This is a genomic window from Burkholderia cepacia complex sp. TUM26381 (assembly GCF_057439935.1).
Genome location: NZ_CM172006.1, coordinates 2,600,846 through 2,658,043 on the forward strand (window position 1 = coordinate 2,600,846; position 57,198 = coordinate 2,658,043).

The 57,198-nt window shown below is 68.2% G+C and carries 49 protein-coding genes and 1 pseudogene (2 of these 50 only partly in view); 27 read left to right on the top strand and 23 right to left on the bottom strand.

Annotated elements, in window-relative coordinates; translation table 11 throughout:
• Positions 1–230 (bottom strand): annotated as a pseudogene (locus ACWMMN_RS12205) (STM2901 family protein) (it extends 201 nt beyond the left edge of the window).
• 295 nt (positions 231–525) lie between these two features.
• Here ACWMMN_RS12205 and ACWMMN_RS12210 point away from each other — a divergent pair.
• The 5 genes from ACWMMN_RS12210 to ACWMMN_RS12230 all read left to right on the top strand — a co-directional run bounded on the left by ACWMMN_RS12210 (position 526) and on the right by ACWMMN_RS12230 (position 5,544).
• The gene (locus tag ACWMMN_RS12210; protein WP_059233561.1) at positions 526–861 is read left to right on the top strand and encodes a YggL 50S ribosome-binding family protein; all 336 of its coding nucleotides are present in this window, start codon (positions 526–528) and stop codon (positions 859–861) included.
• Between the two features lie 445 nt (positions 862–1,306).
• Positions 1,307–2,458, top strand: coding sequence for a collagen-like triple helix repeat-containing protein (locus ACWMMN_RS12215; protein ID WP_486422694.1), 1,152 nt, complete (start codon positions 1,307–1,309; stop codon positions 2,456–2,458).
• Between the two features lie 256 nt (positions 2,459–2,714).
• Positions 2,715–3,677: a PRC-barrel domain-containing protein gene (locus ACWMMN_RS12220; protein WP_256085108.1), complete on the top strand. Its 963-nt coding sequence runs from the start codon at positions 2,715–2,717 to the stop codon at positions 3,675–3,677.
• Positions 3,674–4,936 carry an MFS transporter gene (locus ACWMMN_RS12225; protein ID WP_059233558.1) on the top strand — a complete coding sequence of 421 codons (1,263 nt, stop codon included), beginning with the start codon at positions 3,674–3,676 and terminating at the stop codon, positions 4,934–4,936. Before ACWMMN_RS12220 ends, ACWMMN_RS12225 begins: the two co-directional genes overlap by 4 nt.
• Before the next feature lie 41 nt (positions 4,937–4,977).
• A complete protein-coding gene (locus tag ACWMMN_RS12230; RefSeq protein WP_059233557.1) occupies positions 4,978–5,544 on the top strand; it encodes an FUSC family protein in 567 nt (188 codons plus the stop codon).
• 64 nt (positions 5,545–5,608) lie between these two features.
• On the opposite strand, the gene ACWMMN_RS12235 is transcribed toward ACWMMN_RS12230, so the two are convergent.
• On the bottom strand, positions 5,609–5,989 hold the full coding sequence (locus tag ACWMMN_RS12235) for an RcnB family protein (RefSeq protein ID WP_059233556.1): 381 nt from the start codon (positions 5,987–5,989) through the stop codon (positions 5,609–5,611).
• 94 nt (positions 5,990–6,083) lie between these two features.
• Entirely contained in the window at positions 6,084–7,865 is a 1,782-nt protein-coding gene (gene msbA / locus ACWMMN_RS12240; RefSeq protein ID WP_059233555.1) for a lipid A export permease/ATP-binding protein MsbA, read from the bottom strand.
• 194 nt (positions 7,866–8,059) lie between these two features.
• Here msbA and ACWMMN_RS12245 point away from each other — a divergent pair, with 194 nt between their 5' ends.
• The 3 genes from ACWMMN_RS12245 (at position 8,060) to ACWMMN_RS12255 (ending at position 11,189) form a co-directional block, all read left to right on the top strand.
• The gene (locus ACWMMN_RS12245) at positions 8,060–8,812 is read left to right on the top strand and encodes a glycosyltransferase family 2 protein (protein WP_059233554.1); all 753 of its coding nucleotides are present in this window, start codon (positions 8,060–8,062) and stop codon (positions 8,810–8,812) included.
• Between the two features lie 120 nt (positions 8,813–8,932).
• Positions 8,933–9,775, top strand: coding sequence for a glycosyltransferase family 2 protein (locus tag ACWMMN_RS12250; RefSeq protein ID WP_486422695.1), 843 nt, complete (start codon positions 8,933–8,935; stop codon positions 9,773–9,775).
• A 133-nt stretch (positions 9,776–9,908) separates the two neighbouring features.
• Positions 9,909–11,189, top strand: coding sequence for an O-antigen ligase family protein (locus tag ACWMMN_RS12255; protein WP_174993809.1), 1,281 nt, complete (start codon positions 9,909–9,911; stop codon positions 11,187–11,189).
• A 134-nt stretch (positions 11,190–11,323) separates the two neighbouring features.
• Here the strand turns inward: ACWMMN_RS12255 and ACWMMN_RS12260 are convergent, their stop codons facing one another.
• The 3 genes from ACWMMN_RS12260 to dnaE form a co-directional block, all read right to left on the bottom strand.
• Positions 11,324–12,502: a glycosyltransferase family 9 protein gene (locus ACWMMN_RS12260; protein ID WP_340624330.1), complete on the bottom strand. Its 1,179-nt coding sequence runs from the start codon at positions 12,500–12,502 to the stop codon at positions 11,324–11,326.
• Positions 12,503–12,674: 172 nt separating this feature from the next.
• Positions 12,675–13,760 carry a glycosyltransferase family 9 protein gene (locus ACWMMN_RS12265; RefSeq protein ID WP_486423227.1) on the bottom strand — a complete coding sequence of 362 codons (1,086 nt, stop codon included), beginning with the start codon at positions 13,758–13,760 and terminating at the stop codon, positions 12,675–12,677.
• A gap of 308 nt (positions 13,761–14,068) precedes the next feature.
• A complete protein-coding gene (gene dnaE / locus ACWMMN_RS12270; RefSeq protein WP_059233551.1) occupies positions 14,069–17,599 on the bottom strand; it encodes a DNA polymerase III subunit alpha in 3,531 nt (1,176 codons plus the stop codon).
• Positions 17,600–17,815: 216 nt separating this feature from the next.
• Between dnaE and ACWMMN_RS12275 the strand changes: the two genes are divergently transcribed.
• Both ACWMMN_RS12275 and gluQRS read left to right on the top strand, forming a co-directional pair.
• The gene (locus ACWMMN_RS12275) at positions 17,816–18,670 is read left to right on the top strand and encodes a sulfurtransferase (protein ID WP_174993807.1); all 855 of its coding nucleotides are present in this window, start codon (positions 17,816–17,818) and stop codon (positions 18,668–18,670) included.
• A 19-nt stretch (positions 18,671–18,689) separates the two neighbouring features.
• Entirely contained in the window at positions 18,690–19,583 is an 894-nt protein-coding gene (gluQRS, locus tag ACWMMN_RS12280; protein WP_174993806.1) for a tRNA glutamyl-Q(34) synthetase GluQRS, read from the top strand.
• A gap of 268 nt (positions 19,584–19,851) precedes the next feature.
• On the opposite strand, the gene ACWMMN_RS12285 is transcribed toward gluQRS, so the two are convergent.
• From ACWMMN_RS12285 to purT, 4 genes are all read right to left on the bottom strand, one after another.
• On the bottom strand, positions 19,852–21,369 hold the full coding sequence (locus ACWMMN_RS12285) for a DEAD/DEAH box helicase (protein WP_479690653.1): 1,518 nt from the start codon (positions 21,367–21,369) through the stop codon (positions 19,852–19,854).
• Positions 21,370–21,822: 453 nt separating this feature from the next.
• Positions 21,823–22,203 carry an MliC family protein gene (locus tag ACWMMN_RS12290; protein WP_059233547.1) on the bottom strand — a complete coding sequence of 127 codons (381 nt, stop codon included), beginning with the start codon at positions 22,201–22,203 and terminating at the stop codon, positions 21,823–21,825.
• 85 nt (positions 22,204–22,288) lie between these two features.
• The gene (locus ACWMMN_RS12295) at positions 22,289–22,474 is read right to left on the bottom strand and encodes a DUF6726 family protein (protein WP_059233546.1); all 186 of its coding nucleotides are present in this window, start codon (positions 22,472–22,474) and stop codon (positions 22,289–22,291) included.
• Positions 22,475–22,492: 18 nt separating this feature from the next.
• Positions 22,493–23,707, bottom strand: a complete 1,215-nt coding sequence (purT, locus tag ACWMMN_RS12300; RefSeq protein ID WP_059233545.1) for a formate-dependent phosphoribosylglycinamide formyltransferase — start codon at positions 23,705–23,707, stop codon at positions 22,493–22,495.
• A gap of 213 nt (positions 23,708–23,920) precedes the next feature.
• On the opposite strand from purT, the gene ACWMMN_RS12305 reads away from it, so the two are divergent.
• Together ACWMMN_RS12305 and ACWMMN_RS12310 are read left to right on the top strand one after the other, a co-directional pair.
• On the top strand, positions 23,921–24,466 hold the full coding sequence (locus ACWMMN_RS12305) for an META domain-containing protein (protein WP_059233544.1): 546 nt from the start codon (positions 23,921–23,923) through the stop codon (positions 24,464–24,466).
• 1,475 nt (positions 24,467–25,941) lie between these two features.
• A complete protein-coding gene (locus ACWMMN_RS12310; RefSeq protein WP_486423228.1) occupies positions 25,942–29,199 on the top strand; it encodes a DNA translocase FtsK in 3,258 nt (1,085 codons plus the stop codon).
• Positions 29,200–29,310: 111 nt separating this feature from the next.
• Here the strand turns inward: ACWMMN_RS12310 and ACWMMN_RS12315 are convergent, their stop codons facing one another.
• A complete protein-coding gene (locus ACWMMN_RS12315) occupies positions 29,311–30,555 on the bottom strand; it encodes a lactonase family protein (RefSeq protein ID WP_155627119.1) in 1,245 nt (414 codons plus the stop codon).
• A 165-nt stretch (positions 30,556–30,720) separates the two neighbouring features.
• Here ACWMMN_RS12315 and ACWMMN_RS12320 point away from each other — a divergent pair, with 165 nt between their 5' ends.
• On the top strand, positions 30,721–32,550 hold the full coding sequence (locus tag ACWMMN_RS12320) for a glycoside hydrolase family 15 protein (RefSeq protein WP_174992917.1): 1,830 nt from the start codon (positions 30,721–30,723) through the stop codon (positions 32,548–32,550).
• A gap of 223 nt (positions 32,551–32,773) precedes the next feature.
• On the top strand, positions 32,774–34,255 hold the full coding sequence (locus ACWMMN_RS12325) for a polyhydroxyalkanoate depolymerase (protein ID WP_256085114.1): 1,482 nt from the start codon (positions 32,774–32,776) through the stop codon (positions 34,253–34,255).
• Between the two features lie 81 nt (positions 34,256–34,336).
• Here ACWMMN_RS12325 and ACWMMN_RS12330 read toward each other — a convergent pair whose 3' ends face one another.
• A complete protein-coding gene (locus tag ACWMMN_RS12330; protein WP_059233539.1) occupies positions 34,337–34,969 on the bottom strand; it encodes a TetR/AcrR family transcriptional regulator in 633 nt (210 codons plus the stop codon).
• Positions 34,970–35,125: 156 nt separating this feature from the next.
• Between ACWMMN_RS12330 and rsxB the strand changes: the two genes are divergently transcribed.
• Together rsxB and nth are read left to right on the top strand one after the other, a co-directional pair.
• Positions 35,126–36,154 carry an electron transport complex subunit RsxB gene (rsxB, locus tag ACWMMN_RS12335; protein ID WP_486422696.1) on the top strand — a complete coding sequence of 343 codons (1,029 nt, stop codon included), beginning with the start codon at positions 35,126–35,128 and terminating at the stop codon, positions 36,152–36,154.
• Positions 36,151–36,795, top strand: a complete 645-nt coding sequence (gene nth / locus ACWMMN_RS12340) for an endonuclease III (protein WP_042976184.1) — start codon at positions 36,151–36,153, stop codon at positions 36,793–36,795. The genes rsxB and nth overlap by 4 nt, the downstream gene beginning before the upstream one ends.
• A 102-nt stretch (positions 36,796–36,897) precedes the next feature.
• Here nth and ACWMMN_RS12345 read toward each other — a convergent pair whose 3' ends face one another.
• Positions 36,898–37,827: a DMT family transporter gene (locus ACWMMN_RS12345; protein ID WP_059233537.1), complete on the bottom strand. Its 930-nt coding sequence runs from the start codon at positions 37,825–37,827 to the stop codon at positions 36,898–36,900.
• Positions 37,828–38,012: 185 nt separating this feature from the next.
• Here ACWMMN_RS12345 and ACWMMN_RS12350 point away from each other — a divergent pair, with 185 nt between their 5' ends.
• Positions 38,013–38,480: a DUF1841 family protein gene (locus ACWMMN_RS12350; RefSeq protein ID WP_407045107.1), complete on the top strand. Its 468-nt coding sequence runs from the start codon at positions 38,013–38,015 to the stop codon at positions 38,478–38,480.
• A gap of 108 nt (positions 38,481–38,588) precedes the next feature.
• On the opposite strand, the gene ACWMMN_RS12355 is transcribed toward ACWMMN_RS12350, so the two are convergent.
• Both ACWMMN_RS12355 and ACWMMN_RS12360 read right to left on the bottom strand, forming a co-directional pair.
• Complete coding sequence (locus tag ACWMMN_RS12355) at positions 38,589–38,948, bottom strand: c-type cytochrome (protein ID WP_059233535.1); 360 nt, start codon at positions 38,946–38,948, stop codon at positions 38,589–38,591.
• Between the two features lie 40 nt (positions 38,949–38,988).
• Complete coding sequence (locus ACWMMN_RS12360; RefSeq protein WP_059233534.1) at positions 38,989–39,348, bottom strand: c-type cytochrome; 360 nt, start codon at positions 39,346–39,348, stop codon at positions 38,989–38,991.
• A 245-nt stretch (positions 39,349–39,593) separates the two neighbouring features.
• On the opposite strand from ACWMMN_RS12360, the gene ACWMMN_RS12365 reads away from it, so the two are divergent.
• The 5 genes from ACWMMN_RS12365 (at position 39,594) to ACWMMN_RS12385 (ending at position 44,723) form a co-directional block, all read left to right on the top strand.
• Positions 39,594–40,436, top strand: a complete 843-nt coding sequence (locus ACWMMN_RS12365; RefSeq protein ID WP_059236665.1) for an AAA family ATPase — start codon at positions 39,594–39,596, stop codon at positions 40,434–40,436.
• Positions 40,437–40,463: 27 nt separating this feature from the next.
• Positions 40,464–41,639, top strand: coding sequence for a vWA domain-containing protein (locus ACWMMN_RS12370; protein WP_059233533.1), 1,176 nt, complete (start codon positions 40,464–40,466; stop codon positions 41,637–41,639).
• Positions 41,640–41,692: 53 nt separating this feature from the next.
• On the top strand, positions 41,693–42,904 hold the full coding sequence (locus tag ACWMMN_RS12375; RefSeq protein ID WP_059233532.1) for a benzoate/H(+) symporter BenE family transporter: 1,212 nt from the start codon (positions 41,693–41,695) through the stop codon (positions 42,902–42,904).
• A 168-nt stretch (positions 42,905–43,072) separates the two neighbouring features.
• Positions 43,073–44,026 carry a transaldolase gene (gene tal, locus ACWMMN_RS12380; protein WP_486422697.1) on the top strand — a complete coding sequence of 318 codons (954 nt, stop codon included), beginning with the start codon at positions 43,073–43,075 and terminating at the stop codon, positions 44,024–44,026.
• 241 nt (positions 44,027–44,267) lie between these two features.
• Entirely contained in the window at positions 44,268–44,723 is a 456-nt protein-coding gene (locus ACWMMN_RS12385; protein WP_059233531.1) for a VOC family protein, read from the top strand.
• A 54-nt stretch (positions 44,724–44,777) separates the two neighbouring features.
• Here the strand turns inward: ACWMMN_RS12385 and ACWMMN_RS12390 are convergent, their stop codons facing one another.
• From ACWMMN_RS12390 to ACWMMN_RS12405, 4 genes are all read right to left on the bottom strand, one after another.
• On the bottom strand, positions 44,778–45,308 hold the full coding sequence (locus ACWMMN_RS12390) for a hypothetical protein (RefSeq protein WP_174992921.1): 531 nt from the start codon (positions 45,306–45,308) through the stop codon (positions 44,778–44,780).
• A 431-nt stretch (positions 45,309–45,739) separates the two neighbouring features.
• The gene (mctP, locus tag ACWMMN_RS12395; RefSeq protein ID WP_256085118.1) at positions 45,740–47,290 is read right to left on the bottom strand and encodes a monocarboxylate uptake permease MctP; all 1,551 of its coding nucleotides are present in this window, start codon (positions 47,288–47,290) and stop codon (positions 45,740–45,742) included.
• On the bottom strand, positions 47,287–47,529 hold the full coding sequence (locus ACWMMN_RS12400) for a DUF3311 domain-containing protein (protein WP_059233528.1): 243 nt from the start codon (positions 47,527–47,529) through the stop codon (positions 47,287–47,289). Before ACWMMN_RS12400 ends, mctP begins: the two co-directional genes overlap by 4 nt.
• A gap of 199 nt (positions 47,530–47,728) precedes the next feature.
• Positions 47,729–48,646, bottom strand: coding sequence for a class I SAM-dependent methyltransferase (locus tag ACWMMN_RS12405; RefSeq protein ID WP_059233527.1), 918 nt, complete (start codon positions 48,644–48,646; stop codon positions 47,729–47,731).
• 142 nt (positions 48,647–48,788) lie between these two features.
• On the opposite strand from ACWMMN_RS12405, the gene ACWMMN_RS12410 reads away from it, so the two are divergent.
• Complete coding sequence (locus tag ACWMMN_RS12410; protein ID WP_174992922.1) at positions 48,789–49,043, top strand: hypothetical protein; 255 nt, start codon at positions 48,789–48,791, stop codon at positions 49,041–49,043.
• Between the two features lie 44 nt (positions 49,044–49,087).
• On the opposite strand, the gene ACWMMN_RS12415 is transcribed toward ACWMMN_RS12410, so the two are convergent.
• The 4 genes from ACWMMN_RS12415 to ACWMMN_RS12430 form a co-directional block, all read right to left on the bottom strand.
• On the bottom strand, positions 49,088–49,564 hold the full coding sequence (locus ACWMMN_RS12415) for a DNA-deoxyinosine glycosylase (RefSeq protein ID WP_174992923.1): 477 nt from the start codon (positions 49,562–49,564) through the stop codon (positions 49,088–49,090).
• Positions 49,564–50,160, bottom strand: a complete 597-nt coding sequence (locus ACWMMN_RS12420; RefSeq protein WP_174992924.1) for a chorismate--pyruvate lyase family protein — start codon at positions 50,158–50,160, stop codon at positions 49,564–49,566. The genes ACWMMN_RS12415 and ACWMMN_RS12420 overlap by 1 nt, the downstream gene beginning before the upstream one ends.
• 8 nt (positions 50,161–50,168) lie before the next feature.
• Entirely contained in the window at positions 50,169–52,067 is a 1,899-nt protein-coding gene (gene htpG / locus ACWMMN_RS12425; protein ID WP_486422698.1) for a molecular chaperone HtpG, read from the bottom strand.
• A 161-nt stretch (positions 52,068–52,228) separates the two neighbouring features.
• Complete coding sequence (locus ACWMMN_RS12430; protein WP_059236659.1) at positions 52,229–53,689, bottom strand: aminotransferase-like domain-containing protein; 1,461 nt, start codon at positions 53,687–53,689, stop codon at positions 52,229–52,231.
• Between the two features lie 230 nt (positions 53,690–53,919).
• Here ACWMMN_RS12430 and ACWMMN_RS12435 point away from each other — a divergent pair, with 230 nt between their 5' ends.
• The 4 genes from ACWMMN_RS12435 to ACWMMN_RS12450 all read left to right on the top strand — a co-directional run.
• A complete protein-coding gene (locus tag ACWMMN_RS12435; protein WP_486422699.1) occupies positions 53,920–54,612 on the top strand; it encodes a VOC family protein in 693 nt (230 codons plus the stop codon).
• Positions 54,613–54,667: 55 nt separating this feature from the next.
• Complete coding sequence (locus tag ACWMMN_RS12440; protein WP_059233522.1) at positions 54,668–55,576, top strand: DMT family transporter; 909 nt, start codon at positions 54,668–54,670, stop codon at positions 55,574–55,576.
• A 152-nt stretch (positions 55,577–55,728) separates the two neighbouring features.
• Positions 55,729–56,910: an aminotransferase-like domain-containing protein gene (locus ACWMMN_RS12445; protein ID WP_059233521.1), complete on the top strand. Its 1,182-nt coding sequence runs from the start codon at positions 55,729–55,731 to the stop codon at positions 56,908–56,910.
• A gap of 42 nt (positions 56,911–56,952) precedes the next feature.
• On the top strand, positions 56,953–57,198 hold the 5' portion of the coding sequence (locus ACWMMN_RS12450) for a RidA family protein (protein ID WP_006478174.1). It continues 213 nt past the right edge of the window; 246 of the gene's 459 nt are visible here — the first part of the coding sequence; its start codon is at positions 56,953–56,955; the stop codon falls past the right edge of the window.

Sequence of the window (57,198 nt, forward strand, 5' to 3'; positions counted from 1 at the left end):
GTTGAACGGCAGCGCCTTGCGGGCGGCAATCGACACAACGGATGTACCGGCCACCGCGCCGCGCAGCTTGCCGGGAATCGGTACATCGTTCTGTCCCAACAGGACAGCCGCCGCGGCGCCGAGGTCGTGAAAGCCAAACCGTTTGCAAACCTGATTCACGGCAACCCAAAAAACAGATCCCCAGGCGTGAGATCCACACACCCCTCGTACGCATAGCGATTGCCCGACATACGGCCCTCGTTGTCGTTCGAATAGCCGCCGACCTTAGCAAAGCCGAACGCGCTCGCCATCCCTGTATCATTCGGTCATGCGTGCAACGGTCCGCTTGACCGGGCCACACGGCGAAAGGCGCATCGAGCAATGGTTTAAGAACAGTTTCCAGACGAGCCCCGCGACAACGACACGTCGCGACGGCTCGACGCTCCACCCTTTCGCCGCCGGCCCCGGCCATGCGGCACGTCGACATGGTGTCCGCGCCAGCCGCCGCGCTATCCTTTCCCACCTCTCATTCATTCATCACACACCATGAGCCAAGGCCACAACCGCCGCCAGCGCAAGAAACTCCACATCGGCGAATTCCAGGAACTCGCGTTCAACGCCACCGCGCATTACCGCAACGAAATGACCGACCTCGAACGCGGCGAGCTGATCGACGCGTTCATCGACTTCGTCGAAGCGAACGGGCTGATGACCGTCGCGTCCGCGGACGAAGGCATCGGCGCCTACGTGATCTCCGGCGCGCCGCGCGGCACCACGACCGACGCCGATCGCGAGCTCGTGCGCGGGTGGCTGGCCGCCCGTCCGGAACTGACGGACGTCAAGGTCAGCGAATTCACCGACGCGTGGTATCCGGACGCCTGATCGCCAGGTTTCACGCTGTGCCAGGCAGCGCCCGCGCCTGCCCGCCCTGACGGCGGGCAGGCCGCTACCGCCCCTCCCTCGCCCGCCCCCACCTCCTCCCCCACTCACACGATTCACCCCGTGTCGACCGTGATTACCCCGATTTCCGTATTGAATCGGACGCTTACTTCAATTTAACGATCATTAAAAGACGTCTCGCACTGGCGGACCTACTCTGATCGCCAGGAATCCGGTGTTTTCCGGCGCGATCGGCAAGCAAGACGAAAGAATGCGAACTGCCCGCCCGACAGGTGCGCCGGATTCCGGTACGGGCGAAAACGCGACACGGCGACAGGCAATCAGGGAGACAACCGACAACGCGCCAGCCGCTTCCCGTTCGCAGCGGCGACACATCGGCGCACGCGACGGCCGCCTGACCCACTCCATCAAACGATACGAGGACGACATGACTACGCCGACCATCCATCAAGCAGGACTCCGAATGATCATGATCGCGGCCGGCGTTGCGGCGCTGATGTCGCTGTCCGCGTGCGGCGGCTCCGGCTCGCTGAGCCAGGGCACCGGCGGCGGCGGATCGGGTTCGGGCGACACGACGGCGACGACCGGCGGCACGGGCAACGGCTCCGGCGGCACGTCGGCCAATGGGGTTGGCCAGACGACCGCGGCGTCGAGCAACGTCGTGACGGCCGCAGGCGGCACCGTGTCGGGCGTCGGCACGGTCATCGCCGGCCAGTCGCTGCCCGGCACGAACGCGGCGACCACGCAGGGGCTTGGCACCGTCGTACAGGACGCCGGCGCGGCCGTCACCACGCTCGGCACCGGTCTCGGCTCAGGGCTCGGCCAGCTCGGCGCGTCGTCGAATCCGGTCGGCACGACGGTCGCGAGCACGGGCGGCGTGGTCACGAATCTCGGCGACGCGGTGGCGGCGACCGGCGGCGTCGTGTCCAGCCTCGGCGCCAGCGGGTCGGCGCTGGCGCCGCTCGCGCCCGTCACGTCGCCCGTCGGCGGCGCAATCACGACCCTCGGCAACACGATCTCGGGTGGCGGCGCCACGCTCGGCACGCAGTTGTCGACCGGCCCCGTCGCGCAGGTCACGGGTGCCGCCAGTTCAGCGATCACGCCGATCACGTCGCAGGTCGGATCGGTCACGCAGACCGTTGCGTCGAGCACGCCGCTCGGCGCGCCGCTCACGAACCTCGTGACGACGGTCGGCAACGGTGTCGCGAACGCCGGCACGACGATCGCGAAGACCGGCGGCAATCCGGTGACGACCGGCGTCGGCAACGTGGTGACGGCGACCGGCAACACGGTCGCGACGGCCGGCACGACGCTGCTCGGCGGCGGTGCCGCGACGAATCCGCTCGCACCGGTCACGGGGCTCCTGTCGACCGGCGCGCTCGGCGGCACGACGGGCGGCGGCAATCCGGCAGGCGCGCTCACGTCGGCGGTCGGCACCGTAACGAGTGCCGTGTCCGGCGCGGCCGGCGGCTCGCCCGTCGCGGGGCTGACGGGCGGCAGCGGCAGCGGCGCGCTTTCGAAGTCGGGCGGCGGCGTGCTCGCTCCCGTAACGACGACGCTCGGGTCGCTGGTCAAGTAAGCCGCACGCCCCTGCGGCGCCCGATCGTCACCGACGATCCGGGCGCCGCAGCCGCAATCCCGGCCGGCTTCCGCTCGCGTCCGCCCCGCCTCCGATCCCTACCTTTTCCCCACAGTCCGCCTGCAACCGGCCATCGAAATCGGTCCTGAAAGCAAGACACGTTAAAATCTCACCTCGCGTGGTGCGCCGCCCGCACCCGCCATCCATCGCCAGCCGCGTGCCCTCGGGCCGCCCCCGACCCATGGAGTGAGTGTCAATGAGCGGCGGACTCCCGTTTCCCGCATCCCGCAAGTCGTTACCGTCCTCGACGGTCTTCCTGATTCTCGCCGCCGCCGCGCTGCTGTCCGGCTGCGGGCTGCTGCCGGTCCAGAACCCGCCCGCGCCGATCAGCGAGGCGCTCGTCGAGCCCATCGCGGAAACCGCCGGCGAGCCGCTGACGATGCCGCCCGTGCCGGCGCCGACACAGCCGGAGGAACCGGAAGCGCCGAAGAAGCCGCGTCGCGAGGTGACGCGGCCGAAGCCCCCGCAGCGCCCCGAATCGCCGACACCGCCGCCGCCGCCCCCCCCGCCGATCGTCGCGACGCGCCCGCTCGACCGCACCCAGATCCATGCGCTGCTCGACAGCGAAGTCGCGCGCCGCAACGGCAAGGTGATCGGACGCGCGGTCGACATGGTGACCGACGCGAGCGGCAAGCCGCGCGAGATGATCGTCAACCTGCAGGGCTTCATGGGCATCGGCGACCGCAAGGTCATCTTCCCGTGGGCCGTGTTCCGCTTCACGCCGGGCGGCAAACAGGAGCCGATCGTGCTCGACGTGCCGTCGGGCGACCTGCCTTCGGCCGCGCGGCCGAAGGCCGTGCCGCTGTCGGGTTCGGCCGCGGCCTCGCCTGCGACGCGGCTGCCGATGCTCGACAGCGATGTCGAGCGCCCGAACGGCACGAAGATCGGCCGCATCGTCGACGTGCTGATCGACCGCGCCGCGCAGCCGCAGGCTGTCGTGCTCGACCTCGGCGGCCTCGTCAATACCGATCGCCGTTCGATCGCCGCGAGCTGGGGCGCGCTGCGCTTCGTCACGCGCGACAAGGCGCTGCACCCGCAACTCGACCTGAACGACGCGCAGATCAAGGCATCGCCGCCCTACGCGGCCGACAAGCCGGTCATCGCGGTCTTCCCGCCCGTTGCTCCGGCCCCGGCTTCATCTGCGAGTGCCACCCGATGACGATCAAGCATTCCGTCAGCGCTCGCAGTCTGCGGTCCCTCGACTGGCTCAACTTCTTCGTTGCAAACGTTCAGACCGGGTTCGGTCCGTTCATCGCGTCCTACCTCGCGTCGCACAAGTGGACGCAAGGCGAGATCGGCATGGTGCTGTCGATCGGCACGATCAGCGCAATGGTCAGCCAGGTGCCCGGCGGCGCGGCCGTCGATGCGCTGAAGAACAAGAAAGGCGCGGCCGCATGGGCGATCGCAGCCATCATCCTGTCCGCGGTGCTGCTCGCGTCGAGCCCGACGATCGTGCCGGTGATCGCCGCCGAGGTGTTCCACGGTTTCGCGAGCTGCATGCTCGTGCCGGCGATGGCCGCGATCTCGTTCTCGCTCGTCGGCCGCGCCGACCTCGGCGACCGGCTCGGCCGCAATGCACGCTGGGCATCGATCGGCAGCGCGGTCGCGGCGGGCCTGATGGGCCTCACCGGCGAATACTTCTCCGCGCGCGCGGTGTTCTGGCTGACTGCCGTGCTGGCGCTGCCCGCGCTGTTCGCGCTCGCGATGATCCAACCGACGCACCAGGTGATTCCGCAGTCGTCGAAGCCCGACGATCAGCACGACGAAGCCGGCGAACGCGAAACGCTGCTCGAACTGCTGCGCGACCGCCGGATGCTGATCTTCGCGGCGTGCGTCGTGCTGTTCCACCTGTCGAACGCGGCGATGCTGAATCTCGCGGCCGGCGAAGTCACGGCCGGGATGGGCGAAAACGTGCAGCTCGTGATCGCCGCGTGCATCATCGTGCCGCAGGCGATCGTCGCGATGCTGTCACCGTGGGTCGGCCGCTCCGCGCAGCGCTGGGGGCGCCGGCCGATCCTGCTGCTCGGCTTCTCCGCGCTGCCGGTGCGCGCGCTGCTGTTCGCCGGCGTGAGCAGCCCGTACCTGCTCGTGCCCGTGCAGATGCTCGACGGCATCAGCGCGGCCGTGTTCGGCGTGATGCTGCCGCTGATCGCGGCCGACGTCGCGGGCGGCAAGGGCCGCTACAACCTGTGTATCGGGCTGTTCGGGCTCGCGGCCGGGATCGGCGCGACGCTCAGCACGGCCGTGGCCGGCTACGTCGCCGATCACTTCGGCAACGCGGTCAGTTTCTTCGGGCTCGCGGCCGCAGGGGCGCTCGCGGTGCTGCTGGTCTGGCTCGTGATGCCCGAAACGCGCGTCGACAACGGCGATGCGGCGGCCGACGAGCCGGCGGCCGCCTCGCCCGAACAGGCGCACTGACGGCAGCGCGCCGCCGATTCCCGCTTCTTGGCCGACTCGCAATGGATACGATCAGGACACTCAACGAAGCCCGCCAGCAGATCCAGCAATCGATCTTCGATCTGTTCAAGGGGCTGTCATTCAGCGAACGGCTCGCGCAAGGCGGGCTGATGGCGTTTCAGGCCGTCTGCGGCGCGTGCCTCGCCTATGCGATCGGCCACGCGGTGCACTCGGAGCAGGCCGTGTGGGCGGCGATCACCGCGATCGCCGTCACGCAGCACAACTACTCGGACACGATGTCGCTGTCGCGCGACCAGTTCATCGGCGCGATGGTCGGTGGCGTACTTGGCTTCGCGGGTGCGGCGCTGGGCGGCGATCGTCTCGTCGCGTACGCGATCACGGTCGCGATCGTGATCGTGTGCTGCTGGTGCCTGAACGTTGGCAGCGCGGCCCGGCTCGGCGGCGTGACCGCGACGATCGTGTTGCTGTTTCCGGGCAATGGCCCGCTGTGGGACGTTCCGCTGATACGGCTCGGCGAAGTGACGCTCGGCACCGTGTGCGCGCTGGGGGTGTGCTGGGTGATGTCGAGAATCGAGCGGCGCTGGTTCCGCCACGCCGCGGCAAAGTGACGCGGTGTACCGGTTGCCCGGCGCGCATCGCGGCATGGCGATACGTGCCGGGCGATCGGCAAGGTCAGTCGCCGATCCGCAGCACGATGCCGGAACCGATCTGCACCAGCAGGTGATCTCCGCCGACGCCGACCCATTGATAGCCGCGCGGCGGCTGGCTCAGGTGATAGCCGCGCCAGTCGTCGATCACGTACTGGCGATCGCGGAACTCGGGGGGAAGCCGGTCGCCCTTGTGCCATTCGCGACGCGGCTGGTCGGCCCAGCGCGGCGGCACGTCGTCCTCATGACGCATCTGGCCGGGTGGCATGTGTTTCGGGCCGTGGCCACGCTGCATGCCGTGGCCGCCTTGGTCGTTGTGGTTGTCGTGATCCTGCGCCATCGCGGCCGGCGCGGCGAGACTCGCCGCGATCGCTGCGGCCAGCATCATCCCGTGCATCTTCTTCATTGTGCTTTCCCTCCGTGTTTTCACGTCGAACGAAACCACTCGAACTACCCGATGAAGACTAGCACACGGCATCGCGCGGCCGCATGACCGCGTGTTACGCCGCCTGCTGCTGGTACTGGATCCGGTGCAGGTGTGCGTAGAGGCCGCCGTGACGCAGCAGTTCGTCATGGCTGCCCTCTTCGACGATCTTGCCGGCCTCGAGCACGAGGATGCGGTCCGCGCGCTCGATCGTCGACAGCCGATGTGCGATCACGAGCGTGGTGCGGCCTTCCATCAGCCGCTCGAGCGCCGCCTGCACATGGCGCTCCGATTCCGAATCGAGCGCCGACGTCGCTTCGTCGAGGATCAGGATCGGCGCATCCTTGTAGATTGCGCGTGCAATCGCCAGCCGCTGGCGCTGGCCGCCGGACAGCCGCATCCCGTTGCCGCCGACCAGCGTGTCGAGCCCGTTGGGCATCGCGGCGACCGCATCGGCGAGGTTCGCGGCCTCGAGCGCGGCCTGCACGCGCGCGCGGTCGGGCGTCTGCCCGTACGCGACGTTCGCGGCGATCGTGTCGTTGAACAGCACGACGTCCTGGCTGACCATCGCCATCTGGCCGCGCAGCGCGTGGAGGTCGTAGTCGGAAACCGGCACGCCGTCGACCAGGATCGCGCCGTCCGTCGGGTCGAAGAAGCGCGGCAGCAGGTTCACGAGCGTCGTCTTGCCGCTCCCGGACGGGCCGGCCAGCGCGATCATTTCACCCGGCGCGACCTTGAACGAGATGCGGTCGAGCGTCGGCCGCTCGGCCGCGCCGTAGTCGAACGACACGTTGCGGAATTCGATCTCGCCGCGCGCCTGCGCCAGCGGCCGCCCGCCGCCCTGCGGCTCGGCCGGCTCGTCGATCAGCCCGAAGATCAGCTCGGCAGCCGTCATCCCGCGCTGCAGCGGCTGGTTGACGTCGATCAGGTGCTTGAGCGGCGAGATCACGAGCAGCATCGACGTGACGAACGCGACGAAGCCGCCGACCGTCGTCTGGTCGTTCGACGATTGCACGACCGCGATCGTGATCACGACCGCAAGCGCGATCGACGCGAGGAACTGCGTGAGCGGCTGCGCGAGGCCGCCCGAGATCGTCATGCGCATCGCGTAGCCGCGCAGGCGCTTGCTCATCGACGTGAAGCGGTCCATCTCGTACGCTTCGCCGTTGTGCACCTTGACGACCTTGTAGCCGCCGACCGTCTCCTCGACGATGTACGACAGCTCGTTGGTGAGCGTCTGGTGCTCGCGGTTCAGGCGGCGCAGGCGGCGGTTGATCTTGCTGACGAGCCAGCCGATGCCGGGCAGGATCACCGCGACGATCAGCGTGAGCCGCCAGTTCAGGTAGAACAGGTAGCCGAGCAGGAAGATCACCGTCAGCGAATCGCGCACGAGCGTGACCATCACGCCGGTCAGCACCGACAGGATCTGGTTGACCTCGAACACGATCGCGTTGATCACCGTGCTCGCGGTTTCGCGCTGGAAGAACGACGCGCCGGTGTGGAGCATCCGCTGGAACATCTCGAGCCGCAGTTGCAGCAGGATGCGGTTCGATACGTAGTTGAGCAGGTAATTGGATGCGTACTGCGACACGCCGCGCACGAGTGCGAGGCCGATCACCGCGATCGGCACGTACCATTTCGCGCTGTCGCTGCCATGCGCGCCGAAGCCGTGGTCGAGCAGCGGCTTGAGCAGCGCCGGAATACCGGCTTCGGTGGCCGCGACGACACCCATCGTCATCACGGCGAGCACGACGATGCCGATCAGCGGCCGGATGTACGGCCACAGGCGCTTGAGGACCGTGACCGGCGAGGTGCCGGTGCCGTCTATCGGTTTGCGAAGAGTGTTCTGGGTTTCCAAGGCAATCCTTCTTGAGCCGCGATGCGGCGCCCGGTGCGTGGCCGCCCGGGCGGTCGCCCCTGTCGGGCGGGTGCCGAAAAGGGCTCAACATTATAGCCGCACCGCCCCGGCGGCACGGGCATGGCCGATGCGGCCGGCGGCGGGGCCGCGGGTATACTGCCGCTCACCGTTTTCTCCGCCTTTCCGACGACTTCATGGCTGAACCCTCCCTCGGCGTCGCCCTCATCGCCCTCAACGCGTCCGCGCGGCTCGCGCAATGCCTCGATGCGCTGTCGTTCGCCGACGACGTCGTCGTCATCGACGGCGGCAGCACCGACGATACCGTCGCGATCGCGCAGGCACACGGTGCGCGCGTGATCGTCGAGCGCGACTGGCCGGGCTTCGGCCCGCAGAAAAATCGCGCGCTCGACGCGCTCGGCACCGACTGGATCCTGTCGCTCGATACCGACGAAGTCGTCACGCGGGAGCTCGCGCAGTCGATCCGCGACACGATCCGCGCGCCGGCCGCGCAGGTCTATGCGGTCGACCGGCTGTCGAGCTTCTGCGGCCAGTGGATCCATCACAGCGGCTGGTATCCGGACTGGGTGCCGCGCCTGTTCCGGCGCGGCACCGCGCGCTTCTCGGACGATCTCGTGCACGAACGGCTCGTGTTCGACGGCGCCGCGCAGCGCCTGTCCGGCAAGCTGATGCACTATTCGTACGAGGACTTCGAAACCGTCGTGCGCAAGCTCGACGCGTATTCGACGGCCGGCGCGCGCCAGCGCCGCGCGGCCGGCCAGCGCGGCGGCTTCGGCAAGGCGCTCGCGCGCGGCGCCTGGGCCTTCGTGCGCACCTACGTGCTGCGGCGCGGGTTCCTCGACGGCCGCGCCGGCTTCATGATCGCCGTGTTCAACGCGGAAACCGTGTATTACCGCTTCCTGAAGCTCGGCCACGAAACGGCGCGCTAGGCGCCCGCCCGGCGCGCGGCCGGCCCGGCGTTACAATGCCGGGTTGCGCGCACCGTGCGTGCCCGCCCGAGCGGCTGCGCTGCGTGCCGCCCGCCACGACGACCACCGAATCCGACCGCCATGTTCTCCATCATCATTCCGACCTGGAACAACCTGCCGTACCTCAAGCTCGTCGTCGACAGCCTGCGCCGCCACTCCGCGTACGACCACCAGATCATCGTGCACGTGAACGACGGCTCGGACGGCACGCTCGACTGGGTGCGCAGCGAAGGGATCGAGCACACCGCATCGCCGACCAACATCGGCATCTGCCACGCGGTCAACCTGGCCGCCGCGCGCGCCACGCGCGACTACGTCGTCTACATGAACGACGACATGTTCTGCTGCCCGGGCTGGGACGCGGCGCTCGTGCGCCGCATCGAACAGATGCCGACCGACCTCTTCATGCTGTCGGGCACGATGATCGAGCCGGTCGACACGCGCAACCCGTGCGTCGTCGTCAGCAATTTCGGCCGCGACGCCGAGCAATTCGATGCGGCCGGCCTGGTCGCTGCGACCCCGAAGCTCGCGCGCGCGGACTGGTTCGGCTCGACCTGGCCGCCGACGCTCGTGCACCGCGACTGGTGGAACCGGATCGGCGGCTACAGCAGCGAACTGTCGCCCGGCATGAGCAGCGACAACGACTTCTCGATGAAATTCTGGGACGCCGGCTGCCGGATCTTCCTCGGTGTCGGCGACAGCCTCGTCTACCACTTCCAGCAGAAAAGCACCGGCAAGATCGTCAAGAACGACGGCCGCCGCCAGTTTCTGAACAAATGGGGTATGACCCAAGCCACGTTCGACCGCTATTACCTGCATCGCGGCGCGCCGGCCGGCACGCAAATCGCGCTCGACACACCGGCCGTGGAAGGCCGCCTGAAGCGCGCGCTGCTGCGCTCGCGGATCAAGCGCGCCTTCAGCTGATCGCACCCCGAAAACAGCACGGAAACGCCGCCTGCTTCGCGTATACTGCGCCGTTCGTCCCGGATCTCCCGCCGGGATGCGCGGTGCGGCGCACGATGTCCGCAAGCCGCGTTCGTTCATTCGACAGGTTCCGATGCTTTCGTTTTCCGCTCCCGCCACGCGGCGCCTGACCGCCGCCCGTGCATTCGCCGTCGCCGCGCTCTGCATGGTGCCCGTCTCGACCGCACTGACCAACGTGTTCTGCGGGCTGTTCGCCGCGGCGCTCGTGATCTCCCCCGAATTCTGGCGTGACCTGCGCTCGTTCGTCACCGATCCGGCTTCGCTCGCGGCACTGCTGATCCTGGCCGCACTGACCGTCAGCGTCACGTATACGGTTGCGCCGCACAACAAGGCGTGGAACTGGGTCGCGAAGTACGACAAGCTGCTGCTGCTGCCATTCGCCGTGCTCGCGTTCCGGCATTCCAGCTGGGCGCCGATCGTGCGGCGCTGCTGGTTCGGCACGCTGTGCGTGATCCTGTTGCTGTCGACGACCAACTATCTCGGCCTGACCGCGATCGGGCCCGCGCACGCGACCGAGCTGCCGCTGTCGCGCGCCTGGGTGTTCAAGAACCACATCGCCGCCGGCATGTTCGGCGCGCTGCTCTTCTACCAGGCGGCCGATCTCGCGCTGGCGGCCCGCACGGCGTTCTCGCGGATCGCCTATGCGGGCATCGCCGCGTGGTCGCTCGTCAACGTGTTCGTCATGCTGCAGGGGCGCACGGGGCAGGTCATCGCGCTGCTGCTGATCCTCGTCGTCGCCGTGCGTTTTGTGCTGTTGCTGCGCCGCCAGTCGGCGCTGCGCGCGGGGCTTGCCGCCGGCGTGCTCGTCCTGGCCGGCGTCGCGCTCGTGGTCGCCGCATGCACGGTTCACAACGGCCGGCTGACCAAGGTCGTGACGGAAGTACAGCAATATCGTCAGAGCGACGCGGCCACGTCGACCGGGCTGCGCCTCGAGTGGTACAAGAAGGGGCTCGAACTGTATCGCCAGCGCCCGGTGATCGGCTACGGCGCGGGCGGCCTCGAATCCGAATTCGAGCGGCTCACGGCCGGCAAGACGGCGGCCGAAGGCCAGCTCACGTCGAACCCGCACAACGAATACCTGCTGATGGCCGTGCAGCTCGGCACGCTCGGCGTGCTGCTGTTCATCAACCTGATCGTGCAGATCGCGCGCGGCAGCCGCGCGCTCGATCCGCGCTCGCGGCACCTGCTGCTCGCGTGGCTCGCGATCTTCACGATCGGCAGTCTCGCGAATTCGCTGCTGCTCGATTTTGCAGAAGGGCACCTGATCGTGCTGCTGGCCGGCATCCTGCTCGGTTGCGGCGAACGCAGCGAGGCGCTGCCGCGCGAGACGTCGGCGATCCGCCGCAGCGCGTAACCCACGCCGGACGGCGCGCTGCCGGCCTGCCGGTCAGGTCCGGCGGCGGACACCCGCCGTCGACGCGCGCGCCAGGCGACTCGCCGCGAAACCGGCTCCCCCGAGCAAGAAGAAAGACGCGCGTCGCTCGCGCGTCAGTCGGATCCGGCGCGATGCAGCCGCGACGTGTCGACGATCGCGTCGGCCGGGCCCGGCGGATTCAGCCCGAGCATTTCGGCCGCCGCGGCCTTCACGCGCTGCGTGCCGAGATTGACGAGGCAGTCGCTGCGGCTGTCGACATGGCGCTCGCAGCCCTCGTGCCGGCACGGCACGCAGTCGCCCTCCCCTTGCAGCAGCCACACGTTCCCGTGCCGCCCCGAGCCGCGCAGCGACCACGGATTCTCGGTCGCCGGCCAATGCTGCGGCCACGGCCCCCAGCGCACGGGATCGGACGGACCGAACAGCGCGATCGTGGCGGTGCCCGTCGCGGCCGCGACGTGTGTCGCGCCCGTGTCGGGCCCGATGAAGAGCCGCGCGCGCCGCACGAGCTCCGCGCTCTCGCCGAACGTCAGGCGCCCGACCAGGTTCAGCAGGTCGCCGCCCGCTTCGGCCGCGACCTGCTCCGCATACTCGCGCTCGCTGTCGCCCGGGCCGCCGGACAGCGCGACCGCAAAGCCCTGCTCGCGCAGCCAGCCGATCATCTCGACCCAGCCGTCGAGCCGCCACTGCTTGTAACGGAACATCGGATACGGATGCAGCACGACCAGCGGCTTGCCGGCGCGGATCGCCGGCGATTCGGCAAGCCGCGCGTCGAAGCGCGCGCGCCGCGCGGGATCGTCGCCGATGCCGGGCGCGACGACCTCGGACACCGGCTCGATGCCGATCACCGGCGCGAGTGCCAGCGTACTGACGACCGTATGCGCGGATTCGTGGTGATTGATCGCGATCCCGTTCAGCATCATCCGCGTGAGCCACGTGACGCGATTCGGATCGACGAGGCCGACCCGCTTGCGGCCGGCGAACCAGCTATAGAAACGCGGCCGGTCGGAACTCAGCGCCGCGCACGCGAGATCGTAGCGGCGCCACATCGACAGCGCGTCGCGCAGCCGCTCGCGGAATCCCGCGCGCTGCGCGACGACGATCACGTGCCGCACGTCCGGATTGTGCTCGAGTACGCCCTCGGTACCGCGAAACACCAGCATGTCGATCTGCGCGTCCGGCCAGCGGGCCTTCAGCGAACGCACGAGCGGCGTCGTCAGCAGCACGTCGCCGATACGGCGCGGTGCGGCAACGAGGATGGTTCTGGGCGGGTGGGCGGAAGAAAACAGGGCCACGGCGATCGTCTAGCTGGCTGAACAAGGCTGGCAATGTACAGGATTTTGCAGCAGCCGGCGCGGCATGGCGCGCCGGCCGTGCAGGCGGCCCCGATGCGGCCCTTCCAGTGGCCCTCCAGTGGCCCTTCCAGCGGGCCGCGCCGACGGTCGCGACGTGCGGGGTGCGCCCGCGTTACAAGGCGATCGTCATGGCCGCGGGCGCGGCAACTGCCGGTCGCGCGCGTCGCATGTCGGTCACCGGTTCGTCGCGTCGGCCGGCCGGCGGCAGCAAATGGCGCACGGCGCGATCGACCGCGTCGACGCCGATCGCGTCGACGGTCGCACCGGCGCGCAGGATCACGTGCGGCACGCCGAGCGGGTGCCAGCGCAGGTATTTCTCGGGACGGTCCTCGAACAATGCGGCAACCGGCACGCCGAGCGCCGACGCGAGATGCACGGGTGCGCTGTCGGCCGAGACGATGACGTCGAGCAGGCTCGCGGCGGCCACCAGCTCGGCGACCGACGATGGCGCCACATGCTGCGCGTTCACGTCGCACCACGCATCGTCCTCGGCAGACTTGCCGATCGCCGGATCGCGAAACACGATCACGTCGGCGAACGGCGCAAGCCGCACGCCGAGGTCGCGCCAGCGGTCTGCCGGCCAGCGGCGCTCGGCCGCCTTGTTCGACACGAACAGCCCGACACGCGGCTTCGTGCGTGCGCCGAGCAGGCGATACCACGTATCCTGCAGCGTACGGTCGGGATGAACCGACAGTTCGAGGCGGTCGAGATCGGCCCGGCCGAGTTCGGGCACGAGCCGGAAACCCGACAGCGCCTCGTGGCACATCTGCCGCTGCGCGACATGCTCGGGCTTGCGATCGTCGAATTCGGTCTCGGCATCGTGCCAGCGGCAATCCTTCGCGCGAAGCTGGCGCGCGAACTGCATGCTGCTGCGGTGCATGCCGCCGTTCGGCACGACCACGAGGTCGAACCGCAAGCGGCGCAGGCGGCGCACGAGTCGCATCCGGTCGAAGAAGGCGCGCATCCGCCCGGGACGGTCGTTGCGCTCGCACTGGCGGCTGTAGACGTACGTGTGGATCGCGTGCACGTCCGGGTTGCCGGCCAGCGCGGCCGCGTTGTAGCGGTTCGCGACCACATGCAGCTCCGCACCGGGCCAGCGCTCCTTCAACGCGCCGAGAAACGCCGTCGTGCACAGCATGTCGCCCAGAAAATCAATCCGGATCACGAGGATCCGCTGTGTCGGGTTCCCATTGGCCATGGTCATGTGGTGACAGTCAGTTTTTATCGTCGCGACGGGCCGTTTCACGGCATCCTGGACCGGCGCGGCCGTGACGCGCATTGCTGCCCGCCATACTGATCCGCCCCTGTTTATGCGCACGAGACCGGCGCCGCTCGCCGGGCAAACCCGCGGCTGGGCGCCGCGTTCGTGCGGCTAGCGCCGGATTGTATAGCGTCCGGATGGCCAGCCCAAGGCCCGATTACCCTCAGACGTGAAAACGGCCCGCCGCACCGCGCGACGGCGATGCGGCGGGCCGCCTGTCGCGACAGCCGTCGAAACGGGACGCGTCAGTAGGTGATTTCGACGACGCTGCCGTCGAACGCCTCACGCAACTCCGCCAGCAGCACGTCGCTCGGCTTCACGCGCCACGCGTCGCCGAGACGCATTTCGCCCTGCGCCCGCGCATTGCTGTAGTGGATCTGGACCGCGAGCCCGTTCGGCAGCGGCGCCTGCGGGCGGCGGCCGCCATCGCGCCCGCCGCCGCGCGGCGCGGGCGCGTCGACCGCATTCGCGGCCGGCTCGTCCTTCGACACGTGCGGCTCCAGCACGCGGCGCAGCGCGACCGCGTCGGCGTTGCCGTTCATCGTCAGCCGCACGGCCTGCGCATAGCGGCTGCGCGCGCGTTCGAGATCCATCACGGTATCGGTCGTGAAGCGGATGCCGCCGGTGAACGCGTCGTTGCGCGCCTGCCCCTGCACGATCAACAGCTCGTCTTCCTTGAACAGCGCCTTGTTGGCCTCGAACTGTTCGTTGAAGATCGTGATCTCGCACTGGCCCGACCCGTCGTCGAGCAGCGCGATCAGCATCTTGCCGCGCTGGGTCATCTGCGTGCGCAGCGACGCGATGATGCCCGCGACGAGCTTGTCGCGCCCTTCCTTCAGGTCGCCGACCTTCTGCCGCACGAAGCGGCGCACTTCATCGCGATAGGCGTCGAACAGGTGGCCGGACAGATAGAAGCCGAGCGCGCCCTTTTCTTCCTGCAGGCGGCGCTTGTCGTCCCACGCGGGTTCGTCGACGAGCGCATGCGCGTGCGGCGACTCGGCGCCCATGTCGAACAGGCCGGCCTGCATCGCGTTCGCTTCGGCCTGGTCGGCCGCTTCCATCGCGAGCGGCACCGACGCGATCAACTGCGCACGGTTCGCGTTCAGCGAGTCGAACGCGCCGGCGCGGATCAGCGCCTCGACCGTGCGGCGATTGACGACGCGCCGGTCGATCCGTTCGCAGAAGTCGAACAGGTCGGTGAATGCCTTTTCCTCGCGGGCGCGCAGGATTTCCTCGATCGCATTCTGGCCGCTGCCCTTCACCGCGCCGAGGCCGTAGCGGATCGTGCGCGAGCGCTTGCCGTCGGCTTCGGCGACCGGCTCGAACCGGTAGTGCGACTGGTTGATGTCCGGCGGCAGCACGACGAGGTTGTTCACGGCGCAGTCGTCGAACAGGATCTTCACCTTGTCGGTGTCGTCCATCGCGAGCGTCATGTTGGCCGCCATGAATTCGGCCGGATGATGTGCCTTCAGCCACGCTGTGTAATACGCGAGCAGCGCGTACGCGGCCGCGTGCGACTTGTTGAAGCCGTAGCCCGCGAACTTCTCCATCAGGTCGAAGATCTCGTCGGACTTTTCGCGCGTGAGGCCGTTCGTCGCCGCGCCCTCGGCGAAGATCTCGCGGTGCTTGGCCATCTCCTCGGGCTTCTTCTTGCCCATCGCGCGACGCAGCAAGTCGGCGCCGCCGAGCGAGTAGCCGCCGATGATCTGCGCCATCTGCATCACCTGCTCCTGATAGACCATGATGCCGTAGGTCTCTTTCAGGACGGGTTCGACGCGCGGATCCGGATAGTCGACCTTCTCGCGGCCGTGTTTCCGTGCGCAGAAGCTCGGGATCAGGTCCATCGGGCCCGGACGGTACAACGACACGAGCGCGATGATGTCCTCGAAGCGGTCGGGCTGCGCATCCTTCAGCATGCCCTGCATCCCGCGGCTTTCCAGCTGGAACACCGCGACCGTGTTGGCCTTCTTCAGGATCTGGAACGACGCGGCGTCGTCGAGCGGCACCTGCGCGAGCGACCAGTCGGCCTTCGACGGATCGAGGCGGCGGATGTAGCGCTCGGCCCAGTCGAGGATCGTCAGGGTCGTGAGACCCAGAAAGTCGAACTTCACGAGGCCGACGGCTTCGACGTCGTCCTTGTCGTACTGGCTGACCACGCCGCCGTCGTCGCCCTGCGTGTACAGCGGGCAGAAATCGGTCAGCTTGCCGGGCGCGATCAGCACGCCGCCCGCGTGCATCCCGACGTTACGCGTGAGACCCTCGACGCGCTGCGCGAGATCGAGCAGCTGGTGCACTTCGTCCTCGTGGTCGTAGCGCTCCTGCAGCTGCGGCTCCTCTTTCATCGCGTCGGCGATCGTCACGTGCTTGCCCGGCTTGAACGGGATCAGCTTGGCGATGCCATCGGTGAACATGTAGCCGAGGTCGAGCACGCGGCCGATGTCGCGCACGGCCGCCTTCGCGGCCATCGTGCCGAAGGTGGCGATCTGCGACACGGCGTCCGCGCCGTACTTCTCCTTCACGTACTGGATCACGCGGTCGCGGCCGTGCTGGCAGAAGTCGATGTCGAAGTCGGGCATCGACACGCGTTCCGGGTTCAGGAAGCGCTCGAACAGCAGGTTGTAGCGCAGCGGATCGAGATCGGTAATGCCGAGCGCGTACGCGACCAGCGAACCGGCGCCCGAGCCACGGCCCGGACCGACCGGCACGCCGTTGTTCTTTGCCCAGTTGATGAAGTCCGCGACGATCAGGAAGTAGCCGGGGAAACCCATCTTCGTGATGGTTCCGCACTCGAATTCGAGACGCTTGTAGTACGTGTCGCGCTGCGCGTCGCGTTCGGCTTCGGCCGGATACAGCTGCGCCAGACGGGTCTCGAGCCCTTCCTTCGACAGCTGGACGAGGTAATCGTCGAGCGACATGCCGTCCGGCGTCGGAAACAACGGCAGCTTCGGCTTGCCGAGCTCGAGCTTCAGGTTGCAGCGCTTCGCGACTTCGACCGTGTTCGCGATCGCCGACGGCAGGTCGGCGAACAGCGCGGCCATGTCGTCCTGCGTGCGGAAATACTGGTCGGTCGTGAAACGCTTCTGGCGCCGCGGGTTCGCGAGGATGTCGCCTTCCGAGATACACACGCGCGCCTCGTGCGCGGTGAAATCGTCGTCGGTCATGAACTGCGTCGGGTGCGTCGCGACGACCGGCAGCTTCAGCGCCGCGGCGAGCGTCGCGGCCTGCTGGATGTACGCCTCGGCACCCGGCTGGCCGTAACGCTGCAGCTCGATGTAGAAGCCGCCCGGGAACACTTTCGCCCAGCGCTCGGCGTGACGGCGCGCGGCTTCCTCGTTGCCTGCGGCGAGCGCGAGCCCGATGTCGCCCTGTTGCGCCCCCGACAGCGCGAGCAGCCCCTGCGCGAGCTCGCCGTCGAGCCAGCTCGCGTCGAGCTCCGCGCGGCCGCGGTACTGGTTCGTGAGCCACGCCTTCGACAGCAGCTCGCAGAGATTCAGGTAGCCGACCTTGTCCTTGACGAGCAGCAGCAGCCGCGACGGCTTGTCGCGATCGTCCGGATTGGTGATCCAGACGTCGCAGCCGGCGATCGGCTTGATGCCCTTGCCGCGGGCTTCCTGGTAGAAACGGACGAGGCCGAATGCGTTGCCGAGATCGGTGAGCGCGAGCGCGCCCTGACCGTCTGCGGCCGCCGCCTTGACGATGTCGTCAATGCGCACGATGCCGTCGGCAATCGAGAATTCGGAGTGAACGCGAAGATGGACGAAGCGGGGATCTGACATGGGCGCTATTGTAGCCGCCCCGCCGCGCAGGCTGCCCAAAAAATCCCCGCGCCGGCCGTTCGGCCGATGCACGCGGCGACGCGTCGCGCGGCTGGCCAAACGGCCGGATGCCGATGCACGCGCGGTTTGCGGGATAATACGGTTTTTCGAATCAACGCCCCGGCTTCGCACCCTTTTTTGCGGGCCGCCGTGCGGCCGTTTTCCCGTCGGACCATCATGACCATCGTCAACCTCGCCGCCTACCACTTCGTGTCGCTCGACGCGACCGAGCAATGGCGCCCGCTCGTCACCGCACGCTGCAACGAACTCGGCCTGCGCGGCACGATCCTGCTCGCGCCGGAAGGCATCAACCTGTTCATCGCCGGCACGCGCGAAGCCACCGACGCATTCATCGCGTACCTCCGCCACGATCCGCTGTTCGAAGGCAAGTTCGCGACGCTGCAGTTCAAGGAAAGCCTGTCCGACTCGCAGCCGTTCCGGCGCATGCTCGTGCGCCTGAAGCGCGAGATCATCACGATGAAGAAGCCCGCGATCAAGCCGGAACTCGGCCGCGCGCCGTTCGTCGACGCGCAGACGCTGAAGACGTGGCTCGACCGCGGCCACGACGACACGGGCCGCCCGGTCGTGATGCTCGACACGCGCAACGCGTTCGAGGTCGACGTCGGCACGTTCGACGACGCGCTCGATTACCGGATCGACAAGTTCAGCGAATTCCCGGAAGTGATCGACGCGAACCGCGCCGACCTCGAAGGCAAGACGGTCGTGTCGTTCTGCACGGGCGGCATCCGCTGCGAGAAGGCCGCGATCCACATGAAGGAAATCGGCATCGAGAATGTGTACCAGCTCGAAGGCGGGATCCTGAAGTATTTCGAGGAAGTCGGCGGCGCGCACTACCACGGCGACTGCTTCGTGTTCGACTACCGCACCGCGCTGAACCCGCAACTCCAGCCCACCGAGAACGTCACGTGCTTCGCGTGCCGCGCGGTCGTCACGCCGGAAGCGCAACAATCGCCGAGCTACGTGCCCGGCAAGTCGTGCCCGGCCTGCGCGCAGGCAGCCAGCGCCGCATAAGCGCGCGCCCCGCGCCCCGATGAACGGCTATCGCGGCCGCTTCGCACCGTCGCCCACCGGCCCGCTGCATTTCGGCTCGCTGGTCGGCGCGCTCGCGAGCTGGCTCGACGCACGCGCGCACGGCGGTGCATGGCTCGTGCGCATCGAGGATCTCGACGGCCCGCGCACGGTACCCGGCGCGGCCGACGACATCCTCGCGACGCTCGCGCATTTCGGCATGACGCCCGACGAGCCGCCCGTGTGGCAAAGCACGCGCGATGCGGCCTACGCGGCTGCGCTCGAGCCACTCGTCGCGGCGGGGCGCGTCTATCCGTGCGGTTGTACGCGCAAGGAAATCGCCGACTCGCTGCGCGCCGCGCATGAGCGCCACACGACACTCGCGTATCCAGGCACCTGCCGCACCGGCCTGCACGGCAAGCCCGCGCGCGCATGGCGGCTGCGTGTGCCCGACGGCGACGACGCGATCGTCACGTTCGACGACCGCTGGCAACACACGCAATCGCAGAACCTCGCAACCGAAGTCGGCGATTTCGTGCTGAAACGCGCGGATGGCCAATGGGCCTATCAGCTCGCGGTCGTCGTCGACGATGCCGACGCCCGCATCACGCATGTCGTGCGCGGCGCCGACCTGCTCGATTCGACCGCGCGCCAGATCCATCTGCAACACTGCCTCGGCGTGCCGACGCCCGCGTACCTGCACGTGCCCGTCGTCGTCGATGCGAACGGCGAGAAACTCAGCAAGCAGACGGGTGCGACCGCGCTCGAACGCGACGATCCGCTGCCGGCGCTGCGGGCTGCCGCCGCGCATCTCGGCCTCACGGACGATGGCGATCTGTCGAGCCAGACGATGGACGCGTTCTACGTGGCCGCGACCGATGCGTGGGCGCGTCGCTTCGGGCTTCGCGCCGGTTGAATCGCTGGCAGGAACGGGGCCCGTACCGGCCGCGTTTCTGTCTCCGTCAGCGCCGAACCCGATCGCATGAATACGTGACGGAAGCCCGGGCGCCACGCCCGCCGGCGACCCGCCATCGAAATCCCCTGCCCCGCGCGGCCAGCCATCGCTGTCCCGCGCACGCCCCATCCCGATCGCGTCGCCCAATGAAAAACGGGCACATGCTCATCGCATGCACCCGTTTCCGCGGCAGTGTTCGCGCACCGCCTCGACCGCTTGAACCGTCCGGTTACGCCGACGGCTTGCGCGGCATCCCGAACCCGCCGAGCAGCGCGGCAACCTGGCGCTTCGGCCCTTTCTTCTCGGGCTGCTGCGCGGGCTGTGCGTCGTCCGCCTGCTTCGCCGGCGCCGACGGCTCGTACGGCTTCAGGAAGAAATCGTCGACCGGCGCTTCGTGGCGACGGGGACGACCACCGCGCTCGGCAGCGGCCGACCGGTGTCCCGACGCCCCGCGATGCTCGTCGCGATCGCGACGACCGCCCCGTTCGCCACCGCGTTCGCTGTGGCGATCGCCGCCACGGTCGCCGCCACGCTCACCACCGCGCTCACCGCCACGGTCGTCGTGACGCTGGCGTGCCGGCTTGTTGAGCGTGAGCGTCTGCACTTCAAGCGGACGCTTGATCAGCTTCTCGATATCGGCAAGCTGCTTGCGCTCGTTCGGGCTACACAGCGACAGCGCGTCGCCCGTCGCACCCGCACGGCCGGTACGGCCGATCCGGTGCACGTAGTCTTCCGCACTGAACGGCAGGTCGAAGTTGATCACGGCCGGCAGCTCGGCGATGTCGAGGCCGCGGGCGGCCACGTCGGTCGCGACCAGCGCCTCGATCTCGCCGCGCTTGAACGCGTCGAGCGCCTGCATCCGCTCGAGCTGCGTCTTGTCGCCGTGGATCGCCGACGCGACCACGCCATCGCGTTCGAGGTTGCGCGCCAGGCGGCTTGCGCCGATCTTGCTGTTGCAGAACACGATCACCTGCTTCAGGCCGCGATCGCGCAGCAATTGCACGACGGCCGCCTGCTTGTCGCCTTCGGCGACGTCGTAGACGATCTGCGTGACGTTCGCGTTCGTCGAGTTGCTGCGTGCGACCTCGATCGTCTGCGGGTTGCGCAGGTAGGTCGATGCGAGCTTCTTGATTTCGCCCGAGAACGTGGCCGAAAACAGCAGCGTCTGGCGTTCCTTCGGCAGCAGGTTCAGGATGCGCTGCAGATCGGGCAGGAAGCCCATGTCGAGCATCCGGTCGGCTTCGTCGAGCACGAGAATCTGCACCTGGCCGAGGTTCGCCGTCTTCTGCTGCACGTGGTCGAGCAGACGGCCCGGCGTCGCGATCAGGATTTCGACGCCGCGGCGCAGCTCGGCCGATTGCGGGTTCATGTCGACACCGCCGAACACGACCGCGCTGCGCAGCGGCGTGTGCTTCGCATACGCGTGCACGTTCGCGGCGACCTGGTCGGCGAGTTCGCGGGTCGGCGTGAGGATCAGCGCACGCACCGGGTGGCGCGCCGGTGACGCGCTCGTGTTGGCTTGCGGCAGCAGGCGCTGGATGATCGGCAGCGAGAAACTCGCGGTCTTGCCGGTACCCGTTTGCGCGGCGCCCATGACGTCGCGGCCGGCGAGCACGACCGGAATGGCCTGTGCCTGGATCGGCGTCGGCGTCGTATAGCCCTGCTCCGCAATGGCTTTCAGGATATCGGCGGCAAGGCCGAATTGATCGAAGGTTGCGTCGACGGGCTTGGCGACAGAATCGGACATGGTGGCGTTTCGCTCAAAAGGCGCGGCGGGGACATCGTGCGTCAGGCCAGCCGGGCCTGCGCTCATCACAATTCGGAAATAGACGGAGCCACGGCGCGCCGCGCGGCGCCGCTCTGGCGCTTGGGACCGGTTCAATGCGAACGCTGGACGCCAGGCCGTGCGGACTCCGTTCGGCGCGAATGCCGACGGAAAGGGCCGTATTGTAGCACTGCGCGGCCAACTGTCCGTGACAACGCCGCGAACGGCCGCAACGGCGGTTCGCACGGCGTGCCCGTGCAGGCCCGCGCGGGCGACGGATGACCCGATCGGGTTATCCCGATCGGCCGGCGAGCAATATCAGGGGTCCGATCCCGGATGATCGTATCCCGACGCCTGCCGCTGCCCGCGCACCGGGCCTTCAGGCCCGGTTCGCGGTCAACCCACGTGACTCCGCTCCGCGATCGCGCCCGGCGCTCAGCCCTTCTTCTTTTTCTTCTCGACCTGCACGCAGTCGCCGAGCAGCGGCGGCGACTTCTCGTCGGCGATCTCGTCGCGCAGTGTCGCTTCCTTGCCCTTCGTCCACCACGTATAGCGGCCGGCCTGGTAGCGCGCGCCCGACGCCGACACGGTGTCGACGAACAGCATCTGCTTCCCGTTGACCGGCACGAGCGCGAAGCTCTGGCCGTTGCCCGCGAGCCAGTACGACACGCGCACGGGCTGCTTCTGGTTCGCGCACTGGTAAATGGTCTGCTGGCGCGCATCGGCGTCGATTTCCTCGACGGTCAGTTGCGCGGCATGCGCGACGGAAACGGCGGTGCCGGCCAGCGCGAGCGCGGCGAGGGTTTGGCGAATCATGCAGGTCCTCTCACGAGACGGATGGAAACGCGCCCTCGCGGGGCGCGCGGTTATTGTTGATGGGCGATCGCGCCGGTTGCGGGGATCAGGGATCGATGACGCCCGCGCACGCATCGGTCGGCGCCGCGGCGACATGGCCGACGAGCGGCACGATCTTGAGCCCCGCCGAGGCCACGCGGCACGGTGCGGCCGCGAGGCCGCAACCCGCGAGATTCGCGACGAGCACCAGCGCGACGCCCAGCTTTCCGATACTCAACCACCTCGACACCATCGTCCTCTCCTCGTTCCATCAGCGGGCCGACACTGGCCGGACGGCCGCGGCGGCGCGCTTCGCGCGTTCGCGGGCTTCGTCGACGGTCGCGCCGGTCGCCAGCGCGACGCCCATGCGCCGCTTCGCAAAACTTTCCGGTTTGCCGAACAGGCGCAGGTCGGCCCCCGGCACCGCGAGCGCGTCGCGCACGCCTTCGAACGCGATCCCGCGCTCGTCGAGCCCGCCGTAGATCACGGCCGACGCAGCCGGCGTCCCGAGCGCCGGATCGACCGGCAGCCCGAGAATCGCCCGTGCGTGCAATTCGAATTCCGACTGGCGCTGCGATGCGAGCGTGACGAGGCCCGTATCGTGCGGCCGCGGGCTCACTTCCGAGAACCACACGTCGTCGCCGCGCACGAACAGTTCGACGCCGAACAGCCCGCGCCCGCCGAGCGCCTCGGTGACCTTGTGCGCGATCTCGCGCGACTTCTCGAGCGCCGCCGCGCTCATCGGCTGCGGCTGCCACGACTCGACGTAGTCGCCCGCGACCTGCACGTGGCCGACCGGCTCGCAGAAGTAGGTGCGCGTGGCGAGCGTCGCCGGATCGATCGCGCGCACGGTCAGCTGCGTGATCTCGTAGTCGAAATCGACGAAGCCTTCGACGATCACGCGGCCGTGATTCACACGTCCGCCCGCCATCGCGTAATCCCATGCGGGCTTCACGTCGGCTTCGGTCTTCACGACCGACTGCCCCTTGCCCGACGACGACATCACGGGCTTCACGACGCACGGCATGCCGATCTTCGCGATGGCCGCGCTGAAGGCCTCGAACGAATCCGCGAACGCATACGGCGACGTCGGCAGGCCGAGTTCCTCGGCCGCAAGCCGGCGGATCCCTTCGCGGTTCATCGTGAGCTGCGTCGCGCGCGCGGTCGGGATCACTTCGGCGAGGCCGGCCGCCTCGATCGCGGCGAGCGCGTCGGTGGCGATCGCCTCGATCTCGGGGACGATCAGGTGCGGGCGCTCGGTCTCGACGATCGCCCGCAACGCGGCGGCGTCCGTCATGTCGATCACGTGCGCGCGATGCGCGACCTGGTGGCCCGGCGCATCCGGATAGCGGTCGACCGCGATGACTTCGACACCGAGACGCTGCAACGCGATGATGACTTCCTTGCCGAGCTCACCGGCGCCGAGCAGCATGACGCGCGTGGCCGAGGGTGAAAGCGGCGTACCGAGCCGCTGACCGATCTGCATGTGATTTCCCGCTTCAGGTGGAGGACGAAAACGGCTCCGATGTTAACACGTGCGATCGCGCCGGTTTTGGGCGTTTCGGCGCGCCGGCGCCCGGCCGCTCGCGGCTTGTGGACGGGCTGCGAACGTTTTCATCCGCGAAGTGTCGGCTCGCCTGCCGCGGGGCGGGTGCGTTACTCTTACGCCTTGATCAGAATCCGATGAGGAACGAGGCTCATGTCCCACCTGTCCGCAGCCGCACGCGCGCGCACCGGCCTGCTTCGCCCGTTGCGCGCGCCGTTCTGCGCGTTGACGCTTGCCACGCTTCTCGCCGCCTGCGCGATGCCGACCCATCCCGATTCCGCCGCCCCCGCGCCCGACCCGTACAACCCGGCCGCCGTCCAGCTGCTCGACGACACCAGCTGGGAGCTCACCAGCTGGGTGAACGCCGACGGCTCGCAACGTGCGATCCCGCACGGCGACAACGGCGAGCCGATCAAGCTCGCGCTGTCGACCGAATCGGGCATCCGGCGCGCCAGCGGGTTCTCGGGCTGCAACCGCTACATGGGCACCTACGCAATCAAGAACGGCTTGCTGAGCTTCGGCCCGCTCGCCGGCACGCGGATGGCGTGCCCGAACACGCTCGGCGGCCAGCTCGAGCACGCGTACCTCGACGCGCTTGCGCACGTCGACAAGACCGGCGTGCAGATGCGCGAGCCGCAGCAACTGCAGATCGTGACCAACGCCGGCGCCACGCTGACCTTCACGCACCGGAGCCCCTGATGCATCGCGCACGCGAAGGCCGGCCGACCGCCTTCGCGTCGCGCGCATGTGCCGGACGCACATGCCGCACGGCGTGAAACGAATTCACGCCGCCCGAGAATCTTGTTCGCCGGCCGGTTAAACTCGGCGGGTCGCGCCTCGCGCGCCCCTCCCCACTCCTGTTTCAAAGCATGCACACGGTTGTCTTCGGCTGGTTCGGCATCTCCGCCGTCTGGTTCCTCCTTCTCTTCTGGCGTCTCGTACAGGCGATGCTGCCCGGCGGCGGCGGGCTCGCCGGCCGCGGCTCGATCCGCCTGTGGCTCGGCTTCGCCGCGGTATTCGCCGCAAGCTGCACGCTGACGAGCCCGCTGTCGGGTCCCGACACGAATGCGCTCGGCCATGCGTTCTCGGCCGGCTTCGCCCACGTGCTCGGGCCGATCGGCACGCCGGTCGCGATGGTCGTGCTGTTCTTCGCCGGGCTGCCCTGGCTGACCGGTATCGGCTGGCGGCAGTTCGCCGCATGGGTCGACACGTCGTTCGGCGTCAAGCTGTCGCGCGACGGCGGCGACGACGACGTGCGTGGGATCGCCGACCTGCCGCGCAGCACGCTGCATCGCGACGACGACATCGTGCAACCGACCACCGCGCACACCGTCAACTCGATGGCGCCGCGCCAGAACGGCCGTTATTCGCGCCCGACGCTGTGGAAACCCGACCCGCAGGCGCGGCCGAAGCCACGTAGCAAGACGCCGCAGCGTCCGCTTGCGGAACCCGTCGCGCCATCGGGCTGGCTGAAGCCGACCGCACCCCAGCGCACGCCGGTGGCGCCACCCGCGCCGATCCCGGCCAGCGCGATGCCGCCGCCCACGACCGGCAGCACCGCCAGCCTCGCGCGCGCGGCGGCGAACGCGCAGGTGCCGCGCCCCGACCCGGCCCCGCTTCCTGCCGGATTCGAACCCGTCCGGCCGCGGCCGACCGCCGCGCGACCGGCAGCCACGGCTGCGCTGAAGCAGACTGCTCCGCGCACCTCGGTCACGCCCCGGCCGGTTGCCGGTGCGCAACCGCCGCGTCCGCCGGTGCGCCCGGCCACGGGCACGGCCGCCGCCAGCCAGCCGCCGGACGCGGCACGCCGCCGCCCGTCGCCGCCACAACCGGCGCGCGCGCCGCTCTATGCGTGGACGGAAAAGCCCGCCGCACCGATCACGCCGGCACCGAGCGTTCACGACACGCTGCGCTCGATCGAGGCCAGCACCGCGCAATGGGCGACGATCGGTAGCGCGCAGTCGGCCGATGGCACACACGCGGCGGCGGCAGCCGCAACCGTGGCGGGTATCGCCGCGGCAGCCGGCAGCGTGGCCGCGCCCGCGTCGGCAGCCGTGTCGAACGCGTTCGCCTCCGCGGCGCACGGCATCGCAGCCCATGACGCCGGCGTTCCGCTCGAACACGATGCAGCGCCCGCCTACGACGACCACGCACCGATCGTGCTCGACGCATTCATGCCGGCAGAATCCGGTATCGCGCACGCTCCCGTTGTCGATTCGGGCACCTCGGCATTCGACGACGCCGCACGGCACGCAGTGCCGGATACCGGCATCGACGATGCCGTGTTCCCGCATCGCGCGGGCGACGCGATCCGTCACGTCGACGATGCGCCCGCCGCACACGCATCCGGGATCACACCCGCGCCGTCGTTCGATGCACCGATCGACCTCGCGCCGTGGGAAGACGTCGCCCGCCCGCCGGTTTTCGCCGCGCTCGACGTACCAGTCGCGCATCCGATCGCCGAGTCGCCGCTGGACGCGGCGGGATCGAAGCCCGTCAATGCCGCCTTCGCACAACCGCAAGGTGACGCGGTTCGCGACTTCGCGGCAAGCAACCCGGCTGCGTCCGTCGATATCGACGACACGCACAACGCGCGACCGGCTCCTGCGATCGATCCCAGGCCGCAGGACGTCGCCGATCCGCTGACCGGCGTGAAACCCGCCGGCAGCCTTGCTCCGTTCGCTGCCCTGCCCTCTTCGTCGATCGCCGGCGCATCGGCGCACGCGCTTTCCGGAACCACGCCGGTTGCGGCCACGTCCGCACCGGCTGCAACGAGCCCCGCACTGGAAGCCCTCAAGCCGGTCGAGGCGGAACGCGAGGCACCGCTGTCGGCCATTGCCCAAGGCACCACGACCGCCACACATTGGGCGCCGCCGCCCCCGCCGACGGTACAACCTGCAACGACGCATACGGCCGCCTCGGCCGGACTGCCGCAATCGCCGGCAGTTCAGCCGTTTGCCGCAGCATCGACGGCCTCGGCCGCCGCTGCCTCGCCGCTGGGAGGCACGGCCACCGGCTCGACGGCCCGGGCGCCGGTCGCCGCATCGAGCATCGCGCCCGTCTCCGCAGCCGTTTCACCGGTCGGTGCGACCGGCACGGCCTCCGCTTCGCCGTCGCAACCGGCCGCATCGGTATCGCACGTTGCTTCCGCCGTATCGACCGCACCGGCCAGCGTCACGGGCATGACCTACGGTTCGCTTCCGCGCGCTTCGACGCCCGCATCGACCGATGCGCCCGCCGTGACGCCATCGACGAGCAGCGCATCGGGACCGACGTTCGGCTCGCCCCTGCAGACGTCCGCCACGCCGGCGCCCGCTGCCGCGACGCCCGCGACCTTCACGTCCGCACCGGTTATCGCCCCCTCTTCGGTGCCTGCATCGACGCTGTCGCCCGACACGGCAACCCCGTCGGCCGGCACCGCATTCGGCACCTCCGGCGCTGCCGCTCCGCAGCCGGCAATCAGCCTGTCCGTACCGCCTGCCGCCCCCGCCGCGACGTCGCTGCCGATGTCGACGTCCTTCGGCACGATCGCTTCGACGACCACCGCCGCAGCGACGCCTGCCCACCCGGTCGCAGGCTCGCCTGCCGCCGCGCTCGGATCGCTGGTGTCCATCGGTGCGGCAGCCGCCACGCAGGCTCCGTCGATCGCGTCCGCGCCCGCCGCAACCGCGACCCCGGCGTTCACGACATCGCCCGCCCCTGCCGCATCGTCGGCAAGCTGGTCCGTGTCGAATGACCTGTCCGTCACGCCGGCGGCCGCATCGACCGTGGCGCCGCAGCCGGCAGCAATCGTCCCCGGCGCGAACCTGTCCATGCCGCCGGCGGCCATCGCTTCCGCGCCGATCGGCGCAAGCGAACCGGCCGCGCCTGCGATTGCCGATACCGCGCCCCCCGACACCCCCGCGCGCCAGCCGCGCCCGAACGCGTTCGAATTCCACGCACCGGCGACGTTCAGCGTCGAACTGCCGACGCTCGACCTGCTCGAACCGGCGTCCGACGACGTCGAAACGATCACCGAGGAACATCTCGCGCAAACCGCCCAGGTGATCGAACAGCGGCTGCAGGAATTCAAGGTCCCGGTGACGGTCGTCGGCGCATCGGCCGGCCCCGTGATCACGCGCTTCGAGATCGAGCCCGCGCTCGGCGTGCGCGGCAGCCAGATCGTCGGGCTGATGAAGGATCTGTCGCGCGGCCTCGGCCTCACGTCGGTCCGCGTCGTCGAGACGATTCCCGGCAAGACCTGCATGGGCCTCGAACTGCCGAACGCGAAGCGCCAGATGATCCGCCTGTCGGAAATCCTCGCGTCGCGCGAGTACCAGCATTCTCAATCGCAACTGACGATCGCGATGGGCAAGGACATCACGGGCCACCCGGTCGTCACCGATCTCGCGAAGGCGCCGCACATGCTCGTCGCCGGCACGACGGGGTCGGGCAAGTCGGTCGCGATCAACGCGATGATCCTGTCGCTGCTGTACAAGGCGACGCCGGAAGACGTGCGGCTCATCATGATCGACCCGAAGATGCTGGAGCTGTCGGTCTACGAAGGCATCCCGCACCTGCTCGCGCCGGTCGTCACGGACATGAAGCTCGCGGCGAACGCGCTGAACTGGTGCGTCGGCGAGATGGAGAAGCGCTACCGGCTGATGTCGGCCGTCGGCGTGCGCAACCTCGCGGGCTTCAACCAGAAGATCCGCGACGCGGAAGCGAAGGAAAAGAAGATCGGCAATCCGTTCTCGCTGACGCCCGAGGATCCCGAACCGCTGTCGAAACTGCCGCTGATCGTCGTCGTGATCGACGAGCTGGCCGACCTGATGATGGTCGCCGGCAAGAAGATCGAGGAGCTGATCGCGCGCCTCGCGCAGAAGGCGCGTGCGGCCGGCATCCACCTGATCCTTGCGACGCAGCGTCCGTCCGTCGACGTGATCACGGGTCTGATCAAGGCGAACATCCCGACGCGCGTCGCGTTCCAGGTGTCGTCGAAGATCGACTCGCGCACGATCCTCGACCAGATGGGCGCCGAGTCGCTGCTCGGGATGGGCGACATGCTGTTCCTGCCGCCGGGCACCGGCTATCCGCAGCGCGTGCACGGCGCGTTCGTCGCCGACGAGGAAGTGCACCGGATCGTCGAGTACCTGAAGCAGTTCGGCGAGCCGCAGTACGAGGAAGGCATCCTTGACGGCCCGGCCGCCGACGGCGCGACGCAGGACCTGTTCGGCGAAGCGCCGGACGCGGAAGCCGATCCGCTGTACGACGAAGCCGTCGCGTTCGTCGTGCGCACGCGGCGCGCGTCGATCTCGTCGGTGCAGCGGCAACTGCGCATCGGCTACAACCGCGCGGCACGCCTCGTCGAGCAGATGGAAGCGGCCGGGCTCGTGTCGGCGATGGGCGTCAACGGCAGCCGCGAGGTGCTCGTGCCGGCCGCGGCCGACTGAGCGCGGCGGCCGGGCAGCCGCCGTCGATCGATACGGGCGCACCGGGACACCGGCGCCCCGAAAAAAAGGGCGCTGCATCGGCAGCGCCCTTTTCATTTGCGGCTTTGGCCTTTACTGCACCGGCACCAGCTTGAAGTCGACCGGCTTGCCGACCGCAACCTTCTGCGGATTCGCGCCGAGCTGCCCCGTTTCGACATCGCGGCTGAACACGTAGAACGTGTCGCTGTCCTGGTTGCCGACGATCAGCCACTTGCCGGTCGGATCGATCAGGAACTCGCGCGGCGTCTTGCCGAGGCTCGACTGGCGGCCGACCTGCTTGAGCCGGCCGTCGGCCTTGTTCACCGCGTAGATCACGAGGTCGTTCGCATCGCCGCGGTTGCTTGCGTACAGAAAGCGGCCGTCCGGCGACAGGTGGATCGCGCCGCCGCCGACCTTGCCCTTGAAGCCCGGCGCCGTCATCGATACCGTCTCGACCGGCGTCAGCTTGCCGTCGTGATAGCCGAACACCTCGACCGACGCATTGAGCTCGCTCGTCACGTACGCGAACCGGCCGTCGGCGCTGAACACCATGTGACGCGGGCCCGAGCCGGCCTTCACCGGCGTGTAGCGCGTGTCGGTCGGGCTGATCAGCCCGCGGCTGCCGTCCACCGTGTAGCGGTAGCCGTAGATCTTGTCCGCGCCGAGATCCTGCACGAACAGGTAGCGGCCGTCCGGCGAAAACACCGTCGAATGCACGTGCGCGCCGTCCTGGCGGCCTTTCACGGGCCCCGTACCTTCGTGGTGCACGGTCAGCACGGCCTGGCCAACCGCGCCGTCGTCACGCAGCGGAAACACCGCGAAGCTGCCGCCCGGATCCTTCGCGACCGAGTAGTTGGCCGTCACGAGGTACTTGCCGTCCGGCGACAGCGCGAGATAGCAAGGATCGTTCCCTTCCGACGACACGCGGTCGATGAAGCTCAGCGCACCCGTCTTCGCGTCGAAGCGGAACGCGCTGACGCCGCCGCGCTGCGACGCCGGCCCGTCGTCGCCGGGCAGTTCGTTGACCGCGTAGACGGTGCGACCGTCGCGGCTCGGCAACAGGTACGACGGGTTGACGGTCTTCGCCGACGATACCGGCGCAACGCTGCCGTTTTTAGTATCGAAGCGGTAAACATAGATGCCGTCGCTGCCGCCGCCGGTATAGGTGCCGACCAGCAGGTTGTAGACGCCGTCGGCCGGTGCGGGCGATTGCTGCGCAAATGCGTGGGTCGCGGACAGGGAGAGCACGATCGCGAAACCTTTCATCCAGTGAGCGAGCCTAAGCGGGAACCCTCGTGTCGAAGCGCGTGCGTCACGCTCGCGTAAACGGTTGGGCATTGAATCCTCCTTGCATCGAGTCGCTTCAAGTGTTGAGATAGGACGAAACGCCGGCCGTTCATGCGCTCCGCCGCCCGGCCGAGTATACGGGGCGCGACGCCCGGGCGTGAAGCCCGGGCGCCGCCGTCCGCATTGTGAACTCGAATACCCAAGGATCGCCTGCCCATGCCCGCCCTGATCGAAGACTACGCCCTCGTCGGCGACGGCCACACGGCCGCGCTGATCTCGAAAGACGGCTCCGTCGACTGGCTGTGCTGGCCCCGCTTCGATTCGGGCGCCTGCTTCGCGGCGCTTCTCGGCACCCCCGAGCACGGCCGCTGGCTGCTCGCTCCCGCTGCCGACGCCGCGATCACGCACACCACGCGCCGCTATCGCGGCGACACGCTGATTCTCGAAACCGATTACGAAAGCGCCGACGGCGCCGTCACCGTGATCGACTTCATGCCGCCCGGCAACGGCTGGTCCGAGCTGGTACGGATCGTCGTCGGCCGCCACGGCACGATGAAGATGCGCATGGAACTCGTGTTGCGCTTCGACTACGGCTTCTCGATCCCGTGGGTCACGCAACTGGCCCGCGAGGACGGCATGAAGGCGATCGCCGGCCCCGACACCGTCGTGCTGCGCACGCCGGTGCCGCTCACCGGCAAGAACCTCCATACGCTCGCGGAATTCACGGTCAGCGCCGACGAGCGCGTGCCGTTCTCGCTCAGCTACGCGGCGTCGCACATGCGGCTGCCGCCCGCGCGCGATCCGCTGTCGATGCTCGCGCGCACCGAGAACTACTGGCTCGAATGGTCGGGCCGCTGCCAGGTGCAGGGCCGCTACGCGGCGGCCGTGCGCCGTTCGCTGATCACGCTGAAGGCGCTCGCGTACGAGCCGACCGGCGGCATCGTCGCGGCGCCGACCACGTCGCTGCCCGAGAAGATCGGCGGCAACCGCAACTGGGACTACCGCTTCTGCTGGCTGCGCGACGCGACGATCACGCTGCTCGCGCTGATGCGCGGCGGCTACTACGACGAGGCGCGCGCCTGGCGCACGTGGCTCGGCCGCGTGATGGCCGGTTCGCCCGAGCAGATCCAGATCATGTACGGGATCGCCGGCGAGCGCCGGCTGCCGGAAATGGAGCTCGACTGGCTGCCCGGCTACCAGGACTCGAAGCCGGTGCGCGTCGGCAACGGCGCCGCGAACCAGCTCCAGCTCGACGTATTCGGCGAGGTGATGGCTGCACTGCACCTTGCACGCGTGGGCGGCCTGCAGGCCGACGACACAGTCTGGTCCGTGCAGTGCGCGCTGCTCGACCATCTCGAGAAGATCTGGCAGGAACCCGACGAAGGCATCTGGGAAACGCGCGGCGGCCGCCTCCATTTCACGTTCTCGAAGGTGATGGCGTGGGTCGCGTTCGACCGTGCGATCAAGTCGGCGGAAATGTTCCGGCTGCCCGGCTCGCTCGACCGCTGGCGCGCGCTGCGCGAGCAGATCCATGCCGACGTCTGCGCCAACGCGTGGCACGAGGGCAAGCAGGCGTTCGCGCAGAGCTACGGCAGCGACGAGCTCGACGCGAGCGTGCTGCTGATGCCGCTGCTCGGCTTCCTGCCGCCGGAAGACCCGCGCATCGTCGGCACGGTCGAGGCGATCGAGCGCGAATTGCTGCATGACGGGCTCGTGATGCGCTACCGCACGACCGATTACGACGACGGCCTGCCGCCCGGCGAAGGCACGTTTCTCGCGTGCAGCTTCTGGCTGGTCGACAACTACGCGCTGCTCGGCCGGATCGACGACGCGCACCGGCTGTTCAGCCGGCTGCTCGCGCTGTCGAACGACCTCGGGCTGCTCGCGGAGGAGTACGACCCGGTCGCCGGACGGCTCGTCGGGAACTTCCCGCAGGCGTTCTCCCACGTGGCGCTCGTGCATACCGCGATGAACCTGATGCACCACGAGGAGGCGATGGCTCGGGCAGCCGGCCAGCCCGCGCCGGCCGTGGCGACGGGGCGTTGACAGGGGGCTGAACGGGGGCGCGGGCGGCTTGGTCAGAGATCGTCAAATCGCAAAATTTTGATGAAAAATCGGGGAAATGTTGCATTGCACCACCCATCGTTGTCCGATATGATCGACGCGATTGTCCGGCCGCACTGCAACATGGCCGGCCGCTGACCCATACGGCACGCCGCGACGCCCCACGCCGCCCTTGCGCACCGTCCCCCACGCGGGAGTAGCCTGCATGCTTTACCAACTGCACGAATTCCAGCGCGCCATGCTGAGCCCGCTGACGGCCTGGGCCCAGGCCGCGTCCAAATCGTTCGCCAATCCGTCCAGCCCGTTCTCGCTGATGCCCGGCGCGACCCGCATGGCCGCCGCGTACGAACTGATGTACCGGCTCGGCAAGGATTACGAGAAGCCCGAATTCAACATTCATCAGATCGTCAAGGACGGCCACAACATCCCGATCGTCGAGCAGACGATCGTCGAAAAGCCGTTCTGCCGGCTGCTGCGTTTCAAGCGCTACTCGGACGACGCCGAGGCGGTCACGCAACTGAAGGACGAGCCGGTCGTGCTGGTCTGCGCGCCGCTGTCGGGCCACCACTCGACGCTGCTGCGCGACACGGTGCGCACGCTGCTGCAGGATCACAAGGTCTACATCACCGACTGGATCGACGCACGGATGGTGCCGGTCGAGACGGGCCCGTTCCACCTGCACGACTACATCGCGTACATCCAGGAATTCATCCGCCACATCGGCGCGCGCAACCTGCACGTGATCTCGGTATGCCAGCCCACGGTGCCGGTGCTCGCGGCGATCTCGCTGATGGCGAGCCGCGGCGAGGATACGCCGCTCACGATGACGATGATGGGCGGCCCGATCGACGCGCGCCGCAGCCCGACGTCGGTGAACTCGCTCGCGACGCAGCACTCGACCGCGTGGTTCGAGAACAACGTGATTCACACGGTGCCCGCGAACTATCCGGGCGAAGGCCGCCAGGTGTATCCGGGCTTCCTGCAGCACACGGGCTTCGTCGCGATGAACCCGGAACGGCACGCGCAATCGCATTGGGATTTCTACCAGAGCCTGCTGCGCGGCGACGAGGAAGACGCCGAAGCGCACCGCCAGTTCTACGACGAGTACAACGCGGTGCTCGACATGGCCGCCGAGTATTACCTCGAGACGATCCGCGTCGTGTTCCAGGAATTCCGGCTCGCGGAGGGCACGTGGGATGTCGAAGGCGAGCGTGTGCGGCCGCAGGACATCAAGCACACCGCGCTGATGACGATCGAGGGCGAACTCGACGACATCTCGGGCAGCGGCCAGACGCACGTCGCGCACGAGCTGTGCACGGGCATCCCGCAAGACGATCGCCGCAGCCTGACCGCCGAGAAGTGCGGCCACTACGGGATCTTCTCGGGCCGCCGCTGGCGCACGATCATCTACCCGCAGTTGCGCGATTTCATCCGCGAACATGCGCCGGAGCCGAAGCACGGCGCGACGAAGGATCACCCGGACGCGCCGGCGGCCACGACGCTCGCGGCCGTGCCGGCCGCCAACGCACCGACCGAAGCGACGCGCGCCACGGTAGCGAAGCGCACGCGCGCGAAGGCGCCGGCCAAGGCCGCCGCAGCCGTCGCCCCCGCCAAGGCCGCGCCGGCCGCGAAGCGTGCAGCCAGCACCCCGCGCGCAAAAACCGTTCGCGCGCGCAAGGCGGCCTGACGCACCGCGTTCCGACGAAAAAACGCCGCCGTTGCCTGTGCACGGCGGCGTTTTCACATCCGGCGGCCATTCGGCGGCGCGTCAGCGCCGCAGCAGATACGCGAGCAGTACCTCGGTGTTCATCCGGACCATCTCCGCGCGCTCGTCGGTGTCGGTGAAGTCGCGGCCGAGCGTCGCGGCAAGCGTGAAGCGGTTCGACACGATGTAGTAGCCGAGCCCCGACAGCGTCACGTAGAAGCGCAGCGGATCGACGTCGCTGCGGAACAGCCCGGCCTTCTGGCCGCGCGTCAGCACGTTGCCGAGCTTCGCGACGATCGGCGACATCATCTCGCGGATCCGCGTCGACTTGTGCAGGTAGCGCGCTTCGTGCAGGTTCTCGTTGTTGATGAGCCTGAGCAGCTCCGGATGGTCGCGGTAGTAGTCCCAAACGAAATGCGCGAGCCGCGTGACGGCTTCGACCGGCGCGACGCCGTCGAGCTCGAGCACGCGCTCGGCCTCGGTCAGCGCGGAAAACGCATGTTCGAGCACGGCCGTAAAGAGCTGCTCCTTGCTGCCGAAGTAGTAATAGAGCATGCGCTCGTTCGTTTCGGCCCGGCGCGCGATCTGGTCGACGCGTGCGCCGAACAGCCCTCCACTCGCGAACTCTTCGGCTGCCGCCATCAGGATGCGACGGCGCGTACCTTCAGGATCTCTTTTGATTTTTGGCTGATTCATGGTGGCGTTTTGCTATGTGAGCCGCTTGATCCGGACCGGCACCCCCACCGCCTTGGCGCCGGCCGCCCTGGAACGGGCGCGCCGCGTGCGGCCGCCCTCCTGCTGAGCCCCTGCAAAAAAGCGGTTCGATTATGCGCACAGACGGCGTCCAGCGCAATGCGGGAAATCGGTGATAATCGAGCTTTGGCAAACCTTTCCGGCTGCGCCCGACGCGGCCGAGAGCCATTCGGCGCCGCTGCGCCCGTTGTTACCGTGACCGACTCCAAAACACTCGCGGATCGCATCGAAGATCTGCTTCCCCAGACGCAATGCACGAAGTGCGGCTATAACGGCTGCCGTCCGTACGCCGAGGCGATCGCCGCCGGCGACGCGAACTACAACCAGTGCCCGCCCGGCGGCGCCGAAGGCATCGCGCGCCTCGCGGGCCTGCTCGGCAAGCCGGTGATTCCGCTGAATCCCGTCAACGGCAGCGAGCATCCGCGCGCGGTCGCCTTCATCGACGAAAGCCTGTGCATCGGCTGCACGCTGTGCCTGCAGGCATGCCCGGTCGACGCGATCGTCGGCGCGCCGAAGCAGATGCACACGATCATCGAAGCGCAGTGCACGGGCTGCGACCTGTGCGTGCCACCCTGCCCGGTCGACTGTATCGCGATGCTGCCGGTGACCGGCGATCGCACGGGCTGGGATGCGTGGTCGCAGGAACAGGCCGATGCCGCGCGCGAGCACCATGACCTGCGGCTCGCCCGCCAGCGCCGCGAACGCGATGCCGCCGAAGCGCGCGCCGCCGCACGACGCGCGGCCAGCGCCGCAAAGCCGGCCGCGGAACAACCTGCGGCGCAGCCTGACGCACCCGCCGCCGCACCCGCCGCCGCACCCGCCGCCGCACCCGCCGCTGACGACGCCGACGCGAAGAAACGCGCGATCATCGCCGCCGCGCTCGAGCGCGCGCGCAAGAAGAAGGAAGAGTTGTCCGGACAAGGCGCCGGGCCGAAGAACACCGAAGGCGTGAGCGCGGCCGTCCAGGCACAGATCGACGCGGCGGAGGGCCGCCGCAAGCGGCTCGCCGAACAGCAGGCGCAGCGCGACGCCGAAGCCGCCGATGCAGGCGGCAGCGATCAAGCGAACGACGCAGGCAACGACGACCCCGGCGGCCCGTCCGCGCCGCCCGACCAGAACGCTCCATGAACGCCAGCAAACGACGCGCGATCTACGAAACGCTGCAGAGCCTCAATCCGCATCCGACCACCGAGCTCGAGTACTCGACGCCGTTCGAGTTGCTGATCGCCGTGATGCTGTCCGCGCAGGCGACCGACGTGTCGGTCAACAAGGCGATGCGGAAGATGTTCCCGGTCGCGAACACCCCGCGGCAAATCGTCGCGCTTGGCGAGGAAGGCGTCACCGAGTACATCAAGACGATCGGCCTCTACCGCACCAAGGCGAAGAACGTGGTCGCCACCTGCCGGATCCTGCTCGACCGTTACGACGGCGAGGTGCCGGCCGATCGCGAAGCGCTCGAAGGCTTGCCGGGCGTCGGCCGCAAAACCGCGAACGTCGTGCTGAACACCGCGTTCGGCCAGCCGACGATCGCGGTCGACACGCATATCTTCCGCGTCGCGAACCGCACGGGGCTCGCACCGGGCAAGGACGTGCGGGCCGTCGAGGCCGCGCTCGAGAAGTTCACGCCGAAGGAATTCCTGCAGGACGCGCATCACTGGCTGATCCTGCACGGGCGCTACGTGTGCAAGGCCCGCAAGCCCGAATGCTGGCATTGCGCGATCGAGCCGCTGTGCGAATTCCGGCCGAAGACGCCGCCGCCCAACGAGTAAGCGTCAGGCGCGAGCACACGCGCCGTGCCGGCCGATCGAACCGCGTCCGCACGGCCGGATCCGTAGGCGCGGTCGCGGCGCGTGCGGCTTGCCCCTCTCCGACTACGCGTTGGACGTCGCCGTCGCATCGTCGGCCGCCGCGCCACCCGCCCGCACGAGCGCCAGCACGGCCGCCAGAATCGCAACACCGCCCGCCCACTGCAGCGGCGACAGCGCCTCCCCGAACAGCAGCGCCGCGAGCGCAACCGTCACGACCGGTTCGAGTGTCGACAGCATCGACGTGCGCGCGGCCCCGAGCCGCTCGAGCCCTGCGAAGAACGCGAGCATCGCCGCGACCGTCGACACCAGCGCGATCGCGAGCATCGACGCCCAGCCGCCGCCGGTCGCCGGCCAGCGCGGCGGCGCGCCGAACGCCGCGGTCCGCACGACGGCGATCGCCACGAGCGTCGCGGTGGCCGACAGGCAGATGATCGCGGTCGTCGCGAGCGGATCGACGCCACGCGTCGCCTTCGTGCCGCCGACGATGTACAGCGAGTAGATCACCGCGGCCGCCAGCGCGAGCGCGATCCCGAGCGGTTCGCCGTGGCCGCCGCCGACCATCAGCGCCGACCCCGCGACGCACAGCACCAGCGCGACGGCCTTCGCGTGCGTCAGGCGTTCCCCGAGCCACCACGCGGCCAGCAGCGTGACGAACGCCGGATACAGGTACAGCAGCAACGCGACAAGGCTCGCCTGCGCGTGCTGCAGCGCGCTGAAATAGCAGAACGACTGTCCGACGTAGCCGACCGCGCCCATCGCGACGAGCGGCACCAGCGCGCGGCCGCGCGGCCACGCGACGCGGCGGTGCCGCGCGATCGCCGCGAGCACCGCGCCGCCGATCGCGAAGCGCACGATCAGCAGCCCGAGCACGTCGACGCCGGCCGCATACGCGTAGCGGCCGAAGATCGCCATCGCGCCGAACGCGGCGGCGGACAACGCGACGTAGAGCGTGCCCTGCAGGGCGGCGGACGATGGGCGGACGGTGGCGGTCATGATGAAACGGGCGGGCAAGGCGCCGTGACGGGAATCGTCGGAGTGTAGCGGCGCGGCGGCGCCGAGCCTAGCCCGCGCTTACCCGTTGCGCCGCCCTGCCCGGGGCAGTCGCGACCGGCCTGCGCGGCGCGCCTGCCCCGCCGCCAGCGGCGTCCGCCGACCCGGCGTACAATGCCCGACGCGGCATGAGGCCGCCCGAATCACGACGTTTCCCCACCATGTTCAATCCAAGCCGCGACGAAGTGCGTCGCTTTTTCACCGAGACCTGGCGCAAGCAGCGCGCGGGCGAGATCCTGACGCCGCTGGAAGCAATGGCCGCCGACTGGATCATCGCGCACCCCGAATACCACGACGAACTCGCCGATGCCGACGGCGCGGCCGCGCGCAGCTACACGCCCGAGGAAGGCCGGACGAATCCGTTCCTGCACCTGTCGATGCATCTCGCGATCAGCGAGCAGCTGTCGATCGACCAGCCGCCCGGCATCCGTGCCGCGCACGACAAGCTCGCCGCGAAGCTCGACTCGACCCACGATGCACAGCACGCGATCATGGAATGCCTCGGCGAGACGATCTGGGAGGCGCAGCGCACGAACACGCCGCCCGATACCGACGCGTACCTGCAGCGCATCCTGCGCCGCGCGTCGCGCGACTGAGCGCACGGCGCCGGCACGTCCGCCCCGGGTTCCGCCCTGGCGCGGGCAAAAAAATACCCCGCCGTGGCGGGGTATTTTTGTTGCGAGCGCCCGTGAGGCCCGTCGCGCTTACTTCTTGAACACGAGGTCGGTTTCCTTCAGCGACTCGATGTAGGACGCGATGTCCTTCATGTCGCTGACCGACAGGTTCTGCACCTGCGCCTGCATGATCGCGTTGTTGCGACCGAGCAGCGGGTTCGTCAGCCCCATCTGGTACTGGCGCATCGCCCACACGAGATAGTCGGCGTGCTGGCCGGCAAGGCGCGGGTATTCGGCGTTGATCGGCTTGTTCAGCTGCGCGCCGTGGCAGGCCGCGCAGTTGTGCGACTCGACCAGTTCCTTGCCCTTCGTGGTGTCCGCTGCGTGCGCGGTACCGATCGCGAGGCCGGCCGCCAGTGCCACCGCCGCCGTCTTGAATGCGTTGTTCATGAATGCTCCTGTCCCGCCGGAGAGATCGGCGGCGCGCGCTTTACTTGTAGGGATTGTCCTTCGAGTCGGCCTTCTGGGCGGCGTAGTAGGCCGCCAGATCCGCGATGTCCTGGTCCGTCAGCGAACCGGCGATCGCATTCATCGACGGGAAGTGACGATCCTTCTTGCGGTAGGCCTTCAGCGCGTTCTCGAGGTATTGCTGGTTCTGGCCGCCAATGACAGGCACCCGGTAGACCTCCGGGTACGCCGCGCGGTAGTCCTGGATGCCGTGGCAACCGATGCACATGGCGGCCTTGCTCGCCCCGTCCTTCGGGTTGCCGACCACACCGGCCGCCTGCGCGCTGCCCGCGAGCGCCACGAGCGCTGCGACAACGACGTGTTTGCCGACGAATTTGTTCATAGCTCTTGTAACCTAGCTTGAGGGGAAACTGGCGCCAAAGCGGCAACGGCCCGCGCCGTTGTGCTTATCGGATCGCCACGCAGGCCAAAAAAAACGGCCAGATTGTACCGCGTCGGCGGGGAACGCGTCCATACGGCGCCCCCGTTCGCCCCGCCACAGCCCCGCAACGATACGCGGGCGCAGCCCAACCGGACAGCCCTTCTGACTTATACTGGGTTTTTTTCCCGATGAAGAAGAGCGCCGCCATGCGTTTCGAAGGGTCCTCGCAGTACGTCGCCACCGACGATCTGAAGCTCGCGGTCAACGCCGCACTGACGCTGCAACGCCCACTGCTGATCAAGGGCGAGCCCGGCACCGGCAAGACCATGCTCGCCGAGGAAGTGGCCGCCGCGCTCGACATGCCGCTGCTGCAGTGGCACATCAAGTCGACCACCAAGGCGCAGCAGGGCCTGTACGAATACGACGCGGTATCGCGGCTGCGCGACTCGCAGCTCGGCGACGAGCGCGTGAAGGACATCTCGAACTACATCGTCAAGGGCGTGCTGTGGCAGGCGTTCGACGCCGAGCAGCCGAGCGTGCTGCTGATCGACGAGATCGACAAGGCCGACATCGAATTCCCGAACGACCTGCTGCGCGAGCTCGACCGGATGGAATTCCACGTGTACGAGACGCGCGAGACGGTCCGCGCGAAGCACCGCCCGCTCGTGATCATCACGTCGAACAACGAGAAGGAGCTGCCCGACGCGTTCCTGCGCCGCTGCTTCTTCCACTACATCCAGTTTCCCGACCCGTCGACGATGCAGAAGATCGTCGCCGTGCACTTCCCCGACATCCGCGAGGAGCTGCTGCGCGCGGCGCTCGAGAGTTTCTTCGAATTGCGCGGCGTGTCGGGCCTGAAGAAGAAACCGTCGACGTCCGAGCTGCTCGACTGGCTGAAGCTGCTGCTCGCCGAAAACATCCCGGCCGACGCGCTGCGCGGCGCGGACGCGAAGCAGATCGTGCCGCCGCTCGCGGGCGCGCTGCTGAAGAACGAGCAGGACCTGAGCCTGCTCGAACGGCTCGTCTACATGAACCGGCACAACCGGTAATCCTCCCTCACCCGCGAAGGCCCGGCCATGCTGCTCAATTTCTTCTACGCGCTGCGCGCAGCCAAGCTGCCCGTCTCGGTGAAGGAATACCTGACGCTGCTCGAATCGCTGAAGGCCGGGCTGATCTCGCCGTCGATCGACGCGTTCTACTTCCTCGCGCGGATGACGCTCGTCAAGGACGAGCAGTACTTCGACAAGTTCGACCAGGCGTTCGGCGCGTATTTCCATGGCGTCTCCACGCTGCCGTCCGAAGCGTTCGACATTCCGCTCGACTGGCTCGAGAAGCGTCTCGAGCGCGAGCTGTCGCCGGAGGAAAAGGCGCAGATCGAGGCGATGGGCGGGCTCGACAAGCTGATGGAGCGCCTGAAGGCGCTGCTCGACGAGCAGAAGGAACGCCACGAAGGCGGCAACAAGTGGATCGGCACGGGCGGCACGTCGCCGTTCGGGCACGGCGGCTACAACCCGGAAGGCGTGCGCATCGGCGGCCCGTCGAACGGCAATCGCACCGCGGTGAAGGTATGGGAGGCGCGCGCGTACCGCGACTACGACGATTCGGTCGAGATCGGCACGCGCAACATCAAGGTCGCGCTGCGGCGGCTGCGCCGCTTCGCGCGCGAAGGCGCGGCGGAAGAGCTCGACCTGCCCGGCACGATCCGCAGCACGGCCGCGAACGCGGGCTGGCTCGACCTGCGGATGGTGCCCGAGCGCCACAACAACGTGAAAGTGCTGATGCTGCTCGACGTCGGCGGCTCGATGGACGACCACATCAAGCGCACCGAAGAGCTGTTCTCGGCCGCGAAGGCCGAATTCAAGCACCTCGAATTCTTCTACTTCCACAACTGCGTGTACGACCACCTGTGGAAGAACAACCGGCGCCGCCACTCGGAACGCACCGCGACGTGGGACGTGCTGCACAAGTTCACGCCCGACTACAAGCTGATCTTCGTCGGCGACGCGACGATGAGCCCGTACGAAGTGCTGCAGCCCGGCGGCTCGGTCGAATACAACAACCCTGAAGCCGGCGCCGTGTGGCTGCGCCGCCTCGCCGACCAGTTCCCCCATCATGCGTGGCTGAACCCCGAGCCCGAGCGGCTATGGGAATACCGGCAGTCGGTCGCGGTGATCCGCGACCTGCTCGGCCATCGCATGTATCCGCTCACGCTCGCCGGCCTCGAAACCGCGATGCGCGCGCTCAGCAAATAACCCCCCCTCGCAGATACAAAGGCCGCGTCCGAGCGGCCTCCCCCGGAGATAGCATGAACCCCTCGCCCACCGCGAGCGCCAGCCGCGCCGGCGGCCGCCGCTTTTTCGCCGATACGTCCGTGTCGGCGCTCGTCGCCGGCTTCGTCGCGATGATGACCGGCTACACCAGCTCGCTCGTGCTGATGTTCCAGGCCGGCCGCGCCGCCCACCTCACCGATGCGCAGATCTCGTCGTGGATCTGGGCGCTGTCGATCGGCATGGCATTGACGACGATCGGCCTGTCGCTGCGGTTTCGCGCGCCCGTCGTCGTCGCGTGGTCGACGCCCGGCGCCGCGCTGCTGATCGCGTCGCTGCCCGGCGTGCCCTATGCCGAGGCGATCGGCGCGTTCGTCGTGTGCGCGCTGCTGCTGACGGCCGTCGGCGTGAGCGGCCTGTTCGACACGCTGATGCGCCGGATTCCGGCCGGTATCGCCGCCGCCTTGCTCGCGGGCATCCTGTTCGAGATCGGCATCGAGATCTTCCGCGCCGCGCAGTTCCAGACCGCGCTCGTGCTCGCGATGTTCTTCACCTACCTGATCGTCAAGCGGCTCGCGCCGCGCTATGCGATCGTGACGACGCTGATCGTCGGCACGGCGGTGGCCGGCGGCCTCGGCCTGCTCGATTTCAGCCACTTCCACATCGCGCTCGCGCACCCCGTGTTCACGATGCCCGCGTTCTCGATCGCGTCGATCGTCAGCATCGGCATTCCGCTGTTCGTCGTCGCGATGGCGTCGCAGAACGTGCCGGGCATCGCGGTACTGCGCGCGGACGGCTATCGGACGCCATCGTCGCCGCTGATCGCGACGACCGGCCTCGCCTCGCTGCTGCTCGCGCCGTTCGGCTCGCACGGCGTGAACCTCGCGGCGATCACGGCCGCGATCTGCACCGGACCCGAAGCGCACGAGGATCACGCGAAGCGCTACACGGCCGCCGTGTGGTGCGGCACGTTCTACCTGGTCGCCGGCATCTTCGGCGCGACGATCGCCGCGCTGTTCGGGGCGCTGCCGAAGGCGCTCGTGGTATCGGTCGCCGCGCTCGCGCTGTTCGGCTCGATCATGAGCGGGCTCGCGAACGCCATGCAGGACGTGAAGCAGCGCGAAGCGGCACTCGTCACGTTCATGGTCACCGCGTCGGGCCTCACGCTGCTGTCGATCGGCTCGGCGTTCTGGGGGCTCGTCGCGGGGATCGTCACGCAGGTGATCCTGAACGCGCGACGCCCCGCGTGACGCGGCTCGCCGCGCGTTGCAGCACGCCTCGGGCACGCCAAAACGTGCTCGACACGAATCGGGCCTAGAATGATGGATTGGAAGCGGCGCCCGGCGCCGCTTCGCTTCGCCGCCGCGCTCGCGCGGCCCGTGAGAACCCGGCGCTCCGCGCCCTTCTTCCGAATCGCCATGACTACCGCACTCGACCAGCTGAAGCAGTACACGACCGTCGTCGCCGACACGGGCGACTTCCAGCAGCTTGCGCAATACAAGCCGCAGGACGCGACCACGAACCCGTCGCTGATCCTGAAGGCCGTCCAGAAGGATGCGTACAAGCCGATCCTCGAGAAGACCGTCCGCGATCATCGCAACGAAAGCACCGATTTCATCATCGACCGCCTGCTGATCGCGTTCGGCACCGAGATCCTGAAGCTGATCCCGGGCCGCGTGTCGACCGAAGTCGACGCACGCCTGTCGTTCGACACGCAACGCTCGATCGACAAGGGCCGTGAGCTCATCAAGCTGTACGACGCCGCCGGCATCGGCCGCGACCGCATCCTGATCAAGCTCGCGTCGACGTGGGAAGGCATCCGCGCGGCCGAGGTGCTGCAGAAGGAAGGGATCAAGTGCAACATGACCCTGCTTTTCTCGCTCGTGCAGGCCGCCGCGTGCGCGGAAGCCGGCGCGCAACTGATCTCGCCGTTCGTCGGCCGCATCTACGACTGGTACAAGAAGCAGGCCGGCGCGGAATGGAACGAAGAGAAGGACGGCGGCGCGAACGATCCGGGCGTCCAGTCGGTGCGCCGCATCTACACGTACTACAAGACGTTCGGCTACAACACGGAAGTGATGGGCGCCAGCTTCCGCACGACCAGCCAGATCACCGAGCTGGCCGGCTGCGACCTGCTGACGATCAGTCCCGACTTGCTGCAAAAGCTGCAGGACAGCAATGAGACGGTCGCGCGCAAGCTGTCGCCGGAAGCGCTGCAGGACACGCCGTCCGAGCGCGTCGCAATCGACGAGGCCGCGTTCCGCTTCCAGCTGAACGACGACGCGATGGCCACCGAAAAGCTCGCCGAAGGCATTCGCGTATTTGCCGCCGATGCGGTGAAGCTCGAGAAGCTGATCGACGGGCTGCGCTGAAGCGTGCCGCGCGTCAGCGGCTGTCAGCAGCACTGACAACAGCCGTCAGCACGCACGCCGCACACGGCCGCGAACCTCATGTTCGCGGCCGTTTTTATTTTTCACTCCATCGTCAATCTCGCGCACTACAATCCACGTCACGGGTGCGCCGGCCGCCTCTCGACGTGCCCTTTCCCAGTCAATCTTGCACGACCCCGAACCCGCGCCGACGCATGGGTCCGGCCCATCACAGGAGACAACGATGCAAGTCCAACCGTACCTGACGTTCTACGGTCGCGCCGACGAAGCCCTTCAGTTCTACGAAAAGGCACTCGGTGCGAAGACGATGTTCAAGATGCACTTCAAGGATGCGCCGCCGAACCCCGATTACCCGATGACGCCGGAGATGGCCGAGAAGGTGATGCACGCGAGCTTCACGATCGGCGACTCGATGATCATGTGCTCGGACGGCGACTGCAGCCAGCCCGGCGGCGGCATGCATGCCGGCTATTCGCTGTCGCTGAACCCGGCGACGGTCGAGGAAGGCCAGAAGCTGTTCAATGCGCTCGCCGATGGCGGCGAAGTGACGATGCCGTTCGGCAAGACGTTCTGGGCGCTCGGCTTCGGGATGGCGAAGGATCGTTTCGGCGTGCACTGGATGGTCAACGTCGAAGACCTGTCGCAACGCGAGGATCTCGCGAAGCGCGCAGGGCAGTAACGCACGCGCTTGCCGCCCGGACGCCGCGCTGCTGCGGCGATCCGGGCGGGCCCGCTACTTGCGCAGCACCTCCGTCAGCGTCTGTTCCAGCGTACCGTTCGAGCGGCACGCGACGCGCGCCCCCTTTTGCTTGCCTGCCGCGACCACGCCGGCCATGCCCGCGACGTCGATCGACACGCTCACACCTTGCGTCGCCTCGTCGATGCGCGTGACGACTTTCAGCGTGTGCGTCACGTTCGACGTCTGCTTCAGTTCGGAACAGTCCAGAAAGTTGCCCGCGTTCGGATAATCGGCATACGCGGCGGCAACGACGCCCGCGTCGCGATCGCTGATGCGCACCGCGAGCTTGTGGTCCGCGTAGAACTGCGCGACCGCCGCCCATACTTCGTCATACTTGCGATTACCGATCACGATGCGCGACGCTGCTTCGGTACCGGACGCGCCGGGCGCATCGGATGCACCGTCGGCCGTATCGTGTTGGTCCGGCGGCGCATCGCGCGCCGCGTATCGCTGCCCGGGGCCATACACCGAAATGCAGCCGGTGAGCGCCACGCACAGCGCGGCGACCGACAAGATCGTTTTCATCGCGGCCCGCCGTCAGCGATAGTACATGTTCGCGCAGCCGGCGAGCAGGACCGGCGCGACCAGCGCCCACATCAACAGGATTCTCATGCTGCGCCTCACCGGTAATACGCGTTCACGCAACCGGCCAGCGCCATGCAGCACAAACCGAATACCATCAACCCAATCTTTGTCATTGCATCCCTCATATCATCGGATCGTGTGGAGATCGAAACACCCGGTACAGCCGGGCGGGACGCATTATTGACAAGCGGTTCGCGCGTGATCCAATCGGTCTTGCACCGATTTTCGCCACGGCGTAGCGGATTTAGAATCGCTTGGAGATCGGCGCACACGCATGCACCGCCGCACGGGGCGTTCGCGGCGCACCATGCAAAACGCCCGCGACTTGCGTCGCGGGCGTCGTGTCGAAACTGCAACAGAAGGCAGGGGAATCAGCCCTCGACGACGTCGAGATAATCCTCCGGCCGCGTGCGATCTTCCGCATGCGCCATGCCCATCACGCGCACCAGCACGCTCACCACCACCGACACCACCAGGTTCACGATCAGCGACCACACGGCGGCGTAGCCAGGAATCGCGAGGCCGAACAGGTGGATCGTGAAGATCGACCCGGCCAGCTTCAGCGAGATCGCCATCCACGTGCCGCACACGATGCCGGCCGCCCAGCCGGCCAGCAGGCCGCGATGGTCGAGCACGCGCGTGTACAGGCCGAGCACGATCGCGGGCAGCGTCTGGATGATCCAGATCCCGCCGAGCAGCTGCAGCTGGATCGCGTAGGTCAGCGGCAGCCCGAGGATGAACGCGACCGCGCCGACCTTCACGATCAGCGATACGAGCTTCGCGACGTGCGTCTCCTGCTCGTGCGACATGTTGCGGTTCACGAACTCGCGGTGGATGTTGCGCGTGTACAGGTTTGCGGCCGCGATCGACATGATGGCCGCAGGCACCAGCGCGCCGATGCCGATCGCTGCGAACGCCACGCCGACGAACCACGACGGGAAGTACTCGAGGAACAGCGCGGGCACCGCGAAGTTCGGGCCGAACGCCTTGAAGTACGGCGCGTACTGCGGCATGTCCTTCACGCCCGACGCGAGCGCCATGTAGCCGAGCAGCGCGAGCAGGCCGAGCACGAACGAGTACGCGGGCAGCATCGCCATGTTGCGGCGGATCGAGTTGCCCGACGACGACGACAGGATCGCCGTGACCGAGTGCGGATACAGGAACAGCGCGAGCGCCGAGCCGATCGCAAGCGTCGCGTAGGCGCTGTAGCCGTTCAGGCTCATCGCATCGGGCGCCTTCAGCAACAGCTTCGCGGGCGGCACGCTCGCGAAGATATGCCCGAAGCCGCCGAGCTTCGCGGGGATCACGATGACGGCCGCGGCGATCGTGATGTAGATCAGGATGTCCTTCACGATCGCGATCATGGCCGGTGCGCGCAGCCCCGACGTGTATGTGTACGCGGCGAGGATCGCGAATGCGATGATCAGCGGCAGGTCGCCGACGAAGCCGGTCGTGTCGAAGCCGAGCGCGCCGATCACCACTTCGATGCCGACGAGCTGCAGTGCGATGTACGGCATCGTCGCGACAATGCCCGTCACCGCGACCGCGAGCGCCAGCATCCGGCTGCCGTAGCGTGCGTTGACGAAGTCGGCGGCCGTCACATAGCCGTGCCGCTTGGCGATGCTCCACAACTTCGGGAACACGACGAACGCGAACGGATAGATCAGGATCGTATAAGGCAGCGCGAAGAAGCCCATCGCACCGGCGCCGAACACGAGCGCGGGCACCGCGACGAACGTGTAGGCGGTGTAAAGGTCGCCGCCGAGCAGGAACCACGTGACGATCGTGCCGAAGCGGCGTCCGCCGAGGCCCCATTCGTCGAGATGGGCGAGATCGCCGCGCCGCCAGTTCGCGGCCAGGAAACCGATGATCGTGACGCCGATGAACAGCAGGACGAAGACGAAGGTTGCGCCGAGATTCATTGCCCACCTCCCTGCGGGCCGCTCGCCTTCCACGCGTTCTTGGTCTTGAAGTACACGAACGCGGTGATCACAGCGCTGATGAAGACCCACAGCAGCTGGTACCAGTAGAAAAACGGAAAATCGAACAACTGCGGTTCGATCTTGCTGTACGACGGTACCCAGACCATCGCGATCAGCGGCAGTACCAGCAGCCAGAGCCAGCGCTTGGCGGCTCGGTTGGCGTCGGCATCGTGAGCCATGACGTCTCCTCTTCTTTCCCGGTTATCGATCTTGTTGAGCGGGTACGGCGCCGAGAGGAGCGGCGAAACGGGTAGGCTGCGGCTCCCCTGGCTTCGCGCCAGTATAGGAGCCGCGAGCACGCGGTCAAGCAGGGGCGAACCCGAGGTGATCCGCCCCTTGTCGCGTGGTTGCACCGGCCGGCTGCCGGTGCATGAAGCGTCAGATCGCGAACGCGGTGTCGCGTGCGCCGGTCGTTTCTTTCAAAGCTTTCACCCACTTGCGTGCGGGCAGCTTCAGCGTGTCCTCGATCAGCTTCGCGCGGGCGTCGAGCTGCGCGAACGGCACGTCGAGCGCCGGGCCCGAGAACGCGATCGCGATCCGGTTGCCGTCGTGCACTTCGGGCAGCGCGATCACGCGATGATCGAATGCCGCGTTCAGGTGCTTCATGTTGCGCACGAAGCTCGGATGATCGCCGAACAGGTTGATCGTCGCGATGCCCGCATCGGCGAGGCAGCCGCGCACCGCGCGGTAGAACGCGACGCTGTCGAGCACGGGGCCGCGCGCGGTCGCGTCGTACAGGTCGATCTGGATCGCGCCCGTCGTGCCGCGGTTGGCCGGGTCGTTGACGAAGTCCCACGCGTCGGCTTCATGCACGGCGAGGCGCGCGTCGTCCGGCGGCAGCGCGAACATCGTGCGCGCCGCGACGATCACGGCCGGGTTCAGCTCGACGGCCTCGACCTTCGCGTTCGGCAGGAACCGATGCGAGAACTTGGTCAGCGCACCGGTGCCGAGCCCGAGCTGGACGATCCGCTCGGGCGTTTCGAGGAACAGCAGCCACGCCATCATCTGCTGCGCGTATTCGAGCTCGATGTGCAGCGGCTTCGAGATCCGCATCGCGCCCTGCACCCATTCGGTGCCGAAGTGCAGGAAGCGCACGCCGCCCTCTTCGGAGAACGTAACGGGCGCGAAGCGCGGCTTGCGCGGCGCTTCGAGCACCGGCACGTCGTCGTGTTCGTCGATGTCCGGGCGGCGCTTGACGCGCGGCGGCTGGAGTTTTTCGGAGCCGTTGTACGGGGACGGCTTGCCTTGCTTGAACGCACGCGCCTCGGCGGACGCGCGCTTGATCAGTCGGGTCATGATTGAATCTCGCTGGGTGATGCTGGTTTTAGCGGACGAGAGGATAGCATTGGTGCAGGGCGGAAGCCGTGCCGCCGCCCGGTCGCGCATGACTTCGACTCCCGTTGGCGCTACGCTGCAATCGTTGATCGGAGGAGGACGCATGACCTCGAACGACAAGAAAATCTGGTTTCCGGCGAAACGCTATGGCTGGGGATGGGGGCTGCCGGTCGCGTGGCAGGGCTGGGTCGTGCTGCTGCTGTTCGTGATCGGGATCATCGCGAGCGCCTGGCTGGCGCCGCCTCGGCGATCGCCGGTCGCCTACGGCGCTTGCATCGTGGCGCTGGTCGCGCTGTTGACCCTGGTGTGCTGGATCAAGGGCGAGAAGCCCGGGTGGAGATGGGGCAAGGGCAAGTGAGCGCCGGGGGCGATGGCCCCGCTGCCCTGGCACTCGTGCCGACATCAGCCGCGAATCTGCCGCCACTGCACGAGCTTCTGCTCGAACGACAGCATCGCATTCGCCGGGCTCGACGAAGGCAGCACGAGCGTCTCGTACCCGGCCTCGCCGATCACGTCGGCGAACCGCCCCGCCGTCTTGCCGTTGAAGCACACGCGCTTCAGCAACGGCGCATGCGCACGCAGCGAGTCGAAATCATTCGGCTTCGCATGCCGGATCGCAGAATCGAGACTGCCCTGGCGATGGCACGCGGCGAGCACGTCCCAGATGCCGATGCCGTGCGCAAGCACGCGCTCGAGCCGCGCGTCGTACGGCAGTTCGTGAAGCGTCGCCTCGCCGAGCACCGCGCCCAACAACCGCCAGAACTGGTTGCGCGGATGCGCGTAATACTGCGCGGCATCGAGCGACGCCTCGCCCGGAAAGCTGCCGAGGATCATCGTGTGCGTATCCGGCCCGACGACCGGCGGAAAACCCTGCAGCATCACGCGTCTCCGCGCGGGCCGACGGATCGGGGCCCGTCGCCGTGCGCGGCCAGATGGCGCCACAGCGCCGGCAGCATGCACTCGGTGACCATCAAGGGCTTGCCATGACGCTGGAACACCGAACGCCGCGCGGCGAACGCATGCGGCGCACGCTCACCCCGCAGCGCATGGCTCGCGAGCGCATACAACGGATGTCCCGCAATCACGCGCCGGCTGACGAGCGACGAGCGCTCGACCTGCGGATCGCTGTACAGCAGCTCCGCGAGCGGCCGCGTGCGCAGCCGCCGCATCGCCTGCCACACACCCTTGCTGGCGGCGAGCGGCGCGATGCTGTGCGCGGCAACGTACGGCGTGCCGTCGACCGACAGGATCACCTCGCGCACCCACATCGGCGCGCGCGGCGAACTGGCGAGCGCGTCCGGCTCGTCGAACCACGGACAGTCGACGGCCTCGCGCGTCACGCGCACGTTCACGTGGCCGAGCCGCGCGAGATGCGCGGTCAGCGATCCGCCGCGCGTCAGCCAGTCGCGCTGGTCGAGCGAGCAGCCAGGCCGCGGCGTCTCGCGCCAGCCGGCCTGACCGCCGTCGAATCGCATGCGTGCGTTCACGCGGCGCGCGACAGCAGCAGCGCGTTGGTCCGCTTCACGAAGCTCGCCGGATCGTCGAGCATGCCGCCTTCGGCCAGCAGCGCCTGATCGAACAGCAGATGGCACCAGTCGCCGAAATCGGCGCTGTCGGCATTCAGCTGCTTCACGAGCGCGTGATCGGGATTGATCTCGAGGATCGGCTGCATCGCCGGCGCGTTCTGGCCGGCCGCCTTCAGCATCCGCTGCAGGTAGCCGCTCATGTCGTTGTCGTCCGCGACGAGACACGACGGCGAATCGGTCAGGCGGAACGTGACGCGCACTTCCTTCACCTTGTCGCCGAGCGCTTCCTTCATCTTCTCGACGACCGGCTTGATCGCTTCGCCCGCCTGCTCCTGCGCCTTCTTCTCCTCGTCGTTCAGCTCGCCGAGATCGAGATCGCCGCGCGCGACGCTCGCGAGCGGCTTGCCGTCGAATTCCTGCAGGAACGACAGCATCCATTCGTCGACGCGGTCGGTCAGCAGCAGCACCTCGACGCCCTTCTTGCGGAACACCTCGAGATGCGGGCTGTTCTTCGCGGCCTGCCATGCGTCGGCCGTCACGTAGTAGATCTTGCTCTGCTCGGGCTTCATGCGCGACACGTAGTCGGCAAGCGACACGTCCTGCGCGTCGGTATCGCCGTGCGTCGACGCGAAGCGCAACAGCTTCGCGATGCGCTCGCGGTTCGCGTGATCTTCACCGAGGCCTTCCTTCAGCACCTGGCCGAACGCGCTCCAGAACGTCTTGTACTTCTCCTTGCCGGCATCCTCTTCCGCGTTCGCGAGCTCTTCGAGCATCGACAGCGCGCGCTTGGTCACGCCTTCGCGGATCGCCTTCACGTCGCGGCTTTCCTGCAGGATCTCGCGCGACACGTTCAGCGGCAGGTCGGCCGAATCGACGACGCCCTTCACGAAACGCAGGTATTGCGGCAGCAGCTGCTCGGCGTCGTCCATGATGAACACGCGCTTCACGTACAGCTTCAGGCCGCCGCGATAGTCGCGGTTCCACATATCGAACGGCGCATGCGACGGCACGAACAGCAGTTGCGTGTACTCGCTGCGGCCCTCGACGCGGTTATGCGTCCACGTGAGCGGATCCTGGTGATCGTGCGCGATGTGCTGGTAGAACTGCGTGTACTGCTCGTCGGCGACGTCGCTCTTCGAACGCGTCCACAGCGCGCTCGCCTGGTTGACGGTCTCGTCCTCGTCCTTCAGGACCATCTCGCCCTTTTCCTGATCCCATTCTTCCTTCTGCATCAGGATCGGCAGCGCGATGTGGTCGGAATACTTCTGGACGATCGACTGCAGGCGGTGCGACGACAGCAGCTCGTCCTCGCCTTCACGCAGGTGCAGCGTGATCGTCGTGCCGCGCTGCGCGCGCTCGATCGCGTCGATCGTGAAATCGCCCTCGCCCGCGCTTTCCCAGCGCACGGCTTCGTTCGCCGGCAGGCCCGCGCGACGCGTTTCGACGGTGATCTTGTCCGCGACGATGAAGCCCGAGTAGAAGCCGACGCCGAACTGGCCGATCAGCGCTGCATCCTTCTGCTGGTCGCCCGACAGCTTCGTGAAGAATTCCTTGGTGCCCGAACGCGCGATCGTGCCGAGGTTCGCGATCGCTTCGTCGCGGCTCATGCCGATGCCGTTGTCGTCGATCGTGATCGTGCGCGCGGCCTTGTCGTAGCCGATGCGGATGCGCAGGTTCGGATCGTTCTCGTACAGCGCGTTGTCCGCGAGCCCTTCGAAACGCAGCTTGTCGGCCGCGTCGGACGCGTTCGACACCAGTTCGCGCAGGAAGATTTCCTTGTTGCTGTAGAGCGAATGGATCATCAGGTGGAGGAGTTGCTTGACCTCTGCCTGAAAGCTCATCGTTTCATGTGCCATGGATACGGTTTCCTCTTACGTGAACGGGAATGGTGTGGCGCAGGCGCCCGGCGCGCGATGCCGGCGGCGGTCCCGTCGGGGACGACCGCCTGACGCCAGCGGTTTGCGCGCGTATCTGGGGACGGCGCGCGGGATTTCAAGACGCGGCGTGCGGCGCCGCGTCACGACGCGCGCCGCACCGCCGAGTCGATATAGCCTGCCAGCAGCCCCGGCAGCGCCGGATCGCCGCAGTTCGCGACATTGAAGCGCATCCACGTCGACGGCGATTGCTGCGGCGAGAACAGGCTGCCGGGCGTCAGCAGGAAGCCGGCCTCGTGCGCGACCGCCGCGAGCGCGTCCGAATCGACGCCCGTGTCGGCCCACAGGAACATCCCGGCCGCCGGCATCGTGAACAGCCCGAGCCCGGTGCGCTCGAGCATCCGCGCGGTCTTGTCGCGCACGCCGTCGAGCCGCGCGCGCAGCCGCTCGACGTGACGCCGGTAATGCCCTTCGGTCAGGATCTTGTACAGCACGCGCTCGTTGAGTTCGGGCGTCGTCATCCCGACCAGCATCTTCTGGTCGGTGACGGCCTTCGCGATCTCCGGCGCGCACGCGACATAGCCGACCCGCAGGTTCGCCGCGAGCGTCTTCGAATAGCTGCCGAGATAAATCACGCGCTTCAGCTGGTCGAGGCTCGCGAGGCGCGTCGCCGGATAGCTCGGCGGGCACAGGTCGCCGTACACGTCGTCCTCGACGACGAGGAAGTCGTACGCTTCCGCGAGCTTCAGGATCCGGAACGCCTGCGCGGCCGACAGCGACGTGCCGGTCGGGTTCTGCAGCACCGAGTTGATCACGAGCATCTTCGGCCGCCACATCTGCACCAGCGTTTCGAGCGCGTCGAGATCGGGGCCGTCCGGCGTGTACGGCATCCCGACGAGCTGCGCGCCCTGCGCCGCGAAGCGGCCGAACATCTGGAACCAGGCGGGATCGCCGACGATCACCGCGTCGCCGGGCCGCATGTAGATCCGCGAAATCAGGTCGATCGCCTGCGTAATCCCCGATACGAGCACGATCTGTTCGGGCTTCGCGCCGATCTCGACTTCGGCGAGGCGCGTCTGCAGTTGCTGGCGCAGCGGCAGGAAGCCCTGCGCGGTGCCGAAGCCGAGCATCTGCGCGCCCGACTGGCGCCCGAGCGCACGCAGCGCGCCGGTGATCAGCTCGCCGTCGAGCCAGCGGCCCGGCAGGTAGCCGAGGCCGGGGCCCTTCTCCGGGCTGACGGTGTGCAGCATGTTGCGCAGCAGCCAGACGACGTCGATCGTGTTGTGCACGGGCGCGGCCTCGGCCACGCGTGCGACGCTGTCGGCCGGCTGCGGGCCGGCGGCCGTGCGCTCGCGCACGTAGAAGCCCGAGCCGCGCCGCGAGTCGAGGTAACCCTGCGCGACGAGGCGCTCGTATGCCTCGACGACGGTGAAGCGCGACACGCTCTTGTCGAGCGCGAGCTTGCGGATCGACGGCATCCGCATGCCGGGACGGAACACGCGTTCGTCGATGCGCCGCCGCGCCCACTGGACCAGCTGGTCGACGAGCGTGAGCGTGGCCGTGTCGTGCGGCACGGGAATCTGGGCGAGTGGGGCGGTGGACATGAGCGGCAGCTCCAACTGTACCGAAGGCTATCGCGCCGATTGTACCGTTACTGTGCCGGTAGCGACGATTACAGTTGACCGGAATGGCGATCGTGCGGCCGCCGTTCCGGCCCCGCCGCACCTGGCGCTGCGCCCGCCGGCCCGCTTCGCGGCCGGTGCGCCGGCCGGTCCGGCCCCCGCCCGGCACCTCGTCCGCCTACCATGACACTTTCGCTTCCCGACCGACGCTCATGCCAGCCCGCTCCCTGACACTCGACCATCTCGTGATCGCCGCGCGCACGCTCGACGAAGGCGTGCGCCATGTCGCCGACGCGCTCGGCATCGAACCGGCCGGCGGCGGCCGCCACTCGCTGATGCGGACCCACAATGCGCTGTTCGGCGCGTGGGGCGGGCTTTACCTCGAAGTGATCGCGATCGACCCCGACGCACCGGCGCCGGATGACGGCGCAAAGCCGCCGCGCGCGCGGATGTTCGGTCTCGACGATCCGGCGATGCACGCACGGCTTGCGAAGGGGCCGTTTCTCGCGCACTGGGTCGCTCGCGTCGACCGGCCGCGCCAGCTTGCGCTGTGGCAGAGCCAGTACCCGGACCGCATCGCCCCCGTGGTCGCCATGCAACGCGGCGACCTGAACTGGGGCCTCACGGTGCCGGACGACGGCAGCTTCCCCGCGTGGCAGGGCTCGGGCGACGGCGTTGCGCCGTCGCTGATCCAGTGGGCCAGCGTGCGCCACCCGGCCGAATCGCTGCCGGGCGACGGTATCGCGCTGAAGGCGCTCAAGGGCGCCCACCCGCACGCGGACACGATCCGCGAGCAGCTCGACTGGCTCGGCGCCGCCCACCTGCTCGACCTCGAATCCACCGACGGCCCGCCGGCGCTCGTCGCCGAATTCGATACGCCGCAGGGTGCGCGCACGCTGCGCTGACCGCCCTGCCGCTTGCCCGATTACAACGACCCTGCAATACGGAGACACCTGCAACATGAATTCGCGTGAAACCCGGGGCATGCTGCTCGGCCTGATCGGCGTGATGATCTTCAGCCTGACGCTGCCGATGACGCGAATCGTCGTGTCCGAACTCAACCCGCTGCTCAACGGGCTCGGCCGCGCGCTCGCCGCCGCCGTGCCGGCCGGCCTGCTGCTGTGGTGGCGCCGCGAGGCGCTGCCGACCCGCGCGCAGCTGAAAAGCCTCGCGATCACGTCGGCCGGCGTGATCATCGCGTATCCGGTGTTCTCCGCGTGGGCGATGAAATCGGTACCGGCGTCGCACGGCGCGGTCGTCAACGGGCTGCAACCCTTGTTCGTCGCGCTGTACGCGGCGTGGCTGTCGCACGAGCGGCCGTCGAAGGCGTTCTGGGCCAGCGCGGTCGCAGGCAGCGCGCTCGTGATCGCGTTCGCGCTGCGCGACGGCGGCGGCACCGTGCAGGCCGGCGACGCGCTGATGCTCGTCGCGGTCGGCATCGGCGCGCTCGGCTATGCGGAAGGCGCGCGCCTCGCACGCCAGATCGGCGGCTGGCAGGTGATCTGCTGGGCGCTCGTCGTGTCGGCGCCGTTCCTCGTGCTGCCGGTCGGCTGGCTCGCGTGGATGCAGCATGCCGCGCATCCGGGCCCGCTCGCGCTGCGCACGTGGCTCGCGTTTGGCTACGTGACCCTGTTTTCGCAATTCATCGGCTTTTTCGCGTGGTACGCGGGGCTCGCAATGGGCGGCATCGCGCGCGTCGGCCAGGTGCAACTGCTGCAGATTTTCTTCACGATCGCCTTTTCCGCGCTGCTGTTCGGCGAAACGGTCACGTCGTCGACGTGGCTGTTCGCGGCTGCCGTGATCGCCACCGTCGTGCTCGGGCGCCGCTCGGCGGTCGCCACGGCCGCGCGCCCCGCTCGCGCCGGTTGATGAGGTGCGCCATAATGGTTGTTTTGCCTGATCGGTTTTGCCCACCCGGCCGCGAAGGCTCGATCGCGTTCACGCCTGCCCACCCGGCAGCGTCGAAGCGATGCGCCCGAACGACCTTTCTTGACTGACCACGATATCCGAACGAGGAGACTATGAATCCGAGCGACCTGCACCCGCCGCACTGGCAGCTTTCCGAACGCGCCCGCAAGCTGACGAGCTCTGCGATCCGCGAGATCCTGAAGGTCACGGAACGCCCCGAGGTCATCTCGTTCGCCGGCGGCCTGCCCGCCCCCGCGACGTTCCCGGCCGAGCGCATGCGCGCCGCCGCCGATCGCGTGTTGCGCGACGCGCCGGCCGCCGCGCTCCAGTACAGCGCGACCGAAGGGTACCTGCCGCTGCGCGAGTGGATCGCCGAGCGCTACAGCGTGCGCGTGTCGCAGGTGCTGATCACGACCGGCTCGCAGCAGGCGCTCGACCTGCTCGGCAAGGCGCTCGTCGATCCGGACAGCCCGATCCTCGTCGAAACGCCGACCTACCTCGGCGCGCTGCAATCGTTCTCGCTGTACGAGCCGCGCTACGTGCAGGTGCCGACCGACGAACAGGGCCTGCTGCCGGAAGGCCTGACCCCCGAACTCACGCAAGGCGCGCGGCTGCTGTACGCGCAGCCGAACTTCCAGAACCCGACCGGCCGCCGCCTGCCCGTCGAGCGCCGCCGCGCGCTCGCCGCGTTCGCGCAGTCGAGCCCGTTCCCGGTGCTGGAAGACGATCCGTACGGCGCGCTGAACTACCGCGGCGAACCGCTGCCGACGATGCTGTCGATGGCACCCGATCACATCGTGCACCTCGGCACGTTCTCGAAGGTGCTCGCGCCGGGCCTGCGGATCGGCTACATCATTGCGCCGGAGGAACTCCACTTCAAGCTCGTGCAGGCCAAGCAGGCCACCGACCTGCACACGCCGACGCTCACGCAGCGCATCGCGCACGAAGTGATCAAGGACGGCTTCCTCGACGAGCACATCCCGACGATCCGCGAGCTGTACAGCGCGCAGTGCGACGCGATGCTCGGCGCGCTCGAGCGCCACATGCCGGAAGGCGTCACGTGGAACCGCCCGGAAGGCGGGATGTTCATCTGGGTGAACCTGCCCGGGCAAATCGACAGCATGAAGCTGCTCGCCGCGGCCGTCGACGATCACGTCGCCTTCGTGCCGGGCGCGCCGTTCTTCGCGGACAACGCGCAGCAGAACACGCTGCGCCTGTCGTTCGTGACGGTGCCGCCCGAGAAGATCGAGGAAGGCGTCGCGCGCCTCGGCAAGCTGCTGCGCGAACGTCTCTGATCCCCTTTTTCCTGTCACGACTCTCTACGAGGAATCGAACGCATGGCTAACGTCTACGACAAACTGAAGTCGCTCGGCATCGAGCTCCCGACCGCCGGCGCCCCGGCTGCCGCCTACGTGATGAGCGCGCAAAGCGGCAACACGGTGTACCTGTCGGGCCACATCGCGAAGAAGGACGGCAAGGTCTGGGCCGGCAAGCTCGGCGCGGATCTGCAGACGGAAGACGGCAAGGCGGCTGCCCGCTCGATCGCGATCGACCTGCTCGCGACGCTGCACGCGCACACCGGC

Bases quoted from the DNA above. Each gene is read 5' to 3' on its own strand.
- ACWMMN_RS12210 (WP_059233561.1), top strand. From the start codon at position 526: ATGAGCCAAGGCCACAACCGCCGCCAGCGCAAGAAACTCCACATCGGC.
- ACWMMN_RS12215 (WP_486422694.1), top strand. From the start codon at position 1,307: ATGACTACGCCGACCATCCATCAAGCAGGACTCCGAATGATCATGATC.
- ACWMMN_RS12220 (WP_256085108.1), top strand. From the start codon at position 2,715: ATGAGCGGCGGACTCCCGTTTCCCGCATCCCGCAAGTCGTTACCGTCC.
- ACWMMN_RS12225 (WP_059233558.1), top strand. From the start codon at position 3,674: ATGACGATCAAGCATTCCGTCAGCGCTCGCAGTCTGCGGTCCCTCGAC.
- ACWMMN_RS12230 (WP_059233557.1), top strand. From the start codon at position 4,978: ATGGATACGATCAGGACACTCAACGAAGCCCGCCAGCAGATCCAGCAA.
- ACWMMN_RS12235 (WP_059233556.1), bottom strand. From the start codon at position 5,989: ATGAAGAAGATGCACGGGATGATGCTGGCCGCAGCGATCGCGGCGAGT.
- ACWMMN_RS12245 (WP_059233554.1), top strand. From the start codon at position 8,060: ATGGCTGAACCCTCCCTCGGCGTCGCCCTCATCGCCCTCAACGCGTCC.
- ACWMMN_RS12250 (WP_486422695.1), top strand. From the start codon at position 8,933: ATGTTCTCCATCATCATTCCGACCTGGAACAACCTGCCGTACCTCAAG.
- ACWMMN_RS12255 (WP_174993809.1), top strand. From the start codon at position 9,909: ATGCTTTCGTTTTCCGCTCCCGCCACGCGGCGCCTGACCGCCGCCCGT.
- ACWMMN_RS12265 (WP_486423227.1), bottom strand. From the start codon at position 13,760: ATGGCCAATGGGAACCCGACACAGCGGATCCTCGTGATCCGGATTGAT.
- dnaE (WP_059233551.1), bottom strand. From the start codon at position 17,599: ATGTCAGATCCCCGCTTCGTCCATCTTCGCGTTCACTCCGAATTCTCG.
- ACWMMN_RS12275 (WP_174993807.1), top strand. From the start codon at position 17,816: ATGACCATCGTCAACCTCGCCGCCTACCACTTCGTGTCGCTCGACGCG.
- gluQRS (WP_174993806.1), top strand. From the start codon at position 18,690: ATGAACGGCTATCGCGGCCGCTTCGCACCGTCGCCCACCGGCCCGCTG.
- ACWMMN_RS12285 (WP_479690653.1), bottom strand. From the start codon at position 21,369: ATGTCCGATTCTGTCGCCAAGCCCGTCGACGCAACCTTCGATCAATTC.
- ACWMMN_RS12290 (WP_059233547.1), bottom strand. From the start codon at position 22,203: ATGATTCGCCAAACCCTCGCCGCGCTCGCGCTGGCCGGCACCGCCGTT.
- ACWMMN_RS12295 (WP_059233546.1), bottom strand. From the start codon at position 22,474: ATGGTGTCGAGGTGGTTGAGTATCGGAAAGCTGGGCGTCGCGCTGGTG.
- purT (WP_059233545.1), bottom strand. From the start codon at position 23,707: ATGCAGATCGGTCAGCGGCTCGGTACGCCGCTTTCACCCTCGGCCACG.
- ACWMMN_RS12305 (WP_059233544.1), top strand. From the start codon at position 23,921: ATGTCCCACCTGTCCGCAGCCGCACGCGCGCGCACCGGCCTGCTTCGC.
- ACWMMN_RS12310 (WP_486423228.1), top strand. From the start codon at position 25,942: ATGCCGGCAGAATCCGGTATCGCGCACGCTCCCGTTGTCGATTCGGGC.
- ACWMMN_RS12315 (WP_155627119.1), bottom strand. From the start codon at position 30,555: ATGCCCAACCGTTTACGCGAGCGTGACGCACGCGCTTCGACACGAGGG.
- ACWMMN_RS12320 (WP_174992917.1), top strand. From the start codon at position 30,721: ATGCCCGCCCTGATCGAAGACTACGCCCTCGTCGGCGACGGCCACACG.
- ACWMMN_RS12325 (WP_256085114.1), top strand. From the start codon at position 32,774: ATGCTTTACCAACTGCACGAATTCCAGCGCGCCATGCTGAGCCCGCTG.
- ACWMMN_RS12330 (WP_059233539.1), bottom strand. From the start codon at position 34,969: ATGAATCAGCCAAAAATCAAAAGAGATCCTGAAGGTACGCGCCGTCGC.
- rsxB (WP_486422696.1), top strand. From the start codon at position 35,126: ATGCGGGAAATCGGTGATAATCGAGCTTTGGCAAACCTTTCCGGCTGC.
- nth (WP_042976184.1), top strand. From the start codon at position 36,151: ATGAACGCCAGCAAACGACGCGCGATCTACGAAACGCTGCAGAGCCTC.
- ACWMMN_RS12345 (WP_059233537.1), bottom strand. From the start codon at position 37,827: ATGACCGCCACCGTCCGCCCATCGTCCGCCGCCCTGCAGGGCACGCTC.
- ACWMMN_RS12350 (WP_407045107.1), top strand. From the start codon at position 38,013: ATGAGGCCGCCCGAATCACGACGTTTCCCCACCATGTTCAATCCAAGC.
- ACWMMN_RS12355 (WP_059233535.1), bottom strand. From the start codon at position 38,948: ATGAACAACGCATTCAAGACGGCGGCGGTGGCACTGGCGGCCGGCCTC.
- ACWMMN_RS12360 (WP_059233534.1), bottom strand. From the start codon at position 39,348: ATGAACAAATTCGTCGGCAAACACGTCGTTGTCGCAGCGCTCGTGGCG.
- ACWMMN_RS12365 (WP_059236665.1), top strand. From the start codon at position 39,594: ATGCGTTTCGAAGGGTCCTCGCAGTACGTCGCCACCGACGATCTGAAG.
- ACWMMN_RS12370 (WP_059233533.1), top strand. From the start codon at position 40,464: ATGCTGCTCAATTTCTTCTACGCGCTGCGCGCAGCCAAGCTGCCCGTC.
- ACWMMN_RS12375 (WP_059233532.1), top strand. From the start codon at position 41,693: ATGAACCCCTCGCCCACCGCGAGCGCCAGCCGCGCCGGCGGCCGCCGC.
- tal (WP_486422697.1), top strand. From the start codon at position 43,073: ATGACTACCGCACTCGACCAGCTGAAGCAGTACACGACCGTCGTCGCC.
- ACWMMN_RS12385 (WP_059233531.1), top strand. From the start codon at position 44,268: ATGCAAGTCCAACCGTACCTGACGTTCTACGGTCGCGCCGACGAAGCC.
- ACWMMN_RS12390 (WP_174992921.1), bottom strand. From the start codon at position 45,308: ATGAAAACGATCTTGTCGGTCGCCGCGCTGTGCGTGGCGCTCACCGGC.
- mctP (WP_256085118.1), bottom strand. From the start codon at position 47,290: ATGAATCTCGGCGCAACCTTCGTCTTCGTCCTGCTGTTCATCGGCGTC.
- ACWMMN_RS12400 (WP_059233528.1), bottom strand. From the start codon at position 47,529: ATGGCTCACGATGCCGACGCCAACCGAGCCGCCAAGCGCTGGCTCTGG.
- ACWMMN_RS12405 (WP_059233527.1), bottom strand. From the start codon at position 48,646: ATGACCCGACTGATCAAGCGCGCGTCCGCCGAGGCGCGTGCGTTCAAG.
- ACWMMN_RS12410 (WP_174992922.1), top strand. From the start codon at position 48,789: ATGACCTCGAACGACAAGAAAATCTGGTTTCCGGCGAAACGCTATGGC.
- ACWMMN_RS12415 (WP_174992923.1), bottom strand. From the start codon at position 49,564: ATGCTGCAGGGTTTTCCGCCGGTCGTCGGGCCGGATACGCACACGATG.
- ACWMMN_RS12420 (WP_174992924.1), bottom strand. From the start codon at position 50,160: ATGCGATTCGACGGCGGTCAGGCCGGCTGGCGCGAGACGCCGCGGCCT.
- htpG (WP_486422698.1), bottom strand. From the start codon at position 52,067: ATGGCACATGAAACGATGAGCTTTCAGGCAGAGGTCAAGCAACTCCTC.
- ACWMMN_RS12430 (WP_059236659.1), bottom strand. From the start codon at position 53,689: ATGTCCACCGCCCCACTCGCCCAGATTCCCGTGCCGCACGACACGGCC.
- ACWMMN_RS12435 (WP_486422699.1), top strand. From the start codon at position 53,920: ATGCCAGCCCGCTCCCTGACACTCGACCATCTCGTGATCGCCGCGCGC.
- ACWMMN_RS12440 (WP_059233522.1), top strand. From the start codon at position 54,668: ATGAATTCGCGTGAAACCCGGGGCATGCTGCTCGGCCTGATCGGCGTG.
- ACWMMN_RS12445 (WP_059233521.1), top strand. From the start codon at position 55,729: ATGAATCCGAGCGACCTGCACCCGCCGCACTGGCAGCTTTCCGAACGC.